General features: G+C 68.6%; 57 protein-coding genes and 2 pseudogenes (2 of these 59 running past the window's edge). 27 read left to right on the forward strand and 32 right to left on the reverse strand.

What is annotated here, in order from left to right; translation table 11 throughout:
• The 3 genes from OG990_RS20175 to OG990_RS20185 form a co-directional block, all read left to right on the forward strand.
• Positions 1 to 2,012, forward strand: the 3' portion of a protein-coding gene (locus tag OG990_RS20175) for a M14 family metallopeptidase (protein ID WP_406076743.1). 463 nt of this gene lie to the left of the window's left edge; only the last 2,012 of its 2,475 coding nucleotides appear in the window; its start codon lies beyond the left edge, outside the window; its stop codon occupies positions 2,010 to 2,012.
• Between the two features lie 323 nt (positions 2,013 to 2,335).
• Positions 2,336 to 3,322 carry a hypothetical protein gene (locus OG990_RS20180; RefSeq protein ID WP_406076744.1) on the forward strand — a complete coding sequence of 329 codons (987 nt, stop codon included), beginning with the start codon at positions 2,336 to 2,338 and terminating at the stop codon, positions 3,320 to 3,322.
• Positions 3,323 to 3,432: 110 nt separating this feature from the next.
• Positions 3,433 to 4,926 (forward strand): LPXTG cell wall anchor domain-containing protein, encoded by a 1,494-nt coding sequence (locus OG990_RS20185; RefSeq protein WP_406076746.1) that lies wholly within the window; start codon positions 3,433 to 3,435, stop codon positions 4,924 to 4,926.
• 115 nt (positions 4,927 to 5,041) lie between these two features.
• Here OG990_RS20185 and OG990_RS20190 read toward each other — a convergent pair whose 3' ends face one another.
• From OG990_RS20190 to OG990_RS20210, 5 genes are all read right to left on the reverse strand, one after another.
• Positions 5,042 to 5,884, reverse strand: a complete 843-nt coding sequence (locus OG990_RS20190) for a class II fructose-bisphosphate aldolase (RefSeq protein WP_328425308.1) — start codon at positions 5,882 to 5,884, stop codon at positions 5,042 to 5,044.
• A gap of 9 nt (positions 5,885 to 5,893) precedes the next feature.
• Positions 5,894 to 6,790: an SIS domain-containing protein gene (locus OG990_RS20195; RefSeq protein WP_406076747.1), complete on the reverse strand. Its 897-nt coding sequence runs from the start codon at positions 6,788 to 6,790 to the stop codon at positions 5,894 to 5,896.
• The gene (locus OG990_RS20200; RefSeq protein ID WP_406076748.1) at positions 6,766 to 7,812 is read right to left on the reverse strand and encodes a 1-phosphofructokinase family hexose kinase; all 1,047 of its coding nucleotides are present in this window, start codon (positions 7,810 to 7,812) and stop codon (positions 6,766 to 6,768) included. Before OG990_RS20200 ends, OG990_RS20195 begins: the two co-directional genes overlap by 25 nt.
• A 363-nt stretch (positions 7,813 to 8,175) precedes the next feature.
• Positions 8,176 to 8,955 carry a DeoR/GlpR family DNA-binding transcription regulator gene (locus OG990_RS20205; RefSeq protein ID WP_386988972.1) on the reverse strand — a complete coding sequence of 260 codons (780 nt, stop codon included), beginning with the start codon at positions 8,953 to 8,955 and terminating at the stop codon, positions 8,176 to 8,178.
• A 155-nt stretch (positions 8,956 to 9,110) separates the two neighbouring features.
• Complete coding sequence (locus OG990_RS20210; RefSeq protein ID WP_406076751.1) at positions 9,111 to 9,575, reverse strand: cyclase/dehydrase; 465 nt, start codon at positions 9,573 to 9,575, stop codon at positions 9,111 to 9,113.
• Between the two features lie 422 nt (positions 9,576 to 9,997).
• Here OG990_RS20210 and OG990_RS20215 point away from each other — a divergent pair, with 422 nt between their 5' ends.
• Complete coding sequence (locus tag OG990_RS20215; RefSeq protein ID WP_386988978.1) at positions 9,998 to 10,327, forward strand: TraR/DksA family transcriptional regulator; 330 nt, start codon at positions 9,998 to 10,000, stop codon at positions 10,325 to 10,327.
• 127 nt (positions 10,328 to 10,454) lie between these two features.
• Here OG990_RS20215 and OG990_RS20220 read toward each other — a convergent pair whose 3' ends face one another.
• The 3 genes from OG990_RS20220 to OG990_RS20230 form a co-directional block, all read right to left on the reverse strand.
• The gene (locus OG990_RS20220; protein ID WP_406076752.1) at positions 10,455 to 12,008 is read right to left on the reverse strand and encodes a polysaccharide lyase family 1 protein; all 1,554 of its coding nucleotides are present in this window, start codon (positions 12,006 to 12,008) and stop codon (positions 10,455 to 10,457) included.
• A gap of 508 nt (positions 12,009 to 12,516) precedes the next feature.
• Positions 12,517 to 13,320, reverse strand: coding sequence for an SDR family oxidoreductase (locus tag OG990_RS20225; protein ID WP_355603554.1), 804 nt, complete (start codon positions 13,318 to 13,320; stop codon positions 12,517 to 12,519).
• A gap of 10 nt (positions 13,321 to 13,330) precedes the next feature.
• A complete protein-coding gene (locus OG990_RS20230; RefSeq protein ID WP_406076754.1) occupies positions 13,331 to 14,962 on the reverse strand; it encodes an FAD-binding protein in 1,632 nt (543 codons plus the stop codon).
• Between the two features lie 172 nt (positions 14,963 to 15,134).
• Here OG990_RS20230 and OG990_RS20235 point away from each other — a divergent pair, with 172 nt between their 5' ends.
• On the forward strand, positions 15,135 to 15,359 hold the full coding sequence (locus tag OG990_RS20235; RefSeq protein WP_406076755.1) for a hypothetical protein: 225 nt from the start codon (positions 15,135 to 15,137) through the stop codon (positions 15,357 to 15,359).
• Between the two features lie 124 nt (positions 15,360 to 15,483).
• Here OG990_RS20235 and OG990_RS20240 read toward each other — a convergent pair whose 3' ends face one another.
• From OG990_RS20240 to OG990_RS20250, 3 genes are all read right to left on the reverse strand, one after another.
• Positions 15,484 to 15,996 carry a DUF6000 family protein gene (locus OG990_RS20240; protein WP_406076756.1) on the reverse strand — a complete coding sequence of 171 codons (513 nt, stop codon included), beginning with the start codon at positions 15,994 to 15,996 and terminating at the stop codon, positions 15,484 to 15,486.
• 189 nt (positions 15,997 to 16,185) lie between these two features.
• Entirely contained in the window at positions 16,186 to 16,572 is a 387-nt protein-coding gene (locus OG990_RS20245; protein WP_406076758.1) for a tryptophan-rich sensory protein, read from the reverse strand.
• Positions 16,466 to 16,738, reverse strand: coding sequence for a GlsB/YeaQ/YmgE family stress response membrane protein (locus tag OG990_RS20250; protein ID WP_355603560.1), 273 nt, complete (start codon positions 16,736 to 16,738; stop codon positions 16,466 to 16,468). The genes OG990_RS20245 and OG990_RS20250 overlap by 107 nt, the downstream gene beginning before the upstream one ends.
• Positions 16,739 to 16,839: 101 nt before the next feature.
• Between OG990_RS20250 and bla the strand changes: the two genes are divergently transcribed.
• Complete coding sequence (gene bla / locus OG990_RS20255) at positions 16,840 to 17,760, forward strand: class A beta-lactamase (protein WP_406076760.1); 921 nt, start codon at positions 16,840 to 16,842, stop codon at positions 17,758 to 17,760.
• A gap of 10 nt (positions 17,761 to 17,770) precedes the next feature.
• Here the strand turns inward: bla and OG990_RS20260 are convergent, their stop codons facing one another.
• Positions 17,771 to 19,027, reverse strand: a complete 1,257-nt coding sequence (locus OG990_RS20260; RefSeq protein ID WP_406076762.1) for an MFS transporter — start codon at positions 19,025 to 19,027, stop codon at positions 17,771 to 17,773.
• A gap of 129 nt (positions 19,028 to 19,156) precedes the next feature.
• Here OG990_RS20260 and OG990_RS20265 point away from each other — a divergent pair, with 129 nt between their 5' ends.
• A complete protein-coding gene (locus OG990_RS20265; protein ID WP_406076764.1) occupies positions 19,157 to 20,107 on the forward strand; it encodes a LysR family transcriptional regulator in 951 nt (316 codons plus the stop codon).
• 3 nt (positions 20,108 to 20,110) lie between these two features.
• Here the strand turns inward: OG990_RS20265 and OG990_RS20270 are convergent, their stop codons facing one another.
• Genes OG990_RS20270 through OG990_RS20280 form a run of 3 tightly spaced genes read right to left on the reverse strand, consistent with a single transcriptional unit; the run spans position 20,111 to position 23,298 of the window.
• On the reverse strand, positions 20,111 to 21,850 hold the full coding sequence (locus OG990_RS20270; RefSeq protein ID WP_386988999.1) for a multicopper oxidase family protein: 1,740 nt from the start codon (positions 21,848 to 21,850) through the stop codon (positions 20,111 to 20,113).
• Positions 21,847 to 22,299, reverse strand: a complete 453-nt coding sequence (locus tag OG990_RS20275; protein ID WP_406076765.1) for a DUF6220 domain-containing protein — start codon at positions 22,297 to 22,299, stop codon at positions 21,847 to 21,849. Before OG990_RS20275 ends, OG990_RS20270 begins: the two co-directional genes overlap by 4 nt.
• A 9-nt stretch (positions 22,300 to 22,308) precedes the next feature.
• Complete coding sequence (locus tag OG990_RS20280; protein WP_406076767.1) at positions 22,309 to 23,298, reverse strand: carboxymuconolactone decarboxylase family protein; 990 nt, start codon at positions 23,296 to 23,298, stop codon at positions 22,309 to 22,311.
• Positions 23,299 to 23,442: 144 nt separating this feature from the next.
• Between OG990_RS20280 and OG990_RS20285 the strand changes: the two genes are divergently transcribed.
• The 3 genes from OG990_RS20285 (at position 23,443) to OG990_RS20295 (ending at position 26,134) form a co-directional block, all read left to right on the forward strand.
• Positions 23,443 to 24,573 carry a sensor histidine kinase gene (locus OG990_RS20285; protein ID WP_406076769.1) on the forward strand — a complete coding sequence of 377 codons (1,131 nt, stop codon included), beginning with the start codon at positions 23,443 to 23,445 and terminating at the stop codon, positions 24,571 to 24,573.
• Positions 24,574 to 24,649: 76 nt separating this feature from the next.
• Positions 24,650 to 25,312 carry a response regulator transcription factor gene (locus tag OG990_RS20290; RefSeq protein WP_328425279.1) on the forward strand — a complete coding sequence of 221 codons (663 nt, stop codon included), beginning with the start codon at positions 24,650 to 24,652 and terminating at the stop codon, positions 25,310 to 25,312.
• A 108-nt stretch (positions 25,313 to 25,420) separates the two neighbouring features.
• Positions 25,421 to 26,134: a hypothetical protein gene (locus tag OG990_RS20295; RefSeq protein ID WP_355603582.1), complete on the forward strand. Its 714-nt coding sequence runs from the start codon at positions 25,421 to 25,423 to the stop codon at positions 26,132 to 26,134.
• On the opposite strand, the gene OG990_RS20300 is transcribed toward OG990_RS20295, so the two are convergent.
• Positions 26,094 to 26,525: a hypothetical protein gene (locus OG990_RS20300; RefSeq protein ID WP_406076771.1), complete on the reverse strand. Its 432-nt coding sequence runs from the start codon at positions 26,523 to 26,525 to the stop codon at positions 26,094 to 26,096. The two genes, OG990_RS20295 and OG990_RS20300, sit on opposite strands and share 41 nt — an antisense overlap.
• A gap of 65 nt (positions 26,526 to 26,590) precedes the next feature.
• On the opposite strand from OG990_RS20300, the gene OG990_RS20305 reads away from it, so the two are divergent.
• Entirely contained in the window at positions 26,591 to 27,160 is a 570-nt protein-coding gene (locus tag OG990_RS20305) for a CPBP family intramembrane glutamic endopeptidase (RefSeq protein ID WP_406076772.1), read from the forward strand.
• 215 nt (positions 27,161 to 27,375) lie between these two features.
• Here the strand turns inward: OG990_RS20305 and OG990_RS20310 are convergent, their stop codons facing one another.
• The 3 genes from OG990_RS20310 to OG990_RS20320 all read right to left on the reverse strand — a co-directional run bounded on the left by OG990_RS20310 (position 27,376) and on the right by OG990_RS20320 (position 31,827).
• Entirely contained in the window at positions 27,376 to 29,436 is a 2,061-nt protein-coding gene (locus OG990_RS20310; protein ID WP_406076773.1) for an MMPL family transporter, read from the reverse strand.
• Positions 29,437 to 29,746: 310 nt separating this feature from the next.
• Positions 29,747 to 30,643 carry an RNA polymerase sigma-70 factor gene (locus OG990_RS20315; protein WP_328425267.1) on the reverse strand — a complete coding sequence of 299 codons (897 nt, stop codon included), beginning with the start codon at positions 30,641 to 30,643 and terminating at the stop codon, positions 29,747 to 29,749.
• Complete coding sequence (locus OG990_RS20320) at positions 30,640 to 31,827, reverse strand: NAD(P)/FAD-dependent oxidoreductase (protein WP_406076774.1); 1,188 nt, start codon at positions 31,825 to 31,827, stop codon at positions 30,640 to 30,642. The genes OG990_RS20315 and OG990_RS20320 overlap by 4 nt, the downstream gene beginning before the upstream one ends.
• Before the next feature lie 320 nt (positions 31,828 to 32,147).
• Here OG990_RS20320 and OG990_RS20325 point away from each other — a divergent pair, with 320 nt between their 5' ends.
• From OG990_RS20325 to OG990_RS20335, 3 genes are all read left to right on the forward strand, one after another.
• Positions 32,148 to 32,504, forward strand: coding sequence for a VOC family protein (locus OG990_RS20325; RefSeq protein WP_406076776.1), 357 nt, complete (start codon positions 32,148 to 32,150; stop codon positions 32,502 to 32,504).
• Positions 32,505 to 33,030: 526 nt separating this feature from the next.
• Positions 33,031 to 34,146 (forward strand): MerR family transcriptional regulator, encoded by a 1,116-nt coding sequence (locus tag OG990_RS20330; protein ID WP_406076778.1) that lies wholly within the window; start codon positions 33,031 to 33,033, stop codon positions 34,144 to 34,146.
• 153 nt (positions 34,147 to 34,299) lie between these two features.
• Positions 34,300 to 34,908 (forward strand): class I SAM-dependent methyltransferase, encoded by a 609-nt coding sequence (locus tag OG990_RS20335; RefSeq protein ID WP_355603685.1) that lies wholly within the window; start codon positions 34,300 to 34,302, stop codon positions 34,906 to 34,908.
• Positions 34,909 to 35,013: 105 nt separating this feature from the next.
• On the opposite strand, the gene OG990_RS20340 is transcribed toward OG990_RS20335, so the two are convergent.
• Positions 35,014 to 36,144, reverse strand: a complete 1,131-nt coding sequence (locus tag OG990_RS20340; protein WP_406076779.1) for a GlxA family transcriptional regulator — start codon at positions 36,142 to 36,144, stop codon at positions 35,014 to 35,016.
• Positions 36,145 to 36,526: 382 nt separating this feature from the next.
• On the opposite strand from OG990_RS20340, the gene OG990_RS20345 reads away from it, so the two are divergent.
• The 5 genes and pseudogenes from OG990_RS20345 (at position 36,527) to OG990_RS20365 (ending at position 40,902) form a co-directional block, all read left to right on the forward strand.
• On the forward strand, positions 36,527 to 37,165 hold the full coding sequence (locus tag OG990_RS20345) for an HD domain-containing protein (RefSeq protein WP_406076780.1): 639 nt from the start codon (positions 36,527 to 36,529) through the stop codon (positions 37,163 to 37,165).
• 68 nt (positions 37,166 to 37,233) lie between these two features.
• A complete protein-coding gene (locus OG990_RS20350; protein ID WP_406076782.1) occupies positions 37,234 to 38,169 on the forward strand; it encodes an NADP-dependent oxidoreductase in 936 nt (311 codons plus the stop codon).
• Between the two features lie 311 nt (positions 38,170 to 38,480).
• A complete protein-coding gene (locus tag OG990_RS20355) occupies positions 38,481 to 39,443 on the forward strand; it encodes a TIGR03619 family F420-dependent LLM class oxidoreductase (protein ID WP_406076783.1) in 963 nt (320 codons plus the stop codon).
• Positions 39,444 to 40,066: 623 nt separating this feature from the next.
• Positions 40,067 to 40,576, forward strand: a pseudogene (locus tag OG990_RS20360) (glycosyltransferase); the annotation flags it as partial.
• A gap of 68 nt (positions 40,577 to 40,644) precedes the next feature.
• Entirely contained in the window at positions 40,645 to 40,902 is a 258-nt protein-coding gene (locus tag OG990_RS20365) for a hypothetical protein (protein WP_406081987.1), read from the forward strand.
• 6 nt (positions 40,903 to 40,908) lie between these two features.
• Here the strand turns inward: OG990_RS20365 and phnE are convergent, their stop codons facing one another.
• The 4 genes from phnE to OG990_RS20385 all read right to left on the reverse strand — a co-directional run bounded on the left by phnE (position 40,909) and on the right by OG990_RS20385 (position 44,100).
• On the reverse strand, positions 40,909 to 41,733 hold the full coding sequence (gene phnE / locus OG990_RS20370) for a phosphonate ABC transporter, permease protein PhnE (RefSeq protein ID WP_406076784.1): 825 nt from the start codon (positions 41,731 to 41,733) through the stop codon (positions 40,909 to 40,911).
• Positions 41,734 to 41,800: 67 nt separating this feature from the next.
• Positions 41,801 to 42,526: an ATP-binding cassette domain-containing protein gene (locus tag OG990_RS20375; protein ID WP_406076786.1), complete on the reverse strand. Its 726-nt coding sequence runs from the start codon at positions 42,524 to 42,526 to the stop codon at positions 41,801 to 41,803.
• Between the two features lie 4 nt (positions 42,527 to 42,530).
• Positions 42,531 to 43,547, reverse strand: coding sequence for a phosphate/phosphite/phosphonate ABC transporter substrate-binding protein (locus tag OG990_RS20380; RefSeq protein ID WP_406076787.1), 1,017 nt, complete (start codon positions 43,545 to 43,547; stop codon positions 42,531 to 42,533).
• Positions 43,435 to 44,100 carry a DUF4097 family beta strand repeat-containing protein gene (locus OG990_RS20385; RefSeq protein WP_406076788.1) on the reverse strand — a complete coding sequence of 222 codons (666 nt, stop codon included), beginning with the start codon at positions 44,098 to 44,100 and terminating at the stop codon, positions 43,435 to 43,437. Before OG990_RS20385 ends, OG990_RS20380 begins: the two co-directional genes overlap by 113 nt.
• A gap of 237 nt (positions 44,101 to 44,337) precedes the next feature.
• Here OG990_RS20385 and OG990_RS20390 point away from each other — a divergent pair, with 237 nt between their 5' ends.
• The gene (locus tag OG990_RS20390; RefSeq protein WP_406076789.1) at positions 44,338 to 45,120 is read left to right on the forward strand and encodes a helix-turn-helix domain-containing protein; all 783 of its coding nucleotides are present in this window, start codon (positions 44,338 to 44,340) and stop codon (positions 45,118 to 45,120) included.
• Positions 45,121 to 45,133: 13 nt separating this feature from the next.
• On the opposite strand, the gene OG990_RS20395 is transcribed toward OG990_RS20390, so the two are convergent.
• Positions 45,134 to 45,820, reverse strand: a complete 687-nt coding sequence (locus OG990_RS20395; RefSeq protein WP_355603167.1) for a response regulator transcription factor — start codon at positions 45,818 to 45,820, stop codon at positions 45,134 to 45,136.
• A 227-nt stretch (positions 45,821 to 46,047) separates the two neighbouring features.
• On the opposite strand from OG990_RS20395, the gene OG990_RS20400 reads away from it, so the two are divergent.
• A complete protein-coding gene (locus OG990_RS20400) occupies positions 46,048 to 47,247 on the forward strand; it encodes a low temperature requirement protein A (protein WP_406076791.1) in 1,200 nt (399 codons plus the stop codon).
• A gap of 67 nt (positions 47,248 to 47,314) precedes the next feature.
• Here the strand turns inward: OG990_RS20400 and OG990_RS20405 are convergent, their stop codons facing one another.
• Positions 47,315 to 47,848: a copper resistance protein CopC gene (locus OG990_RS20405; protein ID WP_406076792.1), complete on the reverse strand. Its 534-nt coding sequence runs from the start codon at positions 47,846 to 47,848 to the stop codon at positions 47,315 to 47,317.
• 263 nt (positions 47,849 to 48,111) lie between these two features.
• On the opposite strand from OG990_RS20405, the gene OG990_RS20410 reads away from it, so the two are divergent.
• The 3 genes from OG990_RS20410 (at position 48,112) to sigJ (ending at position 49,936) form a co-directional block, all read left to right on the forward strand.
• Positions 48,112 to 48,546: a hypothetical protein gene (locus OG990_RS20410; RefSeq protein ID WP_406076794.1), complete on the forward strand. Its 435-nt coding sequence runs from the start codon at positions 48,112 to 48,114 to the stop codon at positions 48,544 to 48,546.
• 29 nt (positions 48,547 to 48,575) lie between these two features.
• Complete coding sequence (locus OG990_RS20415; protein ID WP_406076796.1) at positions 48,576 to 48,938, forward strand: sigma factor; 363 nt, start codon at positions 48,576 to 48,578, stop codon at positions 48,936 to 48,938.
• A gap of 113 nt (positions 48,939 to 49,051) precedes the next feature.
• Complete coding sequence (sigJ, locus tag OG990_RS20420; protein WP_406076797.1) at positions 49,052 to 49,936, forward strand: RNA polymerase sigma factor SigJ; 885 nt, start codon at positions 49,052 to 49,054, stop codon at positions 49,934 to 49,936.
• Positions 49,937 to 50,184: 248 nt separating this feature from the next.
• Here the strand turns inward: sigJ and OG990_RS20425 are convergent, their stop codons facing one another.
• Both OG990_RS20425 and OG990_RS20430 read right to left on the reverse strand, forming a co-directional pair.
• Entirely contained in the window at positions 50,185 to 50,577 is a 393-nt protein-coding gene (locus tag OG990_RS20425) for a VOC family protein (RefSeq protein WP_406076799.1), read from the reverse strand.
• Between the two features lie 123 nt (positions 50,578 to 50,700).
• Positions 50,701 to 51,633 (reverse strand): SDR family oxidoreductase, encoded by a 933-nt coding sequence (locus OG990_RS20430; protein WP_406076800.1) that lies wholly within the window; start codon positions 51,631 to 51,633, stop codon positions 50,701 to 50,703.
• A gap of 92 nt (positions 51,634 to 51,725) precedes the next feature.
• On the opposite strand from OG990_RS20430, the gene OG990_RS20435 reads away from it, so the two are divergent.
• Entirely contained in the window at positions 51,726 to 52,322 is a 597-nt protein-coding gene (locus tag OG990_RS20435; RefSeq protein ID WP_406076802.1) for a TetR/AcrR family transcriptional regulator, read from the forward strand.
• Positions 52,323 to 52,343: 21 nt separating this feature from the next.
• Here OG990_RS20435 and OG990_RS20440 read toward each other — a convergent pair whose 3' ends face one another.
• Entirely contained in the window at positions 52,344 to 52,820 is a 477-nt protein-coding gene (locus OG990_RS20440) for an RrF2 family transcriptional regulator (RefSeq protein ID WP_406076803.1), read from the reverse strand.
• A 111-nt stretch (positions 52,821 to 52,931) separates the two neighbouring features.
• On the opposite strand from OG990_RS20440, the gene OG990_RS20445 reads away from it, so the two are divergent.
• Positions 52,932 to 53,420, forward strand: a complete 489-nt coding sequence (locus tag OG990_RS20445) for a cupin domain-containing protein (protein ID WP_406076804.1) — start codon at positions 52,932 to 52,934, stop codon at positions 53,418 to 53,420.
• 744 nt (positions 53,421 to 54,164) lie between these two features.
• On the opposite strand, the gene OG990_RS20450 is transcribed toward OG990_RS20445, so the two are convergent.
• Positions 54,165 to 54,773, reverse strand: a complete 609-nt coding sequence (locus OG990_RS20450; RefSeq protein WP_406076805.1) for a DinB family protein — start codon at positions 54,771 to 54,773, stop codon at positions 54,165 to 54,167.
• 161 nt (positions 54,774 to 54,934) lie between these two features.
• On the opposite strand from OG990_RS20450, the pseudogene OG990_RS20455 reads away from it, so the two are divergent.
• Positions 54,935 to 55,552 (forward strand): annotated as a pseudogene (locus OG990_RS20455) (site-specific integrase); the annotation flags it as partial.
• Between the two features lie 233 nt (positions 55,553 to 55,785).
• Here the strand turns inward: OG990_RS20455 and OG990_RS20460 are convergent.
• Positions 55,786 to 55,959, reverse strand: coding sequence for a hypothetical protein (locus OG990_RS20460; RefSeq protein WP_406076807.1), 174 nt, complete (start codon positions 55,957 to 55,959; stop codon positions 55,786 to 55,788).
• Positions 55,956 to 56,079: the 3' portion of a flavin reductase gene (locus OG990_RS20465; RefSeq protein WP_406076808.1), read on the reverse strand. 95 nt of this gene lie beyond the right edge of the window; 124 of the gene's 219 nt are visible here — the last part of the coding sequence; its start codon lies off the right edge, out of view; its stop codon occupies positions 55,956 to 55,958. Before OG990_RS20465 ends, OG990_RS20460 begins: the two co-directional genes overlap by 4 nt.

A 56,079-nucleotide genomic window follows, 5' to 3' on the forward strand; every position in this document is an offset into this window, starting at 1 on the left:
ACGTCGAGGCGCGGACCACCGAGGGGCAGCAGGCAGACCCGATCGTCGGGATGCAGCTCGAGAACGACTCGGGCAAGGGCACGCCGTTCGGCTTCGCCCGGACGATGAGCCGGTTCGTGGACTCCGGGCAGTACATGTTCCACCGGAACCTGTTCAAGCTCGACGCACGCCCCGACAAGATCCAGGTGACGAGCTCCACCGGTGGCGTCGTCACCGGCGTCGTCTCCAACTGGCTCGAGGATGCTCCGCCGCCGCTGACGGCGAACCCGTCCTACAAGTCGGACTTCGTGGACGGCTACAAGCACCCGCAGCAGCTCTACAGCCGCGCCAAGGAGATCGCCCGCCAGTACCCGGACATCGCCGAGATCGTCTACCTGCCGAACCAGACGAACGGCTACCAGCGCAAGGCGCAGGCCACGATCGGCGGCACGGGGCAGGCGGCGGTCGTCGTCAGCTCGGCGGCGTGGGGCCACGAGGGCGGCAACGACATCACGGTCGAGTTCGTGGACCGGCCGGGCGCGAACCTCCCGCTCGCGGTGGAGGTCACGGGCAAGGCGGTCCGCGTCCTCCTCGCGAAGGACGCCTCCGGTGGACCGGCGAGTACGGCCACCCAGGTGGCGGACGCAGTGCGGGCCCAGTCCCAGGGCCTCATCGACCGGGCACACCCGTACCGCACCAACGCGGGCACCGGCATCGTCGCGCCGACGTCGGGCCCGGTTGCGCTGAGCGACTTCCTCGACCAGAAGCGCGCCGGCGCACCGGCGGGCGAGGTGCCGCGAGGCCCGGTCACGATCCCCGTCCTGCGGATCGGCAAGCACCGTGACGGCAAGAAGCCTGGTGTCCTGATCCAGGCTCAGGACCACGCCCGCGAGTGGGTGCCGGCGACGACCAGCCTGGAGTCGGCCGAGCGCCTGGTGCACAACTACCGGTCCGACCGGGAGACGAAGAAGATCGTCGACAACACCGACGTCTTCTTCATCCTCTCCAACAACCCCGACGGGGCGAACTACAGCTTCTACAACTTCGCCTCGCAGCGGAAGAACATGACGAACCACTGCCCGGACGCGACCGCCGACCCGGCGCAGCGGAACTCCTGGGGCGTCGACCTGAACCGGAACTACCGGGTCGGGTCGGGCCACGACGGTTACGCGGGAGGGTCAACCAACTGCGTCAGCGGCACCTACCAGGGGCCGGAGGAGCTGTCCGAGCCCGAGTCGAAGAACATCATCTGGCTGGTCGAGAAGTACTCGAACATCAAGTTCATGATGTCGGTGCACTCCAACGGCGGTCAGTTGTTCTGGCAGCCCGGCGCCTACATCGCGGACGGGCGGATCACCACGCCGCGCCCGCCGCTGGGTGACGAGGCGTTCTACTGGCAGTCGGCCGCCAGGATCCTGTCGCAGGTCAAGGCGCACCGGGAAACCGTCGTCACGCCGGAGAACGTCGGCGGTTCGTCCGACGTCCTCTACTCCTCCGCGGGCAACGTGCGCGAGGACCTGTACTACACCTACGGGATCTACGCCTTCGGCTGGGAGGTCGGCGGCTCCGTCTACAACCCGGCCACCGGCGACTGGCAGGGCGGTTCGTTCCAGCCAGAATGGGCGGGCAATCCCGAGCTCGTCAGCGGTCACGCCGAGACGATGGAGTACGCCAACGGGATCATGGAGATGTTCCGGGTCGCGGCGGACTGGGGCCAGGACAAGAAGGACCCGACGTCCCGGCTCGTCCCCGGCGACGGGAAGTACCGCGGGCCCGTCGACGTGCGCTTCGAGACCAGCGAGCCGGCCACCATCTACTACACGACGGACGGCAGCCGACCCACGCTCGAGTCGCCACGCTATGCGGCGACCGAGTTCCGTGAGCCGGGGCAGGTGTTCCACGTGACCGAGACGACGACGTTCCGCTGGTTCTCGGTCGACAGCGCCGGCAACATCGAGAAGAACTACGACCCGACGAAGAACGACAAGCGCAACAACTACCGTACGGCGACGATCGAGATCGTCGAGAAGTAGCGCCCATCCCGTGATCATGTGCCTCGTCAGTGCGGTCCGCCCGCACTGACGAGGCACTGATCGCGCAGGCTCACCCTCGCTGGCGCTACGCCGGAACAGGCGTACTGATCAGCTGACAGCCCTTGATTTTGGTCTTCTTCGCTGCACGCGAGGATGACCGATCAGGGGCTGTCCGCATGATGAGCCGGGGTCGACGTCGTGGCGGCCAGCGCGAACGAGATCGAGGGCATCGAATGCGCTAACAGGTGGACCGGTCGCGTTGTCGATGATCAGATGTGGCCATGAGGGACTGGCGCAAGCGGGAGAAGAAGCGACGCGCGGAGGTGGCGGCGCTGCCGGAGATGGCGGTGCGTCGGCATGGCGTGATCACCGCAGGCGATGCCGATGACGTGCTGGTCACCACGTCCGTCGGCCTCAACGGTGAGGTCATCGCTCTATCGACCTCGCCGGAAGGTGTCGCCGCGCTGACCGCGACCACCACGCAGCCGGGATGGGCGAGCTTTCCCGACCCACGGGCGTCCGAGGCGGTGACGGTGCGCGTCACCGTGCACCGGGAGGGCGTGGCAACGAGTGTCCGTATCTCAGATCTGCCGCTTGCTCATCCGACTGTCCAGGTGCTGCCCGACGGCCGTGTGCTCGTCGTGGCCGCGCGCTGCCGGTGGCGACCGGGCGGCCCCGACCGCAACGCGATCATCTACGACGGCGATGGGCGCGTTGTCGCCGAGAAGACCGTCGGTGACGGCATCGAGCACGTGCGCGTCTCCCGCTCCGGCCACATCTGGATGGGTTACTTCGACGAGGGTGTCTATGGCAACTACGGCTGGGGCGGCCCTGAATCGCCACCCCCGCTGGGCGCGCCAGGGCTGGTGCGGTTCTCACCGGACCTGGAGCCTGATTGGCACTACCCCTCGCACGTCGACGAGCCCTGGGGTGCCATCAGCGACTGTTACGCCCTCAACGTCGATGGCGACACCGCCTGGGCCTGCTACTACACCGGCTTTCCCGTTGTGCGGATCCAGGCAGGCACGGTCACTGGGTGGCACAACTCGATCGCCCGGGGCGTACGCGCCCTCGCTGTCGCGGACCAGACCATAGCCATGTACGGCGGCTACGGCCCCAACCATGACGTGCTGGTCATCGCCCGTTGCGACCAGGATCAGCTGCACAAGGTCGCCGAGTACCGGCTCGTCCTGCCCGACGGCTCCCCGATGCCCGAGGCGACCCAGGTGACCGGCCGCGGACCCGACCTGCATCTGATCGACGACGGTAACTGGTACCGCCTCGACCTCGACGACCAGCGTCTGCAGTAGCCCAGCCGAGCGCCGGCGCACCCGGTTGCTCACCGGGGCCTCATCGCGCCCCACCGAAACGCGTCGCGACGGCTATGATCCCCCCGTTCATCTACGGGGGAGGAACGCTTGTGAGTCGTTCACGTCTGCTGCGCGTCGCCGCGTGGCTCGGCGCCTGCGCCATCGGTGTGCTCGGTGCCAACGCGGTCGCACCGGTCTCCGCGGTCGCGTTGCCAAAGGGCACGCAGCTCAGGTTGGACCACACCGCACTGGTGCCCGGTTCGTTTGGCAAGACCCAGTCCGTCTACCTCTACAACTACGACGCCGACTTCACCCTGAACGACGTGGCGGTCACCATCGACACCGCGAAGCTCGCCGGCGTCGCCACGGCCAAGCTCACGTTCGACGGCCCCAGCCCGTGCGAGCAGTCGGGCACGAGCATCACCTGCAGGTTCGACACCCTCTCCTCGGAGAGCCTGTTCGCGGGTATCACCACGCTCACCTTCCGGCCCGAGACGGCAGCGAAGGTCGGCGACGAGGGCGAGGTGAGCGTGAAGGTCACCAGCCGAGACCAGACGTTCACCAAGACCTCGAAGGTGACCATCAGCGAGAAGGTCGCTCTGGAGGTTGGGCCGATCACCACCAAGAAGGCCAAGCCGGGCGACACCGTCACGAACCCGCTCACGGTGCGAAACACCGGGGACAACGCGATCACCGGCGTGGACCTGTTCTTCTTCTACGAGGCCATGTTCACCGTGCCCAAGCGCTACGACAACTGCGAGTACGGCAGCTTCGCCGCGTACTGCCACTTCGACGCGACGCTGGATCCGAAGCAGGAGTACGTGCTCTCCGAGGAGTTGCCGTTGCGGCTGCGGCCGGAGGTGCCGGCGCCAGGTGTTGCCGGAGCCAGCTTCACGTGGTCGACCCCGATCGACGGGCGGGACAACCTCGACATGGTCCGGGCCACCAAGCCGACCCGCGGCACGCAGGGCACCCTCGGCCTCGTCCGGAAGCCCTCCGGGCTGCGCGCCCAGGGCGCCCAGACCGAGGACTCGTTCTTCCTGGACACGCAGCACGTGATCCTCACGGTCGAGGGCACGAACCGCTCCGACGTGAGCGCCGTCGGCGGGGAGGTCCGGGCCGCCGTGGGCAGCACGGTCACCGCGAAGCTCGGCGTCAAGAACCTCGGTCCCGCGTACGCCTCCGGCATCACCGAGCCGGCCGCGACCGTCACCTTCACTCCCCCGACGGGCACCACCGTGACGACGGTGCCCGCCGGCTGCACGAAGGCGGACACCGGCTACGTCTGCCGGACGGCCGTCCACCCGCTCGCGGTGGACCAGGCTGTCACGTGGGACTTTGGGCTGCGGGTCGACGCCGCCGGGGAACTCACCGGCACCGTCGCGGCGAAGTCCTCGACCCCTGACGTGACGTCGGACAACGACGTGGCCAAGCTGGTCGTGAACCCGGCCGGCGGCATCGGTGGCGGTGGGGAGGGCGACGGCCCGTCGCTGCCGATCACGGGCCAGTCCGGCATCGTGCTGGCCGGCGCGGCCGCTCTGCTGGCCGTGGGTGCCGCCCTGTTCGTGGTGACCCGCCGCCGCCGTACCCGCTTCGTCGCCTGACACCGGGATTGGTTCAGCAGGACAACCAGAAGCCCTGGTCGGCTCAGTCCGACCAGGGCTTCTGAGCGGCGACGAGGGCGGCGCCGTCGCGGCAGCCCTGCGGTGGCGCGACCGGCTACGGTGCCGCGGGCAGGAGCGTGAGCAGCCGCTCGACAACACCGGTCACCGCATCCCGTCCAGCGGCGAGGTACCGGCGCGGGTCGCGGGATTCCGGCAGGGCGCCCCGGACCGCGTCGGTGAACGCCACGTTGAGCGCCGTACCAACGTTGATCTTCACCATGCCGCAACCGACCGCGGCGCGGATCTGCTCCAGCGGCACCCCGGACGAACCGTGCAGGACCAGGGGCACGGGTACGGCGTCGCGGATCGCGGCCACCAGGTCGAGATCCAGCGAGGCGGTTCGGTCGGCCATCGCGTGCGAGCTGCCCACCGCGACCGCCAACGCGTCGACGCCGGTCTCGGCCACGTACCGGGCGGCCTCGGCCGGATCGGTGCGGACGCCAGCGGTGTGAGCGCTCGCCGGGGCATCCGGTTTACCGCCGACGTAGCCGAGTTCCGCCTCCACCCACAGCCGGTGGTCGTGCGCCCAGTCGGTCGCCTTGCGGGTGGTGGCCACGTTGGCGGCGTACGGCAGCGCGGACGCGTCGACCATCACGGAGCTGAAACCGGTGTCGGCGGCCTGCTCCAGCAGGCTGATGTCGTCCACATGGTCCAGATGCAGTGACAGGTTCGCGCTGGACTTCCGCGCGATCTCGGCCGTCGCCGCGGCGATGGCCGACACGCCGGAGTGGTAGCGCGCCGCGTTCTGGCTGATCTGCAGGATTGCGGGCCGGTGGGCACGTTGCGCCGCGGCGGCGATCGCCTGGGCGTACTCGATCGTGATCACGTTGAATGCCAGCACGCCGGTACCAGCGGCGCGGGCCGCCGCCACCAGGTCGGCGGTGGGGACGAGGGTCATCAGCGCTCCTCAGGCGGCCGGTGCGGGCAGGACGACGGACCGGGTGAGCAGTCGGGGCCGGTCCGGATGCAGGCCGCGACGGACCGCGAGCTCGACCGCGAGCCGCTGCGCGGTGGTGAGGTGCGCCATGGCGTCGACGTCCTCGTGCACCACGATCGCGCCCGTGGCGGCCAGGTCGTCGCGGATGCCGGGGACCACCGGGCCGAAGATCCAGACCACGGACCGGTGGTCCACCACGCTGATCGGACCGTGTCGGAACTCCATTGCCGGGTACGACTCGGCCCACACCTGTGCCGCCTCCCGCAGCTTGAGGGCCGCCTCGTGCGCCAGTCCCACGGTCCAGCCGGTGCCGAGGAAGGTGAACTGGTCCCGGCCGGCCACGGCCGGGTCGAGCGGCGTGCTCAGCTGGGCCCGCGCCTGGGTGATCGGGTCGGTCAGGTCCTCCCCGAGACCGGCGCGCCAGGCGGCGAGTGCGGTCGTGGCGAAGCGGGTCTGCACGACCGACTGCTCGTCGGCGAAGTCGAGGACGACGCAGTCGCTCACGAGCCGGGTCACCGGCCGGTCGGCGTCGGTCGTGATCACGGTCGAGCGACTGCCGGGCGGCAACTGCTCAAGCAGCCGGATCACCTCGGTGGTGGTGCCGGAGCGGGTAATGGCGACCACGCGGTCGTACCGCCGTCCGGCGGGGAATTCCGAGGCGGCGAAGGCGTCGGTCTCCCCCTGGCCCGCCGACTCTCGCAGCGCCGCGAAACTCTGCGCCATGAAGTACGACGTGCCGCAGCCGACGACGGCGACCCGTTCACCGGCCTGGGGCAGGGCCCGCGCGACGCCCGGCTGGGCGACCAGATCCACGGCGCGCCGCCAAGTCTCGGGTTGGGAGGCTATCTCGGAGGCGACGTACGACACGGTTCCTGCTCTCTCTCGGTGCGGTGCTCTTCCAGTGTTTCCACCGTGGTTCCGTCCAGCAGCCGGGAAGCCACGTCGTCGTCGTACTCGCCCGCCCACGGGCAGGCGACGGCGGCCGCAGAGACGGCCGCGCCTCGGGCGAGGACGTCCCGCCACGGCGCGCGGGTGACGAGCCCGTACGCAAGGACGGCCGCGAGGGCGTCGCCAGCGCCGGTCGGGTTGCCGGACACTTGTTCGGGCGCGCGGGCGCTGAACGCGACCCCGCCGGTAACCGCCACGAACCCGTCCGCGCCCCGGGAGACCACGCCCGCGCTGGCACCGAGTCGGACGAGCCGGTGCGCCACCGCCACGGCGTCGTCACGGGTACGTACCGGGCGGCCGAGCAGGTCCGCCGCCTCGTGGGCGTTCGGTTTCACCAGCGCTGGTGCGGCAGCCAGCGCGTGTCGCAGCGCGGGGCCCTCCGCGTCCACGATGGCCTCGGCCCCGCCGGCCCGCGCGATGGTGACGAGATCGGCGTAGGCGGTCTCGGGCACACCCGGTGGTCGACTGCCGGACAGCACCACCACCCGTGCCGCCCGGACCCGCTCCGCGAACGCGTCCAGGAACGCCGCCCACTGCGCCTCGGTGACGTGCGGACCTGGTTCGTTGAGGACCGTCGCCGTGCCCCGCGCGAGGACGGTCACCGTCCGGCGGGTCTCCGCGGCGAGGCGGGTGAACTGCGCCGGCACGCCGGCCGCCGCCAGCTCGGCCTCGATGTGCTCGCCGACGGCGCCGCCGGACAGGCCCAGGACCAGGGTCTCGGCACCCAGCTGACGCAGCACCCGGGCGACGTTCAGACCCTTACCCCCGGCACGGGAGACCACGCTCGTCACCCGGTGCGACGTGTCCGCCACCAGCTCGGGCACGGTGTAGGTGATGTCCAGGGCGGGATTGAGCGACACCGAGATGACCAGGTCACGCCGCTCCCGGCCCGCTGACGGGCCTTCGGCGGTCACGAGCGCCGCGCCAACCTGTCGCTTCATATCCGCCTCCCCAGAAGATGCCGGCCAGTCGAGCACGCACGATCTTTCGTGACACTGAAGCGCCAGAATCAATCAGGATGTTGCAGACCTTAGGATCTGGCCGTACCGCCGTCAAGGTCCGCCCAGAACGCCCCGGAGTTCCGACCACGAGGGCTCAGCGGCTGCGATATCCGACAGGACACGGGATCCGTGCAGCGATGCGAGCCGTCGGAGCCGGTCGGCGAGCCGGTACGGGGTGCGCAGGTGCCGCCGCAGTGCTTGCAGAAAGTTGCAGAGGTGAACACCGACAGGGTCGTGCCACACAACCGTGCCGCTCGGCGATGCGGTCCCGGATGAGGACTGCGACCGCTCGATCTCGACGGGTCAGACCTGTACCACCTTCACCCCGGCCTGCTCGACGAGGCTCACCTGCTCCGGGTCCGCCGCCTTGTCGGTGATCAGAGTGTCGATGTTGGCCAGCGGGCAGATCCGGTTGAAGCTCCGCCGGCCCAGCTTCGAGGCGTCCGCCACCACGATCGTCCGCGCGGCGCTGGTCACCATGACGTGGTTGATCGCCGCCTCGCCGTCGTTGTGCGCGCTGGCGCCGTGCTGGTGGTCGATCGCGTCCACCCCGAGCACGACCACGTCCAGCGCCACGGACCCGAGCATCGTCTCGGCGATGCGGCCCACCAGCTCGTACGACCGCGGGCGGGCGGTCCCGCCGGTGAGCACCACCCGGATGTGCGGCCGCACGATGAGCTCGTTGGCGATGTTCAGCGCATTGGTCACCACCGTGAGCGCCGGCATCTGCCCGTTCGGTTCGGTGCGCAGCGCGAGCGCCCGTGCCACCTCGGTCGTCGTGGTGCCTCCGTTGAGCCCCACCGTGCTCCGTGCTGGGATCAGTGCGGCGGCGGCCGTGGCGATCCGCTGCTTCTCCGACGCCTGCCGCACCGCCTTGTACCGCAGCGGCAGATCGTAGGAGACGCTGGTGGCGACCACGCCGCCGCGGGTGCGGGTCACCAGCTGCTGCATGGCGAGCTCGTCGAAGTCGCGCCGGATGGTCGCCGTGCTCATGCCCAGCTCACGGGCGGTGGACTCGATGTCGAGCTGCCCCTCGGCCGCCACCATGTCCAGGAGCCGGTGCCACCGCTCGTGCTGGTTCACGGCTCACGCCGGTCGTTTGGCCTGCCCATGCCGCCATCCTTGCATCCCCCATGCAAAGTCCGTGCGGCACGATCATCACCGCCAGGCAGGCCAGCACCCGGCCGCGCGAATTTCTCCTGGCCGTGGCGCTGGCCAGACCCGCCGTACCTCTGGCGCTACGAATGGCTGGCTTCCGCCAGGTGCTTGATGTGAGCTGCCCGCTGGCTCAAGAGTCGGCGGAGGTACGGCGCAATCAGGGCACGGGTCACAACCGTGCCCATCGGTCCCAGGGGCGCGACAACCCACAGGCGGTCGGTCATCTGGGTTCCTACGCCGTTGAGGTTGTGGAACTGGTGCTCGTGTCGCAGGAGGCGAAAGGGGCCCCGCGTCTGCTCGTCGACGAAGCGGTCTGGACGCTCGTAGACGGTGATTCGGCTCGTCATGCGCCAGCGGAGACCGAAGTGGCGGGCGTGGAAGGTGACCTCGTCCCCGAGCGCGAGTTGGCGTCGACCGGTGCTGGTGACGGCTGTCTCCTGGCTGGATCGCAGGGACGCGGCGTGGACATCCATGTCGAGCTTCAGGTCAAATACCACGCTCGGAGCGGCACCAATGACGGACACGATCTCGATCAGGGCCGGCACGGCGAGAGCCTAACGTTCAGCACCACCGCCAGCCGCCCGCTCACAAGCGGCGGCTGAGCACCCGACTGCTCCCACCCCCGCGCCGCTCTCGGCTGCGGTGACCATCCCTCAAGAGGCGTTGGCTTTAGGTCAGTCACCACCCTATGGTGGAGGCATGCCGCCGGTGACGTTCCGCTCGCCTGCCGTCACCGAGGTGGCGGCGCTCGACGCTGTCCGCGTGACGACGGCGGCGCGCCGAAAGGCCTGCATGCGGGTGCCGGTTGTCCGCGCGCTGCACATCGCGCCTACACAGCGGCTGTCGAGCCCGGCGCGAACTGGCCGAGGCCCTCCCGCGGAATCGTTGCATCTCAGAACGACCGCCAGGGCGAAGCTATAGAGCTTCGGCCCTTTTTCTTTTTCCCGTTCCTTTTGAAAGGCAGACCATGGGCATCGATCATCATCCCGTCGACCAGACTTGGCTGGCTGATCTGCGAGCGTCCCTGGCGGACGACTTCGCCACGCAGACGGCTCGCCTGCGGGAACTGACCGAACTCAACGCGGACACCGGCGACCCCAGCGAGGCCGACAACCGGGCCGCGCTGCTGGTGGCCACCCGCCGCAACATCGAGCAGATCACCGGTGCCCTGGGCCGGATCTCCGATGGCACCTACGGTGCCTGCGAGAAGTGCCACCAGAACATCCCGGCGGAGCGGCTTGAGGTTCTTCCGCATGCTCGCTTCTGCGTGCCGTGCCAGGAGAAGCACAACAGGTGACACCCCTGTGGCTGCCGTGCCGCCCAGGTGGCACGGCAGCCACACGCCGTTGCGTGCGAGGTGGTTGCGCGATGGTGATGTCCGGGGCGGGAGCGGCGGTATCTGCCGCCCCGTCCCGCGCCGGCTGCTAGCTGGCGTACGTCTCGAACTCACCGACTCGCGGCGTACTGCTCGAGCTGTTGATCTTGAAGGTGATCTTGACCAGTGAGGTCGCGGAGAAGGTGATGGAACCCGCCCCGGCACCGGAGGCCAGGACGGCCCCGGTGTCGTGGTTGATGAGCTGCCAGGACCCGATGGAACCCTGGGTTCCCGACGGCTCGCGGATGATCACTCGGGACACCCAGGTGGCGGAACCCCACTTGATCGAGATGGAGCCGGTCGATCCGACCGGCGACCAGTAGGTGCTGATGCTGCCGTCCCGCACGTTGCCATAGCTTGTCCCGCTGGCCTTGCTGGAGCCGTCGGCACCGGCGCCGAGGCTGAGGTTGGTCCCGCTGGGCGGCGGCGGAGTGGTCGGCGGCGGCGTGGTGGGCGGGGGCGTGGTCGGCGGGGGCGTGGTGGGCGGCGGGGTCTGCGGCGAGCAGCTACCGTCCGAAACCCGCAGACCCGTGTTCGCGCCCGCCGTCTGCCGGACGACGTCCGGCACGCAGCTCGCCCCGTCGAGGCTGTACGAGTACGGGATGCTGACGGTGGTGTTGGACGTCGGGTTGGGGCCGGCGGGGTAGTTCTCGCTGCCGGCGCTGGACCAGGTCACGTTGTCGAAGGTGTTGCCGCTGACCTGCCAGTAGCCGCGCTCGTTGGTGTAGAAGGTACCCAGGACGTCCTTGGAGTTCCGGAAGTAGTTGTTCTCCACCTTGGCCTTTGCCCCCGCCCGGGAGTTGATGCCGGACTCGTGGAGGCTCACGTAGTGGTTGTTGTAGATGTGGGCCGTGCCGCCGCGGAGCAGCGGCGTACGGGAGTCGATGTTCTCGTACAGGTTGTGGTGGTACGTGATGAAGCCGTTCGAGAGGTCGCTCTCGCTGGACCCGACGAGGCCGCCGCGACCGGAGTTGCGCAGGATGCTGTAGGACAGGGTCACGTACTGGGTGTTGTCCTTCATGTCGAAGAGGCCGTCGTACCCCTCCGACTCCCCGCCCGATGCCTCCAGGGTGACGTGATCGACCCAGACGTTGCGGACGGTGCTCTCCATGCCGATGGCGTCTCCACCGTTGGAGGTCGGCGAGCCCGACTTCTTGACGTTCCGGACGGTCACGTTCTGGATGATGATGTTGCTGGAGTCGCGGATGTGGATGCCGAGCTGGTCGAAGACGGCTCCGCTGCCGACCCCGATGATGGTGACGTTGCTGATCTGCTTGAGCTCGATCACGCCGTCCGCTGTGTTGCAGCTCGAACCCGACACCTTGCTGGTGTTGCCGTGGTTGATGGTCCCCGTGACCTCGATGATGATCGGGGTGCTGCTACTGACCCGACCACACAGCGCCGCATGGATCGCGGTCCCCGTGGTGGCTCGTATCGTCTGCCCGCCCGCGCCGCCGGTGGTCCCGCCGTTCTGGGTGGCGTAGCCAGTGGCGCTGCCGGCCGCCGCTGACGCCTGCGGGGTCGGCAGGCCCACCCCGATCGCGATCCCAACTGCTGCCGTGGCCAGTGCTGCCTGAAGTCGCAGTGCGACTGGTCGTCTCATCTCGCCTCACCTTCGTATTCGAATGGTTCGCCGGTGCCTGCGGCGGTCGACGCGACCGCACTCCTGTCGGTGCGACGCCTTCTCGATCGCTCGGGAATTGTCGACAATCAATGGGCATAGCTCATTCATCGCCCTGGCAACTGGAGGGAACCGCTGCGCAAACGGCATGCCGACAGTGGCGTTGCCCGAAATGTGTTCGCCCGGCGCAGAAATGAAACATCGATGCAACGCAATCGTAGGAAAGCGGTTTCCCTCAAGGCAAGGGCTAGCGCTTGCAGGTTTTTTGCAGTGTCCGTGCGAGAGCCGGCGCATGGGGGCGGTCAGCGGGCTTCGCGCTCGCCCGCACTGGCCGACGTCCAGTTTTACGCGGCGGTGCCGGTGCCCGGCGAGTCGGCCCCGCCGCTGCGCGACGGGGCCGGTTCAACAGATTGCGGGCCCGGTCAGCTCGTCAGCGGGCGGGACTTACGGCGTTGCGTCACTCATCGGAACGACAGGGCGCCTGGCGCCGCTATTCCACCAGGTCTCGCATCTTCTTGGCTATCAGGGGAATCGCGCGGGCGGGCATGAGACGAGACATGCGGTCGAGCATCCGAGCGTCCTTGCCGATCGTGACTCGCGGCGCCCCCGTCACGACAGCCTCAACGATCTGCCGCGCAGCCTCCTCAGGAGACGTGAGCTTGGCCGCCGCTTGCGCCTGATCGGCGACGGCGCCCCTGGCGTCAACCCCGGAGTTACCCAGGATGTTGGTGGCGATGCCACCCGGGAAAACGATGGTCACTTTGAGTGGACCGCTCTGGTGCTCGGCGATGAGCCCTTCGGTGAAGAGCTTCACCGCCGCCTTGCTCGCACCGTAAGCGCCCTGTCCCGGGAACGGCACCAGCGAACCCATCGAGCCGACGTTGACCAGCGACGACGCCGGCCGCGCTTCGAGCAGCGGCAAGAAGGCCTTCGTGGTGTTGACAGTGGCCCAGAAGTTGACCGCCATGACGCGCTCGATGTCCTCGAAACTCAGTGCGGCGATCGGCTTGAAGTCATGCACGATGCCGGCGACGTTGATCAGGCCGTCGACTTGTCCGTGGGCGGCAACGACTGCCGAGGGCAGTGCCAGGACCGCCGCGCGGTCGGTGAGGTCGATGGGCATGGTGATCAGCCGATCGCCGGCGCGGGCACGATCGGCTGTCTGCTTGAGGCCGGCTTCACTCAGGTCGACCGCGACCACACGGGCACCACGAGCGAGCAACGCCAGGGTGACCTCCCGACCGATCCCGTTTCCACCACCGGTGACGACGAAAACGTTGTCCCTGATCTCCACGACGGTCTCCCTATCTCCCGTGTGCCAGGTGGCGGGCGGCGCGCAGCCCGAACACGACGGCCGGGCCGATAGTCGAGCCGGGGCCCGGGTAGGTCCTGCCCATCACCGAGGCTGAGTTGTTGCCGGCCGAGTAGAGCCCCTCGATCACCGATCCGTCCTCGCGCAGGGCGCGGCCGTCGGCGTCGGTGACCACGCCACCCTTGGTGCCGAGGTCCCCGATGACGACCTTGACGGCGGTGAACGGCCCGTGCTCCAACGGACCGAGATTGGGGTTCGGGTGGACCAGCGGGTCGCTGTAGTAGCGGTCGTACGCCGAGTTGCCGCGCCCGAAGTCGCCGTCAACACCTGCGCGGGCAAAGCCGTTGAACCGCTCGACCGTCGCGGTCAGGCAGGCCGGATCAACGCCGATCAGCTTCGCCAACTCCTCCAGCGTGTCTGCTTTGAACAGCACCCCCTCGCGCCGCATCGCCCGCTTCGCCTTGGGATCCAGCAGGTAGCTGCGAAGGTAACGACGGGCATGCCGGCGATCGGCGATCATCCAGTACGGTCCAGCCTTGTCGTGGTCGAGCATGTGGTGCCCGAGGTCGACGTACGACTCCGACTCGTTGGCGAACCGATCGCCCCGCGCATCGACGATGATCGAGAATGGGAACGACCGTTCGCCAACGATGAACGACGGCTCGGACGCGCTTGTCGCGGCGACGGACGCTCCCCACCACGCGTCGTCGAGCAGTTCGGTGGCCGCACCGTGAGACATCGCGATGCCGATCGGCTTGCCGAGATTGCCCGGTGCACCAGACGGGGAGCCGTCGATGCCGTGGTATTTCCGCCGCCACTCGCGGTTGTAGTCGAAGCCGCCGGCTGCGAGCATCACGCCGCGGCGCGCGCCGATCGTGAGCTGCCCGCCCTCATGGGTGATGCGCACCCCGACGACCCGGCCGTCCGCGACAACAAGATCTTCCAGCGGCGACTCCAGCCACAGGTCGGCCTTGTGCTTGACCACCACGACGTTGAGGAACGACGCCGTCAGGCCGGCACCGATGCCCGCGAGCTTCGCACCGCGAACCAGGCCGCCCGCCGCGCGGAAGGCGAGCTGCGCACCACGCCGGAAGCCGCTGGGCGTCGACCAGGCCCGGCCCAGCAACCACACGTCGTCGGTGAGGATCGGCATCGCCGCGGGTGCTTGCGACGAGTGCCACCACTTGCCGATCTTGCGTAGGTTGAACGGCTTGTGCTCAATGGAGCGGCCGATCTTTCCGCCCGGCCGCTCCGGGTAGTAGTCGGAGTATTCGGCGGCGCGTACGAACTCCATGCCGTACTTCTGCGCGGTCTCGACGAAGTCGGCGACACCGTCGACGAACGCCTCCTTGCGCTCCCGGCTGGTCGAACGGCCCTCGTCCCCGACGGTGGCCTCGAGGTAGGTCAACGCTTCGGCGCGCGAGTCGCCCACACCGTCGCGTCGCATGAGCGGGTTGTTGGGCAACCACATGCCGCCACCGGACTTCGCGCTGTTGCCGCCCCACTTCGCCGTGCTCTCCAGCATCAGTACTGAAAGACCCTCGTCGATCGCACCCAGAGCGGTGGCAAAGCCGGCAGCACCGGTGCCCACGACGACTACGTCATAGGTTCTGTCGAAGGTCATCGGTAGCCTCCCCTAACCGGACAATGTCGTCCGGTCACACTTTTCAGTGTGCGCGGTGACAAACGTCAGGTCAACTGTGGCCCGGCTGCTTCGCCTGACAATCGGGCGGAGGAGGAGGTGTCAGCCAGGGCGTCTCGTGCGTCACGAGCACGGTTGTCCCTAGCATGACGGCATGAACGTTGGCGAGCTTCGAGAGTGGCTGTCCACTCAGGACGGGCGGTCCCCCGTCTGCGTCCTAGGCATCAGCGAGGGCGGCGAGTCGATTCAGGAGTGGGCCGTCAACATCGGCACCGGCCAGGGCCCGTCTGACGAGGTAGACGCCGTGATTATCTCGTGGGCGCACTCCGCCGAAGCTGAGGCAAGACATGAGGAGCGGCACCGGTCGCAAGAGCCGTGAGGCCGTCGGCTGGGGGACTAACTGCGATCCCGGCGCACGGTGCCGGACGCAGGTGGACTTCCGGGACGGCCTGATGAGGTCACCGGCTCTGCCGGTTAACGAGATGTCGTGGACAACAGCCCGGTCAGCCGGTTTGCAGCCGACGCGCGATGTCGAGCAGAGCAGCGAAGGTGACTTCGTCTGCGTCGGTTGGCAGTGGAAGCGGGGTGGCGACGTGGTGGTGACGACGGACATGGTCCGCTGCGGCAGCGATTACCCCACTCGCTCCCCAGCCCTCGGCCTGATCCGCGGCGAAGTATTGCTCCAGGGCTTCAATGGCCTCGGGGCCGGCCAGGACAACGGCGGCTGTCGCAAGCGGCGGTGCGTCGAGGGAGCCCTGCGATGTGGCTAGGGCATGGAGAACGGCGGCGGTTACCTCGGGACCGCCAACCCCTACCGAGTACCAGGCACCCATGACCCGTGGACGCCAGCCATCCCGCAGGAGTGCCATCACATCGGCTGGGGTTGCACCTCGGCTCACTTCGGCCAGCGCCGCAATCAAGGGACGCCCGTACCTGAGGGCGTTGGTTCCCATCATGTCGAGATAGAACGGCACGACACAGCGCTCAATCAGTTCGTCGGTATCCCCTTGATCCACGTCCGCAACTTAGCCGGTGCATGACGCCAGACCAGGACCAGGATCCCGTCGAGCAGCCAAGCGCAGCATCCGCCCCGGCGCGACGGTTGCCCACTCGAATCCCGCCTGATCGGTGCCGTCTGCCGCGCCGGGGCTCACCGACTAGCCCCGGGGTTGGTTGATTCGTGGGGCCGAGTGGTTCAGGTCGCGTCACCTGTCGCTGTTGAGGCGGACGATGGCACCGTTGAGGACGGTGGCGAACAGCGTCCACGCGACGTACGGGGCCAGTGCGGCGCCGGCGAGGCGATCAGCGCGCGAGGCGCGCGAGCACGGAAGAACAGGGCACTTCAACCGACATTGAGTGCCCCGCCGTGGCGGCGATCGGGCGCCTCGGCCATGAAGCCGATAGCAGACGAGGCCGCACAGCCCGCACAACGGGCGACGGCCCGCCCCCGTTGAACGGGGTCGGGCCGTCGCGATGGCGCGAAGATCAGTGCACGCGGCGGCGGCCGTAGGCGCCAGCGGCGATCGCCACGCCGATAGCGGCGAAGACGACCTGAAGGACCAGCTCGATCCAGTCGACCCCGCTGGTGTCATCGACGCCGACGGCGCCAGCGACGAGGGTGCCCAGGATCGCAGCGACCACACCGATGAGCAGGGTCAGCCAGATCGGAATGTTCTGCTTGCCTGGTACGACCAGCCGCCCGAGCGCGCCGATGATCAGACCGATGATGATGGCGGTGAAGAAGCCGGTAACTTCCACGAGAGCCGTCCCTCCAGAGGATTGTCGTCGCCCTCCTATTGCCCCAGGCAACTACCGGCAAAACCGATCCGGGGCGTCAACCGACGAAAGGAACACGAACCGTGCTTCTCGCGCCCCGCCGGGCTGCCGTGGTGGCCACCACCGCGCTCGCGCTCGCCGCCTGCTCGGCAACAGAAGGGCCGACCGTTTCCCCGTCGAACTCCCCGTCGAGCCCCGTCGCCACCTCCCCCTCGGCGCCCGCGGCCAGGCCGGATTTCGCCCTCCTCGAGGCGGAGTTCGACGCTCGGCTCGGCGTCTATGCCATCGACACCGGCACCGGCCGCACCGTCGAGCATCGCGCCGACGAGCGGTTCGCCTACGCGTCGACCTTCAAGGCGCTCGCCGCCGCCGCGGTGCTGGACGCGACCTCGACCGCCGAGCTGAACCAGGTGGTCCGGTACACGAGGGCGGACCTGGTGACCCACTCACCGATCACCGAGCGGCACGCGGGGAAGGGGATGACGCTGCGCGAACTGGGTGACGCCGCCGTACGGTACAGCGACAACACCGCCGCCAACCTGCTGCTGAAGCGGCTCGGCGGCCCGGCTGGCTTCGAGCGGGCCCTACGCGACCTCGGCGACCGGGTCACCGATCCCGAGCGGTTCGAGACCGACCTCAACGAGGCGACCCCCGGCGACCAGCGCGACACGAGCACTCCCCGGGCCCTTGCCGCCGACCTCCGCGCGTACGTTCTCGGCGATGCGCTCTCCGCCGAAGACCGCACGGTGCTGACCGCGTGGCTCAAGGGGAACACGACCGGAGACAAGCTCATCAGGGCCGGCGTCCCGGCCGCCTGGCAGGTCGGCGACAAGACCGGCTCAGGCGGGTACGGCACCCGCAACGACATTGCCGTCGTCTGGCCCCCCGACAGCGCCCCCATCGTGCTCGCGATCCTCTCGACCCGCGACGAGAAGGACGCCGAGTATGACGACAAGCTGATCGCGCAGGCGGCGAAGGTGACGGTCGATACCCTGCGCCGGTAGGCCGCCCGCCTCACACGCCCGCCGGCGACGACTGATCGGACCTGCTCGACAGCCGGGTCATGGAGTCCTGGCGGCGGGGCAGCAGCAGCGGGCTGGCGAGGATGAGCAGTCCCGCGACGGCGATAGCCGTGCGTGGGCTGGTGGCGCTGGCGAGCAGTCCGCCGAGCGCGCTGAGGATGGCGATGGCTGCGCTGCTGCTGATCGACCAGGCCGACAGGGTACGGGCGATGCGATCGTTGGGCGTGTGTTCAAGCCGGTAGGTGGCGAGTACCGGGTTGTACAGGCTCATGCTGATGATGATCGCGAGCTCGACAGCCATCACGGTCACGAGGCCGGCGACACCGGGCTGCACGAAGGCGAGGCCGATCAGCCAGACCGCGCGCAACGTACCGACCGTACGGAGAATCCGGTGTTGGCCGTACCGCGCCACGACGCCGCGGGCGAGGCGTGAGCCGATGAGCCCGCCGACGCAGGGGACGGCGAAGGCGAGGCCGTACTGCCAGGGTGGGAATCCGAGCTCGCGGAGCAGGAGCACGGCCAACAGCGGCTCGGTGGCCATGATCAGTCCGCTGACGAGCAGCTGGTTGAGGTAGAGCGCCCGCAGGCCGGGATGGCTCAGGAGGTGTCGCCAGCCGTCGAGCAACTCGGCGGCACGTACCCGGCGCTTCTCGGCTCGCTGCGGGTGTTCTTCGCGACCGCGAATCGCCGTGATGCCCAGCGCCGAGAACAGGTAGCTGAGTGCGTCGGCCACCACGGTGGTGACCGGCCCGAACAGGCCGATCGCCGCTCCGCCCAGCGGCGGGCCGACGGCGATGGAACTCCACGTCGTCGACTCGAACCGCGCGTTGGCCACCAGCAGGTCTTCTGGCCGGACGAGGGCCTTGAGGTGCGCGCCGCTGGCCGCGCTGAAGGCGATCTTGGCTGTGGCGACCACGGCCGAGACGATCAGTAGCTGGACGAAGCTGAGCATGCCGAAGGCGTAGGCGACCGGGATCGTCAGCATGACCGCGAACCGGGCCAGGTCCATCGCGATCATCACCGGCCGCTTACGGCGGAACTCCACCCACGGCCCGAGCGGCAGCGCGATCAGCGCGCCCACTGCCGGCCCCACCGCGGACAACACGGACACCTGAGCGGGGCTGGCATCCAACACCAGTACGGCGATCAGCGGGAACGCACCGAACCCCAGCGCCGAGCCGTAGGCGCTGGCCGCGTAGGCCGCCCACAGCCATCCGAACTGTCGGCCCAGGGATCGCCGTCTGACCACGCTCCGCGCCTCCCGCTTCGAACAACCGACCGTTGATCGCTGGAGAGCAAAGCAAGGCCCGGGACGACGGGTCAAACAACTGAACCGGCGGCGAGCCACAACCGTCTGTTGTGCGATTAGGGTCTTCGCATGGATCTCGACGCCGTGCGCACCTTCGTCGCCGCTGCGGACGCCGGCCAGTTCCAGGAAACCGCCGCCGCGCTGTCGATCACCCAGCAGGCCGTCTCCAAGCGCATCGCCGCGCTGGAGAACGACCTGAACGTACGCCTGTTCACCCGTACGGCCCGCGGGGTCCAGCTCACGATCGACGGCCAGGCGTTCCTGCCCCACGCCCGTGAACTCCTGCGGGTGGCAGAGCGCGCCGACGCGTCCGTGCGCCCTGGCCGGCGCGCCCTACGCGTCGACGTCGTCAACCGGCGGATAGCGCCAGCGGTACGTCTGCAGGACTTCTACCGTCTGCACCCCGAGATCGAGCTGGATGTCGTGACCCTGAATGCCGACGTCGACGCCGCGATCGCCGCCGTCGAGGCCGGGACGATCGACGCCAGCTTCCACGCTGTCACCACTCCCCCGCAGCATCTGCCCGGCGCGATCAAGGCCGCCCGAGTGATCGACGACCCACACCAGCTCCTCGTCGGGCCCAACCATGCGCTCGCCAACGCGCGCGCCGTCACGCCCGCTCACCTTGCCGGACATCGCATCTGGATGCCCGGCATGGCTCCCGGCACCGAATGGGCCGACTACTACGACGAACTCGCCGCCGCGTTCGGGCTCACCATCGACGTGGTCGGGCCCATCTTCGGAAACGAGGCTCTGCTGGCGGAGATCGCCGACTCCCCGGAGTTGGCGACCTTCGTCGGCGAAGGCTCGCGGTACCTGTGGCCGGACAGCTACGACCTGCGGCGGATCCCGGTGCGTGGTCCGACCCCGATCTACCCGATGTCGATGATCTGGCGCGCGGACAACCCGCATCCCGCGCTCCGCGAGCTTCGCGACTACCTCGACTCCAGACGGGCGGACGCACCCGACGCCGAAGTCTGGACACCGACCTGGGCACGGCGGTCAGTCCCGCATCCCTGAGGATCACGAGTACATCAGGTGCAGCATCATCCCGGCGTCGGCGTGCCCCAGATTGTGGCAGTGGTTGGCCCACACTCCTGGGTTGTCGGCCCGGAACGCCACCTCCCACACGTCGCCGGGGCGTACGTCGAAGGAGTCCAGCCACAATGGGCTTCCGGTCGCCGGCTTTCCGTTGCGGGCCAGCACCAGGACGTGATGGCCGTGCAGATGCCACGGGTGCACGATCTGAGACCGGTTGACGATCGTGAACCTGACAACGTCACCGAGGCGGACGACCTGCGACGGGATGTCCGGATCGGCCGCGCCGTTGACGGTGTGGGCGTATCGCGGAAGCAGTCGGTGCAGGTCGAGGCCGCGGTCGAGCACGAGGGTGAACTCCCGGTCGAACCGGGACCACGGCACCGGAGAACCGACACCGTAGGTGAGCGGATCCAGCACCGGCCACGCGGCGGTCGCCGCCGACACCGGTCCGGTCGAGTAGACCGCCCGTCCGTCGACGAACAGCGCCACCGGCGTGGCGGGGGCGGTGAACACCAGGTCGTAACGACCCCCGGCCGGGATCAGCACGGCGGTGTCCACGAGCGACGTCGGGCCCCGCAGGTCGGATCCGTCGATCGCGGCGACCCGGAACGCCGTCCCGGCCAGGGCGTACCGGTGCGTCGTGCTGTCGGTGTTGATCAGCCGCAGCCGCACGGGCACACCCGCCTCGACCGGCTCGGTTCTCGGTGCGGGCAGCGGTAGGCCCGCCAGCGTGTGCACCGGCACCGTGACGTCGACGCCGGTCATCGGCGCCGGGCGCACCACCAGGACACCGTAGAGACCCATCTGGACGCCGACGTCGGAGACCGAATGCGTGTGGTACCAGTACGTCCCAACCTGGTCGGCGCGGAACCGGTAGACGAACTCCTGTCCGGGCAGCACCGCCGCCTGCGTCACGCCCGGCACTCCGTCCTGACTGTTCGGCACGTCGTACCCGTGCCAGTGCAGCGTGACGCCTCGCTCGATGTCCCGGTTGCGCAGCGTCACCTCCAGGACGTCGCCGACGGTGGCGGTCAGCTCCGGCCCGGGAACCTGCGCGTTGAACGCCCACGCCGCGACGTCCCGGCCGCTCACGCTCACCGTGGTGGTCCCGGCCGTCAGGGCGAACCGCCTGGTGGGTTCGTCGGCGGTCCGCGCATCCCGATATCCGTGATCATGGGGTACGCCGGGAGCGGCGGCCGGGGCGGCGGCCAACCCAGTTCCGGTCACCAGCGCCGCGACCGCCACCACGAGGGCTGCCCGGGACACCAAACGGGACGGGCGCGCGCCGAGGGCGCGCCAGGAGACCGCGGTCGCCGCGACAACCCCGGCGACCGCTAGCAGTCCCGTGCCCGCCGACGCCGGATAGCCGTGCAGGAGCGTCACGAGCAGTGCGCTGCTCGAGGCGTACCCGGCGAAGAGAAGCGGGACCGCGACGGACCGGATGTCGCCCGGCAGCCTCAGCAGCCGCGGCCCGACGACGGCCACCGCCGCGAGCGACAGTGGGGCGGCGATGAGGACCTTCTCCGCCGCGAACCACCAGCCGGCGCGGGCGAGCGCGGTGATCGTGATCGCCCGGGCGAGCGTGGCGAGCAGCGCGAAGGCGGCCAGTCCCAGCGCGAGCGGGCGGCGCCGGGCGGCCGACGCGGCGCCGCCGCCCAGCCATCCGGCGGCCGCGAGGACCGCGATCACGAGGTCGGCCGCGAGCAGTGAGCCGGTGGTCATGCCAGCTCTGCTTCCCGGACGGTCACGGGGGTGGCGTCGACCGGCGCCGGGCTGGCCAGCTGTCGCGCCGCCCGAACCACGCCGACCACGACGTGCACCGCCACGATTCCGTTGACCGCGTGCAGCCCGGCGATGGTCAGGCCGAGTGGGGTGCTGGCGCCCGCCGCGTCGGTGGACGCGTTCGCGAGCATGGCGATGAGCGCCTGCACGACGACGAGGCCGATCGGCAGGATCGCCAGTCCGACGAGCCGGCCCGGCGCCTTCGCCAGCGCGGCGAACAGGGCAGTGAGCAGGGAGAGAACGGGGATGACCGCCATGCCGTTGACGCTGTGCAGGACGTAGGCGCCGTCGCCCGAGGGTTTCGTGAACCCGCCCACGGCGGCGAAGACGAACTGCAGGACGAACGAGACGAGCAACAGAATGCTGGTGATGACGAATGCCTTGCGCATGGTGACCTCCTAGAGGTGTGCCGAGGCCAGGGCCTGGGCGACGTGATCGGTGGCCGTGATCGCCCCGTACGCGACAAGCCGCACGAGGTCGGCGTCGGCCGGATGGGAGAGCCGCCAGAGGGCGACGTCGCCCACGCTGATGGCGCTGGGAGCGAACGCCGCCAGCAACGCGATCCGCGTCCCGACGCGGTCCGTGCCGGGCACGTCCCGGACCAGGTCGACGGCCCAGTCCGAGGGCCGGGCCGGGTACCGCCCGTCCTCCCAGCGCACGGTGGCCGTGACGGTCTGGCGCGCCACGTCGCCCAGGAGGTCCCCGCACTGGGTAGCGGCGTTCCGCAGCGCCACGTACGCGACACCGACCGGGCTGTCCCCCGCCCAGGCCGGTGGCGCCGTCGTGCCGGCGTCGACGAGCGAGAGGCCGCGGCCGGGCTCCTTCGGCCCCCGGGCCGTCTTGGCGTAGAGCCGACCTCCGACCGACCGCACCAGCGGGGAGCGTTGCAGGCCGCCGGGCAGCAGATCCGGGTCGAGCAGCGCCGAGACGATCCGGTTGATGAAGTGGAAGGCGAGCAGGGTGCCGGTGACCTCGGGGCCGTACGGGCTGGTCCAGCCGGCGGCCTTCGGGCTGCGGCTTGCCTCCGCCCAGCCGGCGAGCTCGGCGTGCCTCGGCTCGGGTGGCGTGCCGCCCTGGGCAATGACCTCGCCCAGCGCGTGCTCGCCCAGCGCGTGCAGCAGCATCACGTGGGCGTCGACGCAGAACCGGCAGCGGTTGGCGCGGGACACCGTCGACGCGACGAGCTCGCGGTCGACCCGGGACGCGTCCCCGGCGAGCAGGGCCTCGCGCATCAGCGCCCAGGTGGCGGCCAGCACCTCCGGTACGGGCGAGAGCGCCTGGAAGGTGGGCACCGGCCCGATGAAGTCGTCCCACAGCTGCCGGTAGACCTCCGCGGTGAGACCGGTCGCCGCCTTCGCGGGGTTGGGGGTGAAGAAGCGGTATGTCATGAGCTCGATGCTTGCCTCGACGGGCCGGGAATACGTCGTGCCGCCGCAGACACTTGCCCGGCCGCCGATACCGCGTCCGCAGTACGCCTCATCTACTGCGGGCGCGGGATGCTCCGCTGACGACGGCCGTTCTACAGTTCGACCATGCGCCGCGACCTGCCGTACGCCCTCAGCGGCCTCGCCCTCGGCGGCCTCCTGCTCGGCAACGCCGCGCTCGCACCGGACGCCGCAACGGTCGGGGCTGTCGACGTCCTCCTGGTCCTGGCCATGGCGGCGGCCCTGGCGGTGTGCCGGCGGTACCCGGTCGTGGCGTTGAGCGTGGTGACCGTCGCCATGCTGACCCTCCACGTCCGGGTGCACTCCGGGGTGTCCGCCGCGTTCCCCGTCCTCGGCGCGGTCTACGTCGCCGCCTGGCGGGGGCACCGATCGGCCGCCGCCCTGGCCAGCGTCGTCTTCCTCGGTGGCTTCCTGGCCCGCGACATCTCGGTCGCGCCCGCCGGCCAACCCGGCCAGCTGATCGCCGAGCGGACCGCCCTGCTGCTGGGCTGGTTTGTGGCGGCCAACGTCGCCGGGTTCGTGGCGCGGCAGCGCCGGGCGTACCTGGAACAGGTCGAGCAGCGGGCGATCGAGGCCGAACGCACCCGCGAGGAGATGGCGTTGCGCCGCGCCGGGGAGGAGCGCCTGCGCATCGCCCGCGATCTGCACGACTCGCTGACCCACAACATCTCCGTGATCAAGGTGCAGACCGGGATCGCCGTGCACCTGGCCCGCAAGCACGGCGAGGAGCCCTCGGCCACGCTGCTGGCGATCCAGGAGGCCAGCAGCGCCGCGATGCGGGAACTGCGAGCCACGCTGGGCGTTCTGCGCTCACCCTCCGACGAGGACCGTGTCGGGCTGACCTGGGTGGGCGAGCTCGCCGAACGGACCCGGGCCGCTGGCGTACCGGTGCAGGTGACCGTCACGGGTCAGCCCCGGGACCTGCCCGCCGAGGTCGACCAGGCCGGATATCGCGTCGTCCAGGAGGCCCTGACCAACGTGGCCCGCCACGCCGGCCCCGCCACCGCCCAGGTCCACGTCGAGTACGCCCCGGCGCAGCTGACCGTCTCGGTGACCGACGACGGCCAGGCGTCGCCGGTCCGGCCGGTGACACCGGGTGTGGGCCTGCGCGGCATGCGGGAACGGGTAACCGGAGTGGGCGGCACACTGCGAGCCACTGCCCACGACGACCGCGGGTTCACGGTACGGGCCACGTTCCCGCTGGACGGTCAGGCATGACCGAGCGCTTGCGCGAGGTCCAACCAGCTCAGTCAGCCACGGATCGTGGCGGCTCCGACCGGAGGGAGGAGCCGGCATGATCAGGGTCCTGCTCGCCGACGACCAGGCTCTGATGCGGGCCGGATTCCGGGCATTGCTCGACGCCGAGGACGACCTGGAGGTCGTCGGCGAGGCCACCGACGGCACGTCGGCCGTCCAGTTGTCGCGACGCCTGCGCCCGGACGTCGTGCTCATGGACGTGCAGATGCCGGGACTCGACGGCATCGAAGCCACCCGGCGCATCGCCGCTGATCCCGACCTCGCCGCGATCCGCGTCCTCATCCTCACCAACTACGGGCTCGACTCCTACGTCTTCGCCGCACTCCGCGCGGGCGCCAGCGGTTTCCTCCTCAAGGACGCCGACCCCGCCGACCTGCTGCAGGCAGTGGCTGTCGTGGCTCGCGGCGACGCGCTGCTCGCCCCGGCCGTCACACGTACGCTCATCAGCGAGTTCGTGGCCGGCCCACCGCCGGCCGAGCCAGCCGCCGGACGCGACGTGCTGACCGCCCGCGAACAGGAGATCGTCGAGCTCGTCGCCCGAGGGCTGAGTAACGACGAGATCGCCTTGCGCATGGTGATCAGTCCGTTGACCGCCAAGACGCACGTCAACCGGGCCATGATGAAGCTGCACTGCCGCGACCGTGCCCAGCTGGTCGTGTGGGCGTACGAGTCGGGACTGATCACGCCGCGTCGCCGGTAACCGCGTCGTCTTGCGTAGAGGTCGCTCTGCCACCCCGTCACCGGACGAGGAAGGTCCGACGCACTAGCATTGCCGCGGTCTGGGACGGCTTGGCTGAAACGAGGCGAAATGCGTTGGCTCCGGCGGTTGCTGGGCGGCGGGCGGGTCCAGCTCGATGCGGGGCGGCAGGAGGCGCTGCTACGGGACGTCCAGTATCGGTACGGCGCCGGCGCGCAGATCCGGTTCTCCGAGCAGGTCGAGGCCGTCACCGGAATGCTGAACAGCGACGACGGCTTGGTGGTGGCAGCCCGGATCGTGAGCCAGGTCGCCGACGAGGCCCACGCGGACCTGAAGACCCAGGCCCAGGAAATACACCGACGGACGGGCCGGCGGCTCCTGGTGCACCGCCGGAACTACCGGCCGCTGTGGATGGAGGCCGGCCCGGCCCTGCGGTGGCCACTGTTCGCGTTGCCGTGCGGCTTCCACCCGTACGCGCAGGTGGCTGCCGCGGTCGCGGTAGTCGGCAGCCAGGCGCCCCGGCTCGACCGGGTGACCGACCCGAACCCGCTCCTGACCCACATGTTCGAGGTGCTCGACCTCACCACCGCCGGCTGGGAGTACGGCCGGGTGCGGGTAGACACCGACGCCGCCGCCCTGGCCGATCGACTGATCTCCAGCGCCGCGAAGGTCCTGGCGGCCATGGATGACCCGCCCCGGCTGCCACCTCCGGTCCGTGAGCTGATGCGCCGGAACAACACCCTCGCCGTGCACGATCCGACCGGCCCTCGGGCGGTAGCTGGGATCAATCTGGGCGCGAGGATGCGGGAACGTCTGCTGGCCTGACCTCCGGGCCTACGAAGAGGTCCTCGTTGCTGATGACGAGGCAGTCGAACATCTCGTTGAGGACAGCTCGCTGATGTTCGGTCAACGGGTTCGCGAAGACCGCGACGCCGACTCCGGACGCCTGGCACGCGTCGGCGACTTCGCGTGCCTTACCCGGGCTGAGCAACGTCCGTCGCGAGAAGGGAGTGGTCATCTTGTCCACACCGCCGCGAGAGACGCCCCGCCGCTGGACGTGCCGACTCACCACCCGACCACCGTGTGCTTCCACTGCGGTCGCCAGAAGATCGAGCTTGGCACCGAACTCGTTGTCCTGCGCCGAAAACAGGCCCACGAGCGCCACGTCGGCGCCGGCCAGCACCCGGTTCGGGGGCCTGGCCCGGTATCGGCTCACCGGGCAAGGATGCCAGACATCGCCCTACAGCGGCCGCGGGGCTGTGGCGGCCAACCCTGGCGCCGATGAACGATCTGGTGCCGGGCCTGCCCTGGTGGGCCTTCCTGGCCGTGCTGATGCTCGTCGTCCCCCTGCTCGCCCCGCTCTACTCGGGCGAGGAGTTCGGCTGGACCAGCTACCTGCGGCTGCGGATCCTCCCCGGACGACCACTGGCCGCCACCCTGGCCACGGGCCTGATCTGGGCGATCTGGCACTACCCGCTGCCCTTCCTCGGGTACATCCAGTTCAGCAACGTGGCACTGGGCCTGCTGGTCTGGACGGTGTCATTCATGTGCCAAGAGATCATTCTTTCCTGGCTGCGGCTGCGCAGCGGCAGCATCTGGACCACCAGCGTCGCCCATGCCGGGAACAACATGACCCTGTCGCTGCTGACCGGCACGCTGCTGGGTGAAGGGTCCGATGCCACTGCGACCACGATGGTGATGACGGCGCCGATGGTCGTGGTGGCCGGCTGGGTTCTGCTCAGCGGGCGGTACCGGGCCGCGTCACAACACCGGACACACCAGCTCGTCGGCGCCTCGCCCGACCACCACCGCGACCCGCGTACCAAAGCGAGCTCGACCAGTCCGAAGTGAGCCCACATCTGGAGAACAAGCAACCATCAACCGCACCCCGCCCGCTCATGGACAAGGTCCATGAGCGGGCCGGCGCTCGCAATCTAAGTCGCACGGGCCGAATTCGGCCCACACAACGCGGCCGAACACGGTCGTGGCCGCGCACCGTACGGCCGGCCTTCCCAAGCGGCGTCACCTCCAGAGGCAGGGCCTTCCGGCCCGGCGCCGGAAGGCTGTCACCTGCCCGCGTCCACGAAAGCGGGTTCGGGGTCGGCCTCGCCCGCCGACGGCTGGCGCTCGTGGTGCTTGAACAGCTTGCTGGGCCACCACATCCATCGACCCACGTCCAGAGTCAGCGCGGTGACCAGTACCGAGCGGACGATCATGGTGTCGAGCAGCACGCCGAACGCCACCGCGAACCCCAGCTGCGCCGCGAACACCAACGGCAGCGATCCCAGCGCCGCGAAGGTACCGGCCAGTACCAGTCCCGCTGAAGTGATCACGCCGCCGGTCGCGGACAGCCCGGTCCGCGCGCCGCGCCGGGTGCCGTGCAGCAGTGCCTCTTCCCGTACCCGGGTGACCAGGAAGATGTTGTAGTCGATGCCCAGGGCGACCAGGAACACGAACACCAGGAGCGGGAAGTTCGCGTCCGCCCCGGCGAAGTCGAACACGTGGTTGAACATCAGAGCGCTCACGCCGAGGGCCGCACCGAACGACAGCACCACCGTCGCCACGAGCAGCAGCGGTGCGACGATCGCCCGTAGTAGCAGCGCGAGGATGAGGAAAACCACGATCAGTACGACGGGGATGATCACCTTGGAGTCGCGGGCGGCCGACTGTTGTGTATCGAGTGCGATCGCCGTGCTGCCGCCAAGCCGGGCATCCGCACCCTCGATCTTGTGGACTGCGGTTCTGGCCTGCTCGACGGTGCGCATCGCGGCCTTGCTGCCGGGAGCGTCCTTGAGCGTCCCGAGAACGAAGACCTCACCATCCTTGATCATCGGCGCCGCGACGTCGGCGACCCCTGGGACGCCTGACAGCACGCTCTTGACCTGCTCCGCCGAGGCAGCCTTGGCCACGACGTAAATGGGGTCACCCGACCCGGCCGGGAAGTGTCTGGACTGGATCTCCTCGCCGACGACCGCCTGCGGCTCGTTGGTGAACTGGCCCTTGCTCGGGATCCCATCGGCCTTGAGCCCCGTCACCCCGATCGCCATGACGCCGAGGACGAGCGCGGTGCCGACCCACACGATCCGCGGCCGACTGGAGATGGCGGTGCCGACCCGCGTCCAGATGCTGTCCTTGGGTGTCCCGACCGAGCCGTACGACGGCTTCACCGGCCAGAAGATCCAGCGGCCGCAGATGACCAACAGGGCCGGCATCAGGGTGACCATGGCGAGCAGCCCGACGAGGATACCGACGGCACAGGCCGGGCCGAGCCCTTTTGTGGAGTTGAGAGTGGCCAGCAGCAGTACCAGCAGGCTGACAGCGACGGTCGCGGCGCTGGCGATGATCGCGGGACTGGAGCGGTACAGGGCCTCCGCCATCGCCTCGTGCCGGTCCTCGTGCCGCCTCAACTCCTCCCGGTACCGCGAGATGAGCAGTAGCGCGTAGTCGGTGGCGGCGCCGAACACCAGTACGGTCAAAATGAGGCTGGTCTGCGTGTTGACGGTGAGCCCGGCGCTTTTCGCCAGCAGGTAGATCACCGCTTCCGCCGCGACCAGGGCGCCGCCCGCGGTCAGCAGCGGCAGCAGTGGCAGCAACGGGCTGCGGTAGGTGAACAGCAGGATGACGACCACCACCAACGCGGTGATCGTCCCCAGGGCGCCTCCTCCGCTGAAGGCCGTTATCGAGTCGGACGCGTAACCGGCCGGTCCGGTGACGTGGAACCCGAGACCGTTGGCGTTCTGTTCGCCGATCTTGGTCATCGCGTCGACGACCTTGTGGGCCCCGTCCCAGCCCTCGTTGCCGTCGTCAACCTGGACCACGATCTGGATGGCCTTGCCATTCTGGGCCCTCAATGGCCCCTGTGGCTGCCCCACGATCTTTTCGATGCCCTGGAAGGCGTCGGCGTCGGCTTGGGCCTTGGCCATATCGGCAGGGGTGATGCCCTCGGGCCGGTCGTAGATCACGATCGCGGGCAGGGTATCGGCGGGCTGGAACTTCTTGGCCTGGTCGATGACCTTGGTCGCCTCCGCGTTGCTCGGCAGCCAGGCCGAATTGTCGTTCTTCTCAACGTCGCCCAGGTTGCCGGCCAGCATGAAGGCCGGCACCATCAGGGCGACCCAGATGGCCACGATGGCCCATTTCGCAGTCCTGCCACTGGGCAAGGTCATCACTTTTCGCAACATAGGGATTCCTTAGTGTTCAGTCGACGTGGGAAAGCTTGTCGGGATTGATGCCGGCGTAGATTCCGTACCCCTGGCTGTCGCCCAAAATGAGGTCGAGTACGACGACGGCGAAGGGAGTCACCATCGAACAGCAGCGCCGATGAGTCGCCGTTGACGCTGTAGTAGACGACATTGAAACCGCCGCCGACCTCCGCGTCGCTCAGCCTTCACAGGGCATACGCGACGGTGACCCAATGCGCTGCGGAATGTCGGCTCCTTACCGGCTGATCTGACGCGGAACCGTCATCGCGACAAGTTTGTCTGGGTTGCGGATGGCGTAGAAGTTGGTGATCTTCCCGTCGATGATCTCGATCAGGAGGACGCCTTCGGGGCGGTCACCGATGTGGGCGACCATCGCGGGCCCGTTGTTGCAGTTGGCCATCTGGATTCGCATGCCCGGCCTCTGCAGGCCTGTGCGGAGGAGGTCCATGAGGACGGCCGCCACCTTCCGCGCGCCCACCACCGGCCGGCGTGCCGCGGTGGCCTTGCCGCCACTGTCGGCGGTCCAGGTGACGTTCGGCGCGAGCAGGGAGAGCAGCCCTGCCATGTCACCGGTGGCCGCCGCGGTCATGAACTGCTCGGTGATCTGCGCGGTCTTCGCGGCGTCGACGGGCTGGAATCGCCTGCGTCGCGCCTGCACGTGCTCGCGGGCGCGGTGCGCCACCTGGTGCACCGTCGCCACGGATTTGCCTACTGCTGCGGCGATTTCGTCGTAGCCGAAACCGAACACCTCGCGCAGCACGAACACCGCACGCTCATCGGGGGTGAGTGTTTCGAGCAGTACCAGCATCGCCATCGACACCGACTCGGCGAGCACCACGTCGGCCGACGGGTCGTTCTCGTCGAGCAACAGCGGTTCCGGCAGCCACGGGCCGACGTAGTCCTCGCGACGGCGCGCGCTCGCCCGCAACGCGTTGAGCGTCTGACGGGTCACCAGCCGCGCCAGGTACGACCTGGTGTCCCGCACCGTCGCGAGGTCCACCTCGGCCCACCGCAGATAGCTGTCCTGCAGCACGTCGTCGGATTCGGTGGCCGAGCCGAGTATTTCGTAGACGATCGTGAACAGCAGCGGCCGCAACAGGGTGAATCGCTCGGCATGCTCGTCGGTGGTCACGGGGACGTGACCACCCGCGCGCCGGAGGCCGACTGCTCCAGCCGCCGACCGCCCTTGACCCAGCCCGTGGAACCCGGCTTGCGGGCCCCACGACGGATCCGCGACACCGCGACCTTGCAGGTCAGCTCCTTGATCGCGGCGCCCAGCCGACCGCCGATGTAGATGTTCACCACAGTGTCGTCCTTGCGGGCGAGCTGTCGCATGGCGGCGTGCCGGCCGAGGCTGACGCACGACCCCGTGAGGGCCTGGTTGATCACCGCCGGTTCGATCCCCGCGATGCGGCTCAGCACGGTGTTGGCGGCCTGGGCCCCCAGTGGCCCGGCGGCCTGGCAGCTCATCCGCAGCGGCTGGCCCGACGGTGCCGCGGCGTCGCCGGCGGCGACCACCCGGTCGTCGTCGACACTGGTCAACGTCTCGTCGGTGAGCAGCCGGCCGAGCGTGTCGGTACGCAGCCCGCTCGCGGCCGCCAGCTCCGGCACGTCGAAACCGGTCGCCCATATGGTCAGTGCGCTCGAACGCACCGTACCGTCGGCAAAGACGATCGAATCCGGGCGAACCTCGATCACCACGTCAGCTTCGCGCACGGTGATCCCGTGCCGGGACAGCCACTTGGCCGCGTACCGGCGACCCGGCGAACTCCATGACGACACCAGGGTTCCGCCACAGACCAGCGCGACCGTACGTCCTTGCTCCGCCAACTCGGCGGCCGTCTCGATGCCGGTCAGTCCGCCACCGACCACGGTGACCGGAGCATCGACGGGCAACTCCTCCAGCCTGGCGCGCAGCCGCCGCGCAGCCTCGAACTCTGCGATGGGGAATGCGAATTCGGCCGCGCCAGGCACCGATGACGGTATCGCCGCAGTGCTGCCGACCGCGTAAATGACATAGTCGTAGTCCAGCACGCGGCCCGACGCCAACTGCACTGCGCGGGCGGTGGTGTCGATGCGCGTGACGCTGTCGACAACCAACTGGACACCCTCGCCGAGCAGTTTGGCGTAGTCGACCGTGGCGTCGCCGGTGCCGGCCACGAACTGGTGCAGCCGCACTCGTTCGACGAAGTTCGGCCGGGGATTGACCAAAGCGATGTCGACGTCGGCACGCATCCGTAAATGGTTGGCCGCGAGCGTTCCGGCATAACCACCGCCGATCACGACAATCTTGTGGCGTGTGATGTGCTCAGTCATGCCCCCAAGACACCACGGAACGTCGAAACATGACACGACGTGATGCGAATCACTCCACTTAGTAACGCGAGAACAGGCGGTGGGGCGGCCGGTGGCAACCCGCCGGATGCCGACACCCCACGCCCCCACGCTTGCCGGCACCACAAGTCCGCTCAGCGCGGAAGGACGAGACCCATCTGCGGAAAGTGGCGCCACGGCGATTGACCACCTCGCTGGTCTGCGCCCAAGCCGTCACCCGTCTCGTGTGATACCGACCCGAGTGCCTCCGGGTGGCGTCGACGCTGGACGATCGCTGACCGGAGCTCTGTCAGGATCAGTACATGGCGAACGTCTGGTCCGGTGTCACGATCGATTGCGTCGACCCAGAGCGGGTAGCCCGGTTCTGGAGCGGCCTGCTCGGTCGCGATCCTGGGCCGTCGCAGGAGGGTTGGGTCTACCTCGGCGAGCGAGGTGACCCTCAGCCGCGGCTGGTGTTCCAGCCAGTGCCGGAGCCTCGATCAGGCAAGGTGCGGATTCACCTCGACGTCTCCGTCGACGATATCGACGAGGCGATGGCGCTGGTCATCGGTCTTGGTGGCCGGTTCACCGGTGAACGGCACGACTATGACGAGGGTGTGGTCGTGGTCATGGCCGACCCGGAGGACCACGAGTTCTGCCTCGCTCAGTACTACAGCTGACGGTGGCCGGCCGATCGACCCGGCTACGATCCGCTCGTGATCGAGGAATTGATCAGGAGGACGGCCGCCGAGGACGACGACGCGATCGAGGAATTGTGCGAGATCGCGGACGCCGATCCGCGGAGGCTCGCCCCGTACCAGGGCCTCGCGCCATGCGCCGCTGGTCGACGCAACCGCCGGTCGGCGCGGACGAACTGCACGTCGGTGCGCCGAGCTACGCGCTCGAGGGCGGTTGGACGATCGGCCCAGACGACAGCCGACGGGACCTGTGCGGAGACACCGCGCATCGGTGGGTCGTGCGCGAAACACCCCGACGCGCAGACGGGCCCACCTGTCCATGGTGTGCGTCGCCGCTCTGGGTTGCCGTGGACCTGGACACCGCAGAACCGGCCATCGAAGCTGCGCTGACACGAAGGCAACGTCAACCGCACAATGATCAAACAGGCGTTGCCGATGAGCGGAACTCGATCATGCCAGCAGCGAAGTGCTTGCTCCTCACGCGGCGTCATGCCACATAGTCGGTGGCGTGGAGGAGCACCTGACCGTGGGGCGTGTGGCGGAGTTGGCCGGCGTCAGCGTCCGCACGCTGCATCACTATGACGAGATCGGCCTCCTGGAGCCGTCCACGCGGACCGCGGCCGGGCACCGGGCCTACTCCGCCGACGATGTGGAGCGACTCCGGGAGGTGCTCGCCTACCGGCGGCTCGGCTTCGGATTGCGGGAGATCGCGGATCTGGTTGACGATCCGGCCACCGACGCAGTCGCGCACCTGTGCCGGCTGCGCGGCCTGCTAACGGACCAGCGCGACCGAGCTGCTGCCATGGTCACGGCCATAGACAGGGAACTGGAGGCACGAGCAATGGGGATCAGGACGACGCCAGAGGAGCAACTGCAAGTGTTCGGCGCGCAGTTGTACGACGCCATCGGATCTGCTTACCCAGCGACGCGGCGCACCGAGCCGCGGATCGCCGCGCAGATTTGGGATGCGCTGGGGGACGCACGAACGGTGCTGAACGTCGGGGCTGGCACCGGTTCCTACGAGCCCCCCGACCGCGATGTCACGGCGGTGGAACCGTCGGCGGTCATGCGGGCGCAGCGTCCCGTGGGCGCGGCGCCGTGCGTGGCCGCCGCCGCGGAGAGTCTGCCGTTCGAGGACCAGTCTTTTGATGCCGCGATGGCGGTGAGCACTGTCCATCACTGGCCGGACCCGGTCGCCGGGCTGCGTGAGATGCGGCGTGTGGCCCGCCGCGTGGTGGTGTTCACGTACGACGCGGATGACACCGGCTGGCGTCAGCGGTTCTGGCTCACCCGCGACTACCTGCCTGAATTCGCGAACCTTCTCGTCGGCTGGCCGTCCCTGGCCGACCTGACCCGCGCGATCGGAGGACGCGCGGAGCCGGTGCTCGTCCCCTGGGACTGCGCTGACGGCTTCTTCGAGGCACACTGGCGCCGGCCTGAGGCATACCTGGACGAACATGTACGCCGCGCGGTTTCGGTATGGACCAGAGTCGGACCGCAGGCTGAGCAGCGGGCAGTCAGCACACTCCGCGAAGACCTTTCCTCAGGTCGGTGGGCCGAGCGCAACCGCGACCTCGTTCCCCTCGACACCGCAGAGCTCGGCCTCCGCCTGCTCGTAGCCTGAACCACCGTGCGCGAGAACGCCATCAAGGAGCTGACCTACCGCGATCGGTAATTGCAACCACGGCGACGGTTGGCCTGAGTCGCCGCCTTCGGTCGGCGGCGAACTGGTCATGGGCCTGGCTCCGGCCAATCCGAGAGCTCATATAGTCAGGCGGTGAACATGGAGCAGGTCCGGCAGGCGTACGCGTCCGTTGCAGAGCTCTACATCGAGCTGTTCGGCACGAGCCAGCAGGTACACGCCGACGACCTCGCCTTCATCGGGCGACATCTGGCAGGCCGACCTGGCACGGTGCTCGATCTCGGCTGCGGGCCTGGCCATATCACCGGCTACCTTCGCTCACTGGGCGTCGACGCAACGGGAATCGACATGGTCCCCGAGTTCATCGCCCACGCGAGGGCGAACCACCCGAGCGCCGAGTTCCACCTCGGGTCGATGGAACGCCTCGACGTCGCCGACCACTCCATCGCCGGCATCCTGGCCTGGTACTCGTTGATCCATCTACCGCCGCAAGATCTCGACGGCATGCTCGCTGAGTTCCGGCGAGCCATCGCCCCGTCCGGAACGTTGGTGCTGGGTCTCTTCGACGGTGACGAGGTCGACGCCTTCGACCACAAAGTCGTGACCGCCTATCGCTGGCCCGTCGACGCGATCTCCGAGCGACTGACGCGTGCCGGCTTCACGGAAGTTGAGCGCCAGCGGCGGCCCAGTGACGGCACTCATCGGCCGCTCGCCGCCATCGCGGCAGTCGCAACCGACCGGTGAGCTGAGTCGGTTCCTGACGCGCAACGCCAAGCCAGGACCCGTCCTGAGGCGGAGGCCAGACACGACGCGGCCGCACGCCAGCTCCCTCAACTTGCAACTGGAGTACTAACCCGCATTCGCACGGCGGGTCGTGCTGAACCGGCGTTGGTAGGCGGCTGGGCTGATCGACAGCTTCCTGGCGAAAACCCGTCGCATGCTTTCGTAGCTGGGGAACCCGGCGAGGGTCGCGGCCTGCGTCGCGGTGTGTCCTTGGTCGAGCAGTGCCCTGGCCATGTCGAATCGGATGTTTTCCACGTAGCGGGCCGGTGTCGTGGACAGCTCGTCGTGGAAAAGCCGGGTGAGGTGCCGGGTGCTCACGTTGAGGTGTTTCGCGAGTTCACCGAGCGAGTGGTCCCCACGGGGGTCCGCCGTCACCAGGTCGGTGATTCTGCGGAGCGCTGGCGAGCGGGGCGGCGGTCCTTGCAGCGGTGCCGAGAACTGGGACTGGCCGCCCGCGCGCTGCATGTACACCACCAAGGCGCGTGCGACGTCGCGTGCCAGGTCGGGCCCGTGGTCCTCTTCGACGAGAGCGAGCGCCAGGTCGATCCCGGCCGTCACCCCTGCCGACGTGTACGTGGTGCCATCGCGAACGTAGATCGCGTCGGGCTCGACGCGGCACGTCGGATACCAGGCGGCAAGCTCGTGCGCGACCTGCCAGTGCGTGGTCGCACGCTTGCCGTCGAGGACGCCAGCGGCGGCGAGGACGAACGCCCCGGTGCAGATCGATGCGACCCGGCCGGCCACAGCCGCCGGTATCCGTACGACGTCCGCCAGGTCGGCGGGGACACGGGCGCGCGGATAGAGGTCGGACCCGGCCACCAGCAACGTGTCGAAAGCCGGCTCCGAGGAGATGGCGCCGTCGACCGCGACCCGGACCCCGAGGTTCGACGTGACGTCCGCACCGGTCGGCGACAGCAGCACGATCCGGTAGTCGGCACCGAACCGGTTCGACTCCTTGAACACCTCCGCGGGACCGGCGACGTCCAGCAACGTCACTCCGTCGTAGACGAAGATCGCGACGCGATGGGGGCCAGCGTTCACCACACCGGTCCCTTCGGAGCCGGATCCCTGCGGTGAGCGACCGGACCCCGGCGGCACTGACCGCCGTCGGGTCGGCGAAACATGAGCATGGACACCGCTTATTGGTAGCACGCCATTACCGGAGACGACGGGCATCCTCGTGGCCGGGTTACTCACGTTTCGACTATTGCAGGTAAACGAACTCCCTGCGATCTTCGCCTGATTACGTACACAGCGGGGTTTATTCAAGAAACGCCGGAGCCGTCGCAAAGGCTGGTCTACGAAATCCTCTTTCCGCAACCGATGCCCGGTTGACTCACGCGATGAACCCGACACCAGGCGTCGCGTGGAACGGGCCGTGACGGACGACACGAAGTCGCAGGCCACGCGCTCGTCCCGCTGGGGGGACACGGCACCGCGCGTGGTGGAGCACGACTGCGACTTCGCCCTGTCCGGATATAGGTGATTTCCGTCCGGACGAAGGCGGCGCCATACGACGATCGGTGGGCAGCATGGAGGTCGGAAACATGGTCCGCACACTCGGGGAAGGTCAGAGATCGTGCCAGAGGTCATCGCGGGGCTGGAGATTCCTGAGACAGCGGCGGTCGCCGAAGCGACCGGGCGCATCCGGGAGACGACCAGCCCTCTCATCTACCACCATTCCCGAAGGGTCTTCCTCTTCAGCCTGATTCACGCTCACAAGCTCGGCGTGAAACCGGACCCGGAGCTGCTCTATCTGGCGGCCATGTTCCATGACGCCGGCCTCCTGACTCCCTTTTCCGACGTCGAGCAGCGCTTCGAAGTCGATGGCGCTGACCACGCGCGCAAGTTCCTCCTCGACCGGGGTTTCTCGACGGGGGCCGCCGAGACCGTTTGGACGGCGATCGCGCTACACACCACGCCGGGCATCCCCGACCGGATGGCCCCGGAAATCGCGACCACGTACCTCGGTGTCTTGACCGACGTACTCGGGTTGGGCCTGGACGGACTGGAACACGATCAGCTGGACGAGATTCTCGCCGTCCACCCACGAGGGGACTTCAAGAACGAGTTTCTGCGGGCCTACGTCGACGGGCTGAAGAACCGCCCCGAAACCACGAACGGCACCGTGAACTCCGACGTGCTCGAACACTTCATCCCCGGCTTCCAGCGCGTCACGACAGTCGAACGCATCGTCGGATCGCCCTGGCCGAGCTGATTGGACATCTCACGAGAGCACGCGATGAACGGTAAGAGCCGACGAACTTTCTTGGAAAGGATTCGAGCATGCGAGCGATCACCGTGCGAGACCGTGACGCGGGTGTCAGCGGGCTCACCCTGACCGACATGCCCTACCCCCACGCTGCGGAAAACGATGTCATCGTGCAAGTGCACGCCGCAGGCTTCACCCCCGGAGAACTCGACTGGCCGGGAACGTGGTCCGATCGCGCCGGTCGCGACCGGGCACCCAGCATCCCCGGGCACGAGCTGTCCGGAGTCGTGGTCGAGCTCGGCTACGGAACCACCGGCCTCACCGTGGGCCAGCGGGTGTTCGGACTGACCGACTGGACCCGCAACGGATCCCTGGCCGAATACACCGCGGTGGAGGCTCGCAACCTCGCCCCCCTCGCCGCCGACATCGACCACACCGTGGCGGCCGCGCTGCCCATTTCCGGACTGACCGCGTGGCAGGGACTGTTCGACCACGCCCACCTCACGACCGGCCAGACCGTCCTCATTCACGGCGCCGCGGGCGGCGTCGGCTCGATCGCCGTTCAACTCGCGCGGGAGGTGGGCGCTCGCGTGATCGGCACCGGCCGAGCAGGCGACCGTGACGTCGCTCTCGGCCTCGGCGCGCAGACCTTCCTCGACCTGGACGCCGACGATCTGCAGCACGTCGGCGAGGTGGACGTGGTGTTCGACGTCATCGGCGGCGACATCCTCGAGCGATCGACCAAACTGGTACGCGCAGGCGGCACCCTCGTCACCATCGCCACCCCACCTACCGTGCAGCCCAAGGACGGGCGGGCCATCTTCTTCGTCGTCGAACCTGATCGCGCTCGGCTGACCGACCTCGCCCAGCGCCTCCGGACCGGACGGCTCAACCCCATCGTCGGCGCCGTGCGACCGCTTTCCGAAACGGCCTCCGCGTTCGCCCGCCGCCGCACGCCAGGCAAGACGATCATTCAGGTCGCGGACGAACAGGGAACGCAGCACTCGTGATCAATGTGCGAATGCCAGGGGCGGGCTGATCGCCGGCACGGCTGCCGCGGTCGCCGGATGCACACCCCACACGATCCACCTTTCCCGATGCCTGACTCATCCCCTTGGGTACGCCATTCCTCGTGCCTGAGAAAGGAGTCATGCAGCTCCGCCGCCAGGGGGCTGGGTTGGCCACATGCCGGCAGGACCGCCGAGCAGACCCCCGGCGGCATACGGCCGTGACGAATTACCGGCCAGGCCCTGGCATCGCTGACTCGTCGGGACTGCGATCTCTGACAACCCGTTTATGAATTCCACCTGTGGGAGGACCCATGGAACTCGGTCTCGCACTGCCCACCGCCGGGCCGCAGACCTCGCCGGAGACGATCGTCAAGGTCGCCAAGGAGGCCGAACGGCTCGGTTACAGCGCCCTGTGGACGTTTGAACGCCTGCTCCGCCCGATCGACAAGGTCGTGCTGTGGACGGGGGGTGAACCCGAGATGTTGCCGGAGTTCTACGGCTCGACGTACGAGCCGCTGGAGACGCTGAGCTACATCGCCGCCGTGACCGAGCGGATCAAGCTGGGCACCGCGGTTCTGGTGGCGCCGCTGCACGTGCCCGTGATGCTCGCCCGCCGGCTCGCCACCCTGGACCGGTTCAGCGGCGGCCGGGTCATCGCCGGTCTGGGACAGGGCTGGCAGCACAACGAGTTCGAGACGGCGAACGTGTCGAGCGGCCGCAAGGGTGCCCGCACGGAGGAATTCATCACGGCGCTGCGGGCCGCGTGGGGCCCGGACCCGGTCCGGCACGAAGGCGAGTTCTACCGGATCGCGCCGTCGCAGGTGAACCCCAAGCCGGTCCAGGCCCGCATTCCGGTGCTGCTGGCCGCGAATGCGCCGGCCGCCGTCAAGCGTGCCGCCCGGATCGCGGACGGCCTGATCCCGATCACCTCCTCGGCGCAGGAACTGCGCGGCGTCGTGTCCGCGTTCTATGACGCCGCCCGAGAGGCGGGCCGCGACCCCGGGGATCTCATGGTGGTCAACCAGGTGCCCTGGCCGACCCCGGTCACCCGTGAGCCGATCGGGGAGGGCCGGCCCTTCCTCGGCGGATCGCCCCGGCAGATCGCCGAGGACCTCATGGTCGCCCGCGAGAGTGGTGTGACCCAGGTGTACCTCGCTGGCGGCCAGGGCCTCGGGCTCGACGTGGGCCTGAAGGCCGCCGACGTGGACCAATGGCTCGGGTTGCTCGGTGAGGTGATCGAGGCGGCCGACCGCCTCGGCGTCCTCGCGCCGTGAGGATCAGTGAGCAGCGGGCTCCGGCGCCCATCGGGCCGGAACGCCGGGACCTCCCTCCACCCTCGCGTGGTGAAGCCGGCGCTGTACTAAGTGAGGAGACTCGAATGGCCAAGGTAATAGTTGGAGCGACTCCCTTTCAGGGACACGTGAGCCCGGTCCTCACGGTCGCGGCGGACCTGGTTGGGCGTGGTCACGAGGTGGTCGTATACACCGGATCCCGGTTCGAGGAGCGCGCGCTGGCGATCGGAGCGCGATTCCAGGCACTACCGCCGGAAGCCGATCTCGACGACCAGAAGTTGGACACCCTCTTTCCGGTGCGGGCCACGCTGCCACCAGGACCGGCCCAGTTGTCGTTCGACTTTGAGAACTTCTTCCTCGGCCATCTGCCCGCGCAGGTGCGGGGTTTACGGGCGCTGTTGGCGACGTTCCCCGCGGATGTGGTGCTTGGTGAGCTTGGGTTTTGGTCGATACCGGTGCTCAGCCTCTCGACAGCGCCGGAGGAACGCCCGACGCTCGTGACGCTGGGCTCTGTCCCCCTGCTGATCCAGAGCGAGGACACTCCTGCGTTCGGCGCCGGTATCGTGCCAACGCCAGGCGAGGAGGCGCGCGCCCGCAACCGCGCGATGAATGCTGAGGTGCGCCAGGTCTTTGCCGAGCTGCAGAGATTCGGCGAGGCAACGTTCGAGTCGTTGGGTGTGACGGTGCCCGGCTACCTCTTCGACGCGCCGTTCCGCCGTACGGACCACTACCTGCAGCTGACCGTGCCCAGCTTCGAGTACCCCCGCAGCGACCTTCCGGAGCACCTGCAGTTCGTCGGTACGCTTCCTCCAGCCTCCACCGGCGACTACGTAGAGCCGCCATGGTGGCCCGAGCTGTCAGCCGGCCGGCCGGTGGTGGTCGTCACCCAGGGCACCGTCGCCAACAACGATCTGAACGAACTGGTCATCCCCACGGTGCGCGCCCTCGCCGACCTCGACGTCCTCGTGGTGGCCGCCACCGTTCGCGAGGACGGGCCGGACCTGGTACGCCGGGCGCTGGCCGAAGTGCCGGACAACGTGCGGCTGGCCGGCTTCGTGCCGTTCGACCGGCTGCTGCCACACGCCGACGCATTGGTCACCAACGGCGGCTACGGCGGGGTGCAGACCGCCTTGTACTACGGAGTGCCGCTGGTGGTCGCCGGTGCCAGCGAGGACAGCCGGAGGTGGCCGCCCGCGTCGAGTGGAGCGGCACCGGCGTCAACCTGCGCACCAGCATGCCGGGGGCGACCGAGTTGCGCGCCGCCGTGCAGACGGTGCTGCGCGACCCGAGCTACCGCTCCCAGGCCGGGATCCTGGCCAAGGAGATCGGCCAGTACAACCCGTTCGAAGCGATCGCCGAAATCGTCGATGCGCCCGCCCGCCGCCCAGGTCCACGAACGGGTCCGATCGAGCTGGCGCCCCGTCCCGCCGGGGCGGTGTGAAGCAACTCAGTGCTGTGGGCGCCAGCGTTGGCGGAAGCGGGGTCGTTCGCAGTCGCCGGGCGGCCCGGCGATGACCCCGAGCCGCCGGCGGATCAGGACCGACACGCCGTCGACGATGAGGACCAGCAGCAGCACGGCGGCCATCAGCGTCGCCAGCTCCTGGTAGCGGAACAGGTGCAGCGCCACGCCGAGCTCCTGGCCCAGCCCGCCCGCGCCGACGTAGCCGATCACCACCGAGCTGCGGACGTTGCACTCCCACTGGTAGAGCAGCTGGGACACGATGGTGCCCCGAGCCTGCGGGACGACGGCGAAGAGCGCGGTCGCGGTGCGGGAGGCGCCGGTGAGTCGGACCGCCTCCACCGGGGCCGGGTCGACCGCCTCCATCTGCTCGGAGCAGAGCTTGGCCACCATGCCGGCCGAGTGCAGGCTGATCGCGTAGACCCCGGCGGCCGGTCCGAGGCCGACCGCCGCCACGAAGAGCAGCGCCCACAGCAACTCCGGTACGCCCCGCAGCACCGCGGCGAGCCATCGCGCCGGGAGGGCCAGCACCCGCGGTGCCCGTACGTTGCCAGCGATGAGCACTGCCATCGGCAGGCCGAGGACGGCACCCAGCACCAGCGCAGCGACCGAGATCTGCAGGGTCTGCACGGTCGCGGCGGCGATCCGGCGCAGCAGTACGGGGTCCAGGTCGGGTGGGAAGAGCCCGGAGAGCAACCGGACGGTGCCCTCCCGCCCCTGCACCAGCGATCCGACGCCCACCCCGGTCGCCGAGAGCGACCAGAGCACGACGGTGGCGCAGACCAGCAGCCCCACCCATTGCAACGTACGCATCGGTGCCCGTGTCCGCGGACCGGCCGGCCGCCCCGCGGACGCGACCGGCGGGTCCTTATCCTCCGTCTCAAGCGGCATAGAGCTGCTCCATCGAGATCGTGTCCGGTGGGCCGTCAGCGACGATCCGCCCCGCGCGCAGCCCGACGACGCGGGGGAACTGCCGGGCCAGCGCGCCGTCATGGGTGGCGAGCAGCAAGGTGACGCCGTCCGCCCCGCGCAGGTCCGCCACGGCGGCAGCGGCCCGCTCCGGGTCCAACCCCGTCGTCGACTCGTCCGCTAGGAGCAGCCCTGGTCCGCCGAGCAGCGCCCGTACCAGGGCGACCCGCTGGCGTTGACCGCCGGAGAGGTGCTCGATCCGCCGATCGAGCAGGTCGACGATCCCGTGTCGGTGGGCCAACTCGTCGAGGCGGGCGGTGTGCCGGCGCGGCACGCCGCCCCGGGCGACGGTGAGCCAGTCGCCGACCCGCCACCGCCAGGACTGGCCCATCAGGATGTTTGTCCGCGCGCTGACGCCGGGGACGAGGTCGTCGCGCTGCCGGAGGAACCCGGACCGCTGCCGCAGCGCCCGCACGTCGGCGGCCGGCCCGAAGGGATCACGGCCACCGACGCGGACCTCCCCCGCCAGCGGCCGTACGCCGCCGAGCAGCACCCGCAGCAGGGTGCTCTTCCCGGCTCCCGAGGAGCCGAGCAACGCCACTTGTTCGCCGGCGCGCACCTGAAGGTCCACGGATTCCAGCGCCGGAACGGCTTGGCTGTCGAACCTGACGGAGAGCCCGGTCAGCGTGACGTCCATGCTGTCACCGCTTGGTGAGCAGACCGAGGCGCTCGGCGTTCTGCCGTACCTCGGTGTAGTCCGCAATCGAGACCGCCGCGTAGGACTTGGCCCGCATCAACGACAGCAGGGCTGGGTCCGTGATGGCGAGGAACGCGTCGGTGACCTTCTGCCGGGCGGATTCGTCGAGCCCATCCCGGGCCACCCACGGGTAGCCCATCACCTCGCGCTGTTCCACCACCCGCAGGGCGCCCTTCGGGACGGTGCCCTGCCGCTCCAGCCGGTGCAGGATCCGCAGTTCGAGCCCGCCGGCCTCGACGGAGGAGTTGAGCACCGCCTGCGCGGTCGCGTCGTGTCCCCCGGTGAAGGTGACGTTCCGCAGCGGGGGGCAGGCGTTCAGATCGTCCGGCTGGCACTTGGCGCCCGCGTCGACGAGCATCATCCGCGGGTAGAGGCTCCCGGACGTCGAGCCCACGTCCCCGAAAGCGAACCGGCCACCGGCGGCGACGACGTCCGCGACGGACTTGGTGGGGGCCTCCGCCCGCACGACGACCGCGGCCCAGTAACGCGGGGTGCCGGTCTCCTCGTCGACCTCGGTCACCAACGGCACCACACCCGGCGACTGCTCGGCGGCCTGCGTGTAGGTCAACCCACCGAGGTAGGCGACGTCCACCTGCTTTGCGACCAGGGCAGCCACCACGCCCGCGTAGTTGTTGGCGACGAAGAGCTCCACCTCGACCTCGAGCCGATCAGCCAGATAGGTCCGCAGCGGCTCGTACAACGCGCGCTGCTTCTCGGAACGAAAGCGCCCCAGGCAAGTGCGCCGCGACGAACGCGTGGATCGCAAGCCCCTCGGGACGGACGGCGGGCCCACCGCGACCGACAGGATCTCGATCGCGGTGGGCCCGGCCGAATAGCCCTTCTGCTTCTCAGAGGCTGCGGGCGGCGATGTCGCCATGGGAGGTGGTGGCACGGATGTCGAGTTCGGCGGTGCCATCGTTCTTGAGGGCGTTGCTGACACGGCCGTAGCCGGTACCGGCATCCAGCGCGGCCGAGACGCCGGCGGCGGCGGCGACCGAAATGTTGCCGGACTGGGTGCTGAGCACGACCGTGCCCCGCACGGCCTCGGCGATCCGGATGTCGCCCCTTGCGGTGCTGATTTCCGCAGGACCGTTGAGCCGGCCGACCTCGACGTCGCCGTCGATCGCAGTGAGGCGGACGCTCGCGGCCTCGTCGATCTTGATCTGGCGGTACGCGCCTTCGAAGGCGACGTCGCCGAGACGTCCGACGCCGCGGAGCTCGGCGCTGGCGGTCTTGGCCTCGATGCGAGAGCCGGCGGGCAGCTGGACGGTGACCTCCAGGGATCCAGAGGGGCCGAAGAGCTGGCTGTTGGGGGTCGAGGCCGTGATCCGCAGGACGCCGTCGGCGTAGGCGACGGTGGTCTGCTCAGCGGCCTTGGTGTCGCGGCTCTTGGAGGGGTCTGCGGGCCGGACCTCGACGGTGGTGTCGGCGCGGTCTGCGGCGATGAACTGGATGCGCCCGGCGGGGATGTCCAGGACGGCGGAGATCGGGGTGGGGGTGGCGAACTTCTGCATCGTGCTCTCCTGTGCTCGTTCGTGTTTCTGACACCGGAAACGCTACGTTGCTTTCCACAACCCGGCAACAGTCCTGTTGCATCGGAGCGGCATATACGCAGGTAGGAGCATAGAAAGTGTTGCAACGACTCTGGATTCAACGCAACGGTCACTGCACTGATCATTGCAATGAATGAGAAGTGAACGCTATGATGGGGGGAGCAGGGACCGCCATGAAGGACCACCAAGGAGATCGCGATGCCGGGAGGCAGGCTCAGCCAGCAGGAACGTCAGCAGATCGCGCTGGGGGTGGCCGACAGCCTCCCCTACGCAGAGATCGCCCGACGCCTCGACCGTCCCACCTCGACGATCACGCGTGAGGTGATGCGCAACGGCGGCCCCACCGCCTACCGCGCCGACCTGGCCCACCGCGCCACCGAACGCCGCGCCCACCGGCGCAGGCCCGCCTCCTCTCGGGGGGCGGAATCAGTCCCCCAGCCGCACGGACGCGACGCCGAGGCCGTGGCCGAGTACGAGGAGACGTTCACTACCGTCCTCATGGCTTCCGGCCTGACCAAGATGACAGCCCGGGTGCTGACCTGCCTGTTCACCACCGACGCGGGCAGCCTCACCGCGTCCCAACTCGCCCAGCGTCTCCAGGTCAGCCCGGCGTCCATCTCCAAGGCGATCACCTTCCTGGAGAGCCAGAGCCTCGTCCGTCGAGAACGCGACGAACGCCGCCGCGACCGCTACGTCGTCGACGACGAACTCTTCTACCAGGCGACGATCGCCAGCGCCCGATCCAACGACCAGCTCGTCGCAACCGCACGCCAGGGCGTCGCCATCCTCGGCCCCAACACCCCCGCCGCCACCCGCCTGGAGAACATCGCCCGCTTCCTCGACTTCATCAGCGAGAGCATCACCCGTGCCGCCGAACAGGCTCGCGAAGTCCTCCACACCAAACTCGAAACAACCTCGGCGGCACCGGCCAACCAGGTCCAGACCACGGATAGGCAGCCGTCTCGACCACCACAGCCATGAGACGAAGCGTCCGCTAGTTGTCCGCGACCACCAGCCGGTAGCCGACGGAGGGGTCGTTCTCCAGGAAGTGGCCGTCCTCGTCGTGGAGCTTCCGTCTGATCCGATACGCGTAGACCTTGAGGTACTGCAACTCCTTCGAGTACGCGGCTCCCCAGACGTTTTCCAGGATCATCCGCCGGGTGCAGATTTTTCCGACGTGGCGGGCAAGGTACGCGAGGAAGTCGAACTCTTTCGGGGTGAGGTCAAGAGGACGACCGTCGAAGGTGGCCTCGTAGTGCACGAGGTCGAGACGAAGGGGGCCGGCGCGCAGTTCTGTCGTCTGATCGTCCGCGGTCCCCGCCAGGTGGTGGCGGAGTGCGACGCGTACGCGCGCATCAAGTTCCCGCATACCGAACGGTTTGGTCATGTAGTCGTCGGCACCGCCGTCGAGCGCGTCCACCTTGCGGTCTTCGGAGCTGTCGGCCGACAGAACGACGACGGGAAGGTCGCTCCAGGTGCGGATGCGTCGGCAGACCTCCAACCCGTCGATGTCCGGCAGGCCGAGGTCCAGGACGATCGCCTCAGGTGGTCGCAGCGCGACCTCGTTGAGCCCGTCGATGCCGGTTTCGGTGGTCCGTACGTCATGACCGAGTGCCCGCAGCCCGACCCGGCAGGCGTTGAGCAGGTCGCTGTCGTCGTCAACGATCAGGATGCGGGACAAGGTGGATCTCCTCGGGAAGTGGCGACGCAACGGGCAGGGTGAAGCAGAATCGGGCGCCGCCCTGGGGCGCGTCTTCGGTCCAGATGGGCAGCAGCACCTGACCACTTCAACGGTGCTCGGAGAGGCCGGCTGGACGATCTCGAGGGAGAGGTCGGAGACCAGGCCACCCGGACGAAGAGGACGGATACGCTGATACCAACCGAAGATCGGTAGGAACGGGCGAGCCGGTGACAGGAAGTGGAACAAGCGGTCTGGTTCGCAGGCTCGAGGACGTCGCGCGTGCGTCGTTCCTGGAGCTGTTCTTCGATGTCGTGTTCGTCTTCGCGCTCCGCGCGCTCGCCCAGCAGTTGCTCAACAACCTGACCTGGTCCGGCGCGTTCCAGGCACTGGTGCTGTTGCTGGCCATCGGATGGGTGTGGTCCCTCACCGCGAGGGTGACCGGGCAGTTGAACCCGCGACGGCCGCCGGTGCAACTGCTGGTCATCGCCACCATGGTGGGTGCCCTGGTGCTCTCGGCGGCGGCCCCCGAGGCGTTCGGCAGGACCGGCTTGATCTTCGCGGTCGCCTACCTTGCCATCCAGATCGGTCGCAGTCTTTTCCTCGTGGTCCTGTTGCGGGGCCAGGAGCTACAACGTGTTGCGGGACGGGCGGCGATCTGGCATGCCGCCACCGGGGTGCCCTGGCTTGTCGGGGCGGTCGCCTCAAGCGGAGTACGCACGGCGCTGTGGACGCTCGCGGTTGTCCTCATCTACGTCGCACGGTGGTTCAGCTACCCCCTGCCAAGACTCATGCGCCTGGGCGGTGCACAGGTGCCGGCCGGCGGCGAGTTCCTGGCCGAGCGCAACCGGGCACTGTTCGTCATCGGCCTCGGCGAAGTCATTCTGGCCATCGGATCGACCCTCACCAGTCGCGGTTTTGCTACCGATCGGACCGTGGCGTTCGTGCTGACATTCGCCGTCACTGCATTGATCTGGCGGATCTACATCTTCCGTGCCGGAGAAGACGTCGGGCCAGCCATCGGGGCATCAGCCAATCCCGACCGTCTCGGCACCCTGGTGTCCTACGCACACCTGGTCATGATCGCCGGCCTCGTCGTCGCCTCGGTAGGCGCCCAACTGGTCATCGACGATCCACTAGGCAATCCACGCGCGACCCCGACCGTCACCATCCTCGGCGGTACCGCGCTGTTCCTTGCCGGTCGGATCTTCCTGGAGTACCTGGTGTTCGGCCACGTCTCCAGAAGCCGCGTCATCGGGCTGGTCGCGCTCGCCTGTCTCCTTCCGCCGATGCTGCTCCTGCCACCGCTCGTCAATGCCTTCGCCAGCGGCGCAGTCCTCACCGGGATCGTCATCGCCGACAACATTCGCGTACGACGGCACCCCGCACCGATCTCCCCACCAGGTCCCCACCGCTCGAGCAGCACATGACCACCGGCGGCGGGTCGACGCCTTCAGGCGAGCGGGCCGCACAGAGGCGGAAACCGAGCAGGTCGGTCTAAAGAGTGGAGCCGTCACGTGTGGCCGCACGCTTGCTGGCGGTGTAGACACCGCGTGAGAGCGTCATGATCGCGAAACGGAGAGCAAGTACGGCCAGGCCGGCGACGGTGTAGAACGCGACGACCCCGCCGTGGGTGACCCGGGCCCGGAACGGATTCGCTGTGGCGGCCGCCGCAGCGTCCGCTCCCACGGTGAACTCCGCCGTGCCGGCTACCGGGTGTCCGTCGGTGAAGGTTGCTCGCCAGCTGATCTCGTACCCGCCGTCGGGCATACCTGCTTTCACCTGGTCGATCAGCGTCGCTCCTTGGACAGCCGGCCGACCGCCGGCCCAATCCGTACCCGTGTGGTCCATGATCGTGACGGTGCTGTCAGACATGATCTCGGCGGCGAACACCACCTCGACCCGTTCCGGAGCAGTCGCGAGCGCGGCACCGGCGGCCGGCGTGATCGAATGCGTCGCGCCGTGGGCGACCGCGGGGGCGGGCGTGACCGCCAGCGGGAGACCGGCAGCAAGCGCGACCGCGACGATCAATCCGACGGTACGACGAATGCGAGGCGCCCGACCGGTGTCCGACTCGCCGGTCACGCCTGCCGCAACGCTTCTCTTCATGGCGTGCTCCCCTCCGCCGCGAACGACCGCGGCATCTGCGAACTGGACCGAGCGGCCCCCCGATCCGTGACAGCAGAGCTCGCCGCCGAGCCATCTGTCACGAATCGGAGACCTGCTCGGTCCGTACCTGGTGACACTCGCCCACCAGCGGCGGGCATCCGAGACAGCGCAAGGAGCAACAACTCGTGACCATCATCATCCGCATCGCGCTGGCGATCTTGTTTGTCGACAACCTCGTGGTCGGGGCCTGGAACGCGTTCTGGCCGGCCAGCTTCTACACGAACTTCCCGACGGTGGACCTCACGCCGCCGTTCAGCGAGCACTACGCGCGGGACTTCGGTACGGCATCACTGGCGATCGCCCTGCTGCTGGGCATCGCGGCGGTCAAACCCAGGGCCCACTTCGTCATCCCTGCCGCAGGTGCCTATTCGGTCTTCGCGGTGCCGCATTTCTTCTTCCACATCACGAACATGGAGCAGGCGACGGTAGGTGAGGCGATCCTCCTCACCACCGCAAACGCGGCCGTGGCGCTCATCGGCCTGGTGATCATCCTGCTGACGGTGCTGCATGACCGCCGAGTGGCTCGGCGCGGCTTCGCGTCGGCTCGGGCCGCCCACTGAACCTTCCGGACCAACCAGTGGGAGAAACGATGGTTCCCGAACCCCGCCGGCCACCTCGGTCAAACGCGCTACCCAGCACGTTCTGCGTCGTCGTCGCCGAACGACGCCTCCTCAAGAACCTCGCATATCACCTGCTCGGTTCGGTCGACGTGGCCGAACACGCGGTGCAGGAGACGTACGCCGGCTGGTACACGATGCCGGACGACAAACAGGACGGCATCGACAGGCCCTTCCTTTGGCTCGTCGGCACGCTCGTGCAGATCTGTATCGGTCTGCTCGACTCGTCGCCGCCCCGCTCCGGTGGCCAGACCGCCGATCGAGCAGGTCGCCTCCATGTTGCGGGCCCTCCACCTCAGAGGTGGGGTGCCTGGCGCCATGCACCAATGCTGTAGTCCGGCCGCGTAGGGGTATCTGTATGCGCTGGTGCCCAACGGACAGTGGCGATATCGGCGGTAGTTCGAAATCACCTGCAGATTCAGGGATAGAAGCGACGAGGCGGGCGGTCATGGTAGGGCGAGGGACAGACGGGACACTGATCGGCGCGCTAGAGGTGTTCGACGCGGTCCGCCCGCGGCTCTTCGGCATCGCCTACCGAATGCTCGGAAGTGTCGCGGAGGCCGAGGACGTCGTGCAGGAAGCCTGGCTTCGGTGGCAACAGACCGATCGCAGCCAGGTAAGGGACCCAATCGGGTTCCTGGTCACGACGACTTCTCGGCTCGCTCTGAACGCCGCGACATCGGCTCGCGCCCGACGCGAGCTGTATCCCGGACCGTGGCTACCCGAGCCCGTCGACACCTCCGCCGACCCGACACTCCAGGCCGAACGGAACGAGTCACTCGGACTTGCCGTGCTGCTCCTGTTGGAACGGCTCACCCCGGCCGAGCGGGCGGTGTACGTGCTGCGCGAGGCGTTCGACTACCCGTTCCGGCGGATCGGCGAGGTACTCGACATCAGCGAGGCGTACGCACGGCAGCTCGGCCGACGCGCCCGTACGCACCTGGCCCAGCAGCGGCGCGATCCGGTCGCCCGCGCCGACCACGGCCGCCTGCTGCGTGCCTTTCTCGCCGCCGCCCGGTCCGGTGAGCTGACCCGGCTCGAGGAACTGCTCGCCACAACAGCCACCTCCTATGCCGACGGCGGCGGCACCGTACGGGCCGCCCAGGTACCCATCGTCGGACGGGACAACGTCGCGCGTTACATCCTGGGACTGATCCGGAAGTTCGGCCACGACCTCTCAACGGAGATCGTCGAATCCAACGGCCAAGCCGCGATCCTCATGTCGCGGCCCGGAACAGCGGTCGCGTTGGTCACCATCGACGCCTCACCCGCCGGAATCGAACGAGTGCTGATCGTCCTCAACCCGCAGAAACTAGCCCAGTTCCAGCGGTAACCGTCGGCGCCGGTGACCAGCAGGGCGACGCCGATCGGGGCGACAAAGTCCCGCTGACTGAAGCCGACTGACTTGAGGTCGACTGGCACCCTCGGAGCGGCTACCTCCGTGACATGAGACGGGTCAGTCACGTCTGGATGGGAGCGCCGGTCGCGGAGGGCGGTCCTCGGTGGAGAGGACATCGGCGAGGAACGCCGGCTGGGAACCGGGACGAACAATCTGCGGCAGATACCGCAGGGTCAAGGGAGTCAGCCCTCGCCGAGAAGATCCCAGCGGTTACCGGCGATATCGAGGAAGACCGCGACCCGGCCGTAAGGCTCGGTGCGCGGCGCTCGGACGAAGGTGACCCCGGCTTCGACCAAGCGCGCGTACGAGGCATCAAAGTTGTCGACCCGGAGGAAAAAGCCGACCCGCCCTGCTGCCTGGTCACCCACAGCAGCGCGTTGACGGTCTCCATCCGCACGAGCGAGCAGAATTCCGGTCTGTGCACCCGGCGGCCGAACAACGACCCACCGCTTGGGTCTCCCGTCATTCGTCAGTGAGGGTGAGTCCTCCACGAGGTCGAAACCCAGCACGCCAGCGAAGAACTCGATCGCGGTGTCGTAGTCGTCGACGATCAGAGCAACCAAGTCGATCTGCACCGGGGCAGCCTAGAGAAAATCTCGTCCGGCTCGCCACTGAGCTCGGACTGCGACAGATGCGGATTTCCACGTCGCTGGGCCTATCACCCAGTCGCGTGCTCGAACAGTGGGCGGGGCCCGCACTCAGGCGAAGTAGTGGCCCTGCTGGAGGTCGGCGATCAGCCCGAGGCCCGCAGGTTGCCATCCGAGAAGGTCACGAGTGATCTGCGCCGAGGCAGGCCCGTCGATTGCCCAGAGGCCGCCAAGCCAGCCGACGTTGTCGCCAGCTTCCTCGGGGCTGACGGAGACTGCGGGAAGGTGCAGATGTGCGGCGAGAGTCTCGGCGACCACACGGATCGGCACGCCCTCGTCGCCGACCGCGTGCAGCACTGAGCCGGGCGGCGCGGACTCGACCGCGAGGCGGAACAGTCGCGCGGCGTCATCGCGGTGGACGGCGGGCCAGCGGTTGCTGCCGTCGCCGACGTACGCAGCGGCGCCCTTCTGGCGCGCGAAGCCGATCGCGGTGGCGGTGAAGCCGTTGTCGCCCTTGCCGTGCGTGGCTGGTGGGAGCCGCACGATCGAGGAGCGGACCCCGTGGCCGGCGAGCGTGAGAGCGTGCCGGGCGTTTGCCATCCGTCCGCCGGCGCCGCTGATCGGGCCCGTGCTGCCGGTGTCCGGGGCCAGCCCGTCGCGTTCGGTGGCGACGACACCGGACGGCAGCCCGAGCACGCCGAGCATGCCGGAGGCCATGACGAACGGCTTGCCGGTGCCGGCGAGGGCTTCACCGAAGGCGTCGATCGCCGCGCGATCGGCGTCGGTGGCGCTGGCGAAGTCGCCGGCGAAGAACATGTCGTGCTTGAACGCGAGGTGGACGACGCCGTCGGAGGCGGCGGCCGCGTCGCGCAGGGCGTCGAGGTCGTCGAGCGATCCCGGGCGGACCTCGGCCCCCATCGCCCGCAGAGATTGGGCCGCCGCGTCCGAGCGGGCCAGTCCGGTGACCTTGTGGCCGGCGGAGATTAGCTCGGGGACGAGCCCTCGACCGACCCAGCCCGACGCTCCGGTAACGAACACACGCATGAGGAACTCCCAGTTCCTAGAACGACCGTACAAGGAACGAATGTAGTACGATCGTTCTAGGAACCGCAACCCAGAGGGATCACGAGGCAGCGATGACGGGACGGCCGGTCAACCACCAGCGGCGGGCCGACCTGCTCGACGCCGCGGTCGACTACGCGATGCAGCACGGGTTCGCCGAGCTGTCGTGGCGGCCGGTGGCCCGCGCCCTCGGGGTGTCGACCACAACGCTGGTGCATCACTTCGGCACCAAGGAGCAGATGCTCGAGGCCATACTCGGGCGGTTGCGGGAGCGTGCTTTCACGGCCACGAGCGAAGCGGTCGGCGACCAGCCTGACCTGGCTGCGGCCGCGCGTGCGGTCTGGACCCGCGCCTCCGACCCGCGCCAGTGGGCGGAGTTCCGACTGTTCTTCGCGGTCTACGGACGCGCTCTACAGGCACCGCAACAGTTCACGGAGTTCCTCGAGCGCGTCGTGGCCGACTGGATGAGCGCCCTGGTCGACGCACAAAGACCGGGCACCGACGTGGCGACTGCGACGCGCACCGCCACCCTGGTGATCGCGACGATCCGCGGGCTGCTGCTCGACCTGCTGGCCACAGGCGACCAAGACCGCGTCCAGGACGCAGCCGACAGCTTCCTAGCGACTCTCGAACACGGCCCGCAGCTACAAGGCAAAACACAGCCACGCTGAGCGGCGCGGAAAGCAATAGTCCTAGCGAAGTTCCGCGATCCTGGCCCGGGTGTTGGCCGGGGCTTCGGGGTGCCCGCGCTCGACGTCGACCCGGACGTCAGCCACGGTCTTGCCAGCCAACTCCCGCCGCCAGGCCAGGTCGGCACCCCGCATGGCCTGGGCGAACGCACAGGACTGTCGATAATCGACGCCCGCGTGCTCCCCCGGCCCCTTGCTGAGGATCTGGTCGCACTGGAACAGCTCCTCCGGGCCCTCGATCGCGGCCACGATGTCCAACAGGGAGACCGCCCCCGGGGCCCGGGCCAGCTGAAAGCCCCCGCGCGACCCCGAGGTCGACGTCAGGATCCCGGCCCGAACCAGGGCCTGGAGCTGCTTGTTCAGGTAGGCCGGCGGCAGCTCGTAGAACGCCGCGAGGGTGCCGGTTGGCACCGGGGCGTCCAGCCAGCTCAGGTTGAGGCACGTGTGGAGGGCCCATTCGACGCCCTGACTCATCCGCATAGTCCTGGACTTTACATGTCCAGAATTTGTGACGCATGCCATGATCACTAGCGCCGAGCAATCCTGGACATCTAGTGTCCAGGAAACAGTCAAACAACGAAGGAGCCGACAATGACACTGGTACGCGCAGCCCAGGCCGAGGTTCTCGACAGCGACCCGGCCAGCGTGATCACGCTGCTGCTCGATCCCGAGCACACCGGCGGCGCCCTGACCAGCAACCGCACCCTGCTCAAGCACGGCACCGACGGCGCGCCGCCGCACCTGCACACCCACTCCGGCGAGCTGTTCTTCGTGCTCGACGGCGCCCTCGAGATGCTCGTCGGCGACGAACTGCACACCCTGCACAAGGGAGACGTGCTCTTCGTCCCGCCGAACACCCCGCATGCCTTCGCCCCCGCCGACGACCAGGACGTCGACTTCCTCGTCGTAATCACCCCCGGCAAGCCCCGGTTCGACTACTACCGACTGCTCGACAAGGTGCACCAGGGCGAAGCCACCTGGCAGGAAGTCGGCGAGACCCAGGACCGCTACGACAACCACTACGTGGACAGCCCGGTGTGGGCAGGCCGCGCGGCTAACCACTTCGACCTGAAGAAGTAGTTCCGGCGGGGTGGCCGTGCATGGGTGTGGCCGAGGCGGTATCCCGGGATCGCTTGGAGGGCTGGGGTCTCGGGCGTCGGCGGCGTCGACTGCGGTGATTGTGGCGAGGTTGTGGGCCAGGAGATGTCAACCTAGATGAGCGCCGAAACCAAGGGGTGCGGCGGCGGTCCTGCCAACTGAACGGTCGTCTCTTGCACTGAGCGTGGGCAATCACTGCGGCCCGTGCTGGCGGCGCTGTGGCAGTGGGGCGTGCACGACCACAACAGCTGGGTCACCGAGGCCCCTCAGCCGTACTCGTCGCCGATCACGGCAGGACCGCGCGCCAGGTGACGGCGGCAGCCACGGCCACCACGGACAGGGCAGTCCATGCCAAAGGCGTTACGCCTGCTGCTGTCAGCAGCGGTGCACGTTGGCTGCCACTCGATCGGCCGCGATCGCTGCTTGGGAGTTCAGAGGGCGGTCAATCGGATCGCGCCAGCAGTGGCCCGACCGGGACCGCCACTTCCGCCGCTGTTCCCAATGCAAGTCACACATACAGCGAAGCCCGTTACCGACTACTCCGGTAACGGGCTTCTGACCTTTACAAGGTCAGGTCGGGGCCTCGACATGCATCGACAACTATTTGCGCTGCTTCGAGTGGGGGCAGTCGTCGGCATGCTTGGGTGCGGACGGGTCTCGCTAGCAAGCTCGTCTCCCAGATCTCTCTCGACGACCATCGTGGCGCAGCAGCTCTACGATGCGGCACTATGCACCATGCGTGTCGGACAGGCCGGCATGACGCGAGCCGCCCGCCCCTTCCTGCGCAGCCCGCTCGATCTTCGCCCGGTACGCCTCGCGGGCCGCCGTGTCGATCTGCTCCTCGTACTCAGGCCTCATCCCGGTGCGGCCATCGAGTTGCTCACGCAGGATGTCGGCGTGTCCGGCATGCCGGGTGGTCTCCTGAAGGACGTGGATCATGATGGCGAACAGCTTGACGTCCGACCGCGACCACCACGGCACGTGTCCGGGCGCGTCGAGGGGAAGCGCTTGAATCGTCGCGTCCGCATGCCCCCAGGCACGCTGATAGAAGTCGGTGATCTGTTCGCGGGTCTCGTCCGGGGTCACCCACAGGTCGCTGCCGTCCGCGTCCTGCCATCGCCCCAGCGCATCCGGGGAAGGGCGGCCGAAGACCTCACCGAAATACCAGGCCTCCAACGTCGCCATGTGCTTCACCAGGCCGAGGAGGTTGGTCCCCGTCGCTGTCAGGGGACGCCGGATGTCGTACTCGGACAGGCCGTCGAGCTTCCAGACCAGTGCCTCCCGGATCCCTTTGAGCCGGCCATGCAGGCAGTCCTTCGCGAAATCATCGATCATGGGACACGAGCTTGCCATCCGACAGCGAGCGGAGCACTTCTGGGACCTCACAGCGCCGTGGTTCGTAACTCGCCGACACGAATCCGACGACGATCTGCAGTGCCAGGCCCGAGGTTCAACTTGTGTCCGAAGCCGCGGAGAACCCCATACGACAGACATTCGGACAGTCGAGCTGCCACGAGGCCCGCACGTTCCTGGAGTCCGCCCGCCACGACGAGGACCCGCTCTACGCCGCCTACGCCCTGGTCCTCGTCGTCGGTCTGCGCAAAGGCGAGGCGTTGGGACTCACCGGGGAGGACGTCGACCTCGACGCCGGAGAGCTGACAATCGGCCGCCAACTGCAACGCGTGCGCGGGCAACTCCTGCACCGCGACACCAAGACCCAGGCGTCCGACGCCAACCTGCCCCTGCCCGACATCTGCCTGACCGCGTTGAAGCTGCGACGCGAGCAACGTGACGAAGCCCGAGCAACCGCCGGCAAGGCGTGGCACGAGAACGACCTCGTGTTCACCACCCGCTATGGCACACCCATCGAGCCCCGCAACTTCCAGCGATCCTGGCAGACCCGATGCGACAAGGCAGGAGTCAAGCTGATCACCGTCCACGACGCGAGGCGGACCTGCGCCACGCTCCTGGCCGACCTCGACGTCCACCCGCGAGTTGCCATGCAGATCCTCCGGCACGCCCGCTTCTCGGTGACGATGGAGATCTACACCCAGGTCTCGTCGAGAGCGACCAGGGACGCACTCAAGCGCCTCGGCGAATCGCTAACGCAATAGCCGGGCTGCTGCACTTAGCTGCTGCACACAAGCAGAAAGGCCACCTCCCGAAGCCGGGAAGTGGCCTTTGACCTGCGTGGGCGATGCTGGTATCGAACCAGCGACCTCTTCGGTGTGAACTCTCGGCGAGCCGGTCGGATCGGGCTTGACGCGAGGTCAAACGGCCTGCTGGCGCCCATCTCGGTCGGGTTCGGCTGGCACGGCTGCTGTACTTCGTTGCTGTACTGCTGGCGTCAGACAAGGCGCTGGATGCGGACCTTGGGGCGCTCGTTTCTCAGGTGGCCTTGCTTGTGCTGGCGGACCTGCTCGTTCCAGACCTCCTGGTCGTAGTCGGGGGCCGGCGGGATCCACCGGTGGGAACCGTCGCTGTAGTGGAACTTCTCGTCACCGGGTCGCAGGATGCTCATCGGGTCCAGCCGAGGAATCGGTGATGCAGGTGGCCGGCGGGGACGTGGGGCAGGTCCTGGGCGGCGTCGACGAGCTGGGCGGCCAGGTAGAGGGCGAGGGATACCTGGGCTCTGTCGTAG

Source organism: Micromonospora sp. NBC_00858, from assembly GCF_045207365.1.
GTDB lineage: Bacteria > Actinomycetota > Actinomycetes > Mycobacteriales > Micromonosporaceae > Micromonospora.

Excerpts from the sequence above, each read along its gene's own strand:
- OG990_RS20190 (WP_328425308.1), bottom strand. The coding sequence starts at position 5,884 with ATGACCCTCGTCCCCACCGCCGACCTGGTGGCGGCGGCCCGCGCCGCT.
- OG990_RS20200 (WP_406076748.1), bottom strand. The coding sequence starts at position 7,812 with ATGAAGCGACAGGTTGGCGCGGCGCTCGTGACCGCCGAAGGCCCGTCA.
- OG990_RS20215 (WP_386988978.1), top strand. The coding sequence starts at position 9,998 with ATGGGCATCGATCATCATCCCGTCGACCAGACTTGGCTGGCTGATCTG.
- OG990_RS20220 (WP_406076752.1), bottom strand. The coding sequence starts at position 12,008 with ATGAGACGACCAGTCGCACTGCGACTTCAGGCAGCACTGGCCACGGCA.
- OG990_RS20230 (WP_406076754.1), bottom strand. The coding sequence starts at position 14,962 with ATGACCTTCGACAGAACCTATGACGTAGTCGTCGTGGGCACCGGTGCT.
- OG990_RS20235 (WP_406076755.1), top strand. The coding sequence starts at position 15,135 with ATGAACGTTGGCGAGCTTCGAGAGTGGCTGTCCACTCAGGACGGGCGG.
- OG990_RS20245 (WP_406076758.1), bottom strand. The coding sequence starts at position 16,572 with ATGACACCAGCGGGGTCGACTGGATCGAGCTGGTCCTTCAGGTCGTCT.
- OG990_RS20265 (WP_406076764.1), top strand. The coding sequence starts at position 19,157 with ATGGATCTCGACGCCGTGCGCACCTTCGTCGCCGCTGCGGACGCCGGC.
- OG990_RS20270 (WP_386988999.1), bottom strand. The coding sequence starts at position 21,850 with ATGACCACCGGCTCACTGCTCGCGGCCGACCTCGTGATCGCGGTCCTC.
- OG990_RS20275 (WP_406076765.1), bottom strand. The coding sequence starts at position 22,299 with ATGCGCAAGGCATTCGTCATCACCAGCATTCTGTTGCTCGTCTCGTTC.
- OG990_RS20280 (WP_406076767.1), bottom strand. The coding sequence starts at position 23,298 with ATGACATACCGCTTCTTCACCCCCAACCCCGCGAAGGCGGCGACCGGT.
- OG990_RS20285 (WP_406076769.1), top strand. The coding sequence starts at position 23,443 with ATGCGCCGCGACCTGCCGTACGCCCTCAGCGGCCTCGCCCTCGGCGGC.
- OG990_RS20290 (WP_328425279.1), top strand. The coding sequence starts at position 24,650 with ATGATCAGGGTCCTGCTCGCCGACGACCAGGCTCTGATGCGGGCCGGA.
- OG990_RS20295 (WP_355603582.1), top strand. The coding sequence starts at position 25,421 with ATGCGTTGGCTCCGGCGGTTGCTGGGCGGCGGGCGGGTCCAGCTCGAT.
- OG990_RS20305 (WP_406076772.1), top strand. The coding sequence starts at position 26,591 with ATGAACGATCTGGTGCCGGGCCTGCCCTGGTGGGCCTTCCTGGCCGTG.
- OG990_RS20320 (WP_406076774.1), bottom strand. The coding sequence starts at position 31,827 with ATGACTGAGCACATCACACGCCACAAGATTGTCGTGATCGGCGGTGGT.
- OG990_RS20325 (WP_406076776.1), top strand. The coding sequence starts at position 32,148 with ATGGCGAACGTCTGGTCCGGTGTCACGATCGATTGCGTCGACCCAGAG.
- OG990_RS20350 (WP_406076782.1), top strand. The coding sequence starts at position 37,234 with ATGCGAGCGATCACCGTGCGAGACCGTGACGCGGGTGTCAGCGGGCTC.
- OG990_RS20355 (WP_406076783.1), top strand. The coding sequence starts at position 38,481 with ATGGAACTCGGTCTCGCACTGCCCACCGCCGGGCCGCAGACCTCGCCG.
- phnE (WP_406076784.1), bottom strand. The coding sequence starts at position 41,733 with ATGCGTACGTTGCAATGGGTGGGGCTGCTGGTCTGCGCCACCGTCGTG.
- OG990_RS20375 (WP_406076786.1), bottom strand. The coding sequence starts at position 42,526 with ATGGACGTCACGCTGACCGGGCTCTCCGTCAGGTTCGACAGCCAAGCC.
- OG990_RS20380 (WP_406076787.1), bottom strand. The coding sequence starts at position 43,547 with ATGCCGGTACCGGCTACGGCCGTGTCAGCAACGCCCTCAAGAACGATG.
- OG990_RS20385 (WP_406076788.1), bottom strand. The coding sequence starts at position 44,100 with ATGCAGAAGTTCGCCACCCCCACCCCGATCTCCGCCGTCCTGGACATC.
- OG990_RS20390 (WP_406076789.1), top strand. The coding sequence starts at position 44,338 with ATGCCGGGAGGCAGGCTCAGCCAGCAGGAACGTCAGCAGATCGCGCTG.
- OG990_RS20415 (WP_406076796.1), top strand. The coding sequence starts at position 48,576 with ATGGTTCCCGAACCCCGCCGGCCACCTCGGTCAAACGCGCTACCCAGC.
- sigJ (WP_406076797.1), top strand. The coding sequence starts at position 49,052 with ATGGTAGGGCGAGGGACAGACGGGACACTGATCGGCGCGCTAGAGGTG.
- OG990_RS20430 (WP_406076800.1), bottom strand. The coding sequence starts at position 51,633 with ATGCGTGTGTTCGTTACCGGAGCGTCGGGCTGGGTCGGTCGAGGGCTC.
- OG990_RS20435 (WP_406076802.1), top strand. The coding sequence starts at position 51,726 with ATGACGGGACGGCCGGTCAACCACCAGCGGCGGGCCGACCTGCTCGAC.
- OG990_RS20440 (WP_406076803.1), bottom strand. The coding sequence starts at position 52,820 with ATGCGGATGAGTCAGGGCGTCGAATGGGCCCTCCACACGTGCCTCAAC.
- OG990_RS20445 (WP_406076804.1), top strand. The coding sequence starts at position 52,932 with ATGACACTGGTACGCGCAGCCCAGGCCGAGGTTCTCGACAGCGACCCG.
- OG990_RS20450 (WP_406076805.1), bottom strand. The coding sequence starts at position 54,773 with ATGATCGATGATTTCGCGAAGGACTGCCTGCATGGCCGGCTCAAAGGG.
- OG990_RS20460 (WP_406076807.1), bottom strand. The coding sequence starts at position 55,959 with ATGAGCATCCTGCGACCCGGTGACGAGAAGTTCCACTACAGCGACGGT.